General features: G+C 70.4%; 50 protein-coding genes (2 of these 50 only partly in view). 29 read left to right on the top strand and 21 right to left on the bottom strand.

Going from position 1 to position 56,016, the window contains the following annotated elements:
- The 4 genes from EZ242_RS13645 to EZ242_RS13630 form a co-directional block, all read left to right on the top strand.
- Positions 1-580, top strand: the 3' portion of a protein-coding gene (locus EZ242_RS13645) for a DUF2239 family protein (protein WP_135285727.1). 11 nt of this gene lie to the left of the window's left edge; the window shows 580 of its 591 coding nt (coding positions 12-591); its start codon lies beyond the left edge, outside the window; the stop codon is at positions 578-580.
- 55 nt (positions 581-635) lie between these two features.
- A complete protein-coding gene (locus EZ242_RS13640; protein WP_135285726.1) occupies positions 636-1,532 on the top strand; it encodes a LysR family transcriptional regulator in 897 nt (298 codons plus the stop codon).
- 89 nt (positions 1,533-1,621) lie between these two features.
- Entirely contained in the window at positions 1,622-2,599 is a 978-nt protein-coding gene (locus EZ242_RS13635; protein ID WP_135285725.1) for a Bug family tripartite tricarboxylate transporter substrate binding protein, read from the top strand.
- The gene (locus tag EZ242_RS13630; RefSeq protein WP_135285724.1) at positions 2,596-3,567 is read left to right on the top strand and encodes a M14 family metallopeptidase; all 972 of its coding nucleotides are present in this window, start codon (positions 2,596-2,598) and stop codon (positions 3,565-3,567) included. Before EZ242_RS13635 ends, EZ242_RS13630 begins: the two co-directional genes overlap by 4 nt.
- A gap of 132 nt (positions 3,568-3,699) precedes the next feature.
- Here EZ242_RS13630 and EZ242_RS13625 read toward each other — a convergent pair whose 3' ends face one another.
- Together EZ242_RS13625 and EZ242_RS13620 are read right to left on the bottom strand one after the other, a co-directional pair.
- Positions 3,700-4,449: an MBL fold metallo-hydrolase gene (locus EZ242_RS13625; protein ID WP_135285723.1), complete on the bottom strand. Its 750-nt coding sequence runs from the start codon at positions 4,447-4,449 to the stop codon at positions 3,700-3,702.
- A gap of 98 nt (positions 4,450-4,547) precedes the next feature.
- Positions 4,548-4,994 carry a DUF4148 domain-containing protein gene (locus tag EZ242_RS13620; protein ID WP_240787089.1) on the bottom strand — a complete coding sequence of 149 codons (447 nt, stop codon included), beginning with the start codon at positions 4,992-4,994 and terminating at the stop codon, positions 4,548-4,550.
- A gap of 209 nt (positions 4,995-5,203) precedes the next feature.
- Here EZ242_RS13620 and EZ242_RS13615 point away from each other — a divergent pair, with 209 nt between their 5' ends.
- Entirely contained in the window at positions 5,204-6,292 is a 1,089-nt protein-coding gene (locus tag EZ242_RS13615; RefSeq protein ID WP_135285721.1) for a phospholipase A, read from the top strand.
- 172 nt (positions 6,293-6,464) lie between these two features.
- Here EZ242_RS13615 and EZ242_RS13610 read toward each other — a convergent pair whose 3' ends face one another.
- From EZ242_RS13610 to EZ242_RS13595, 4 genes are read right to left on the bottom strand one after another with little or no spacing between them, the layout of a single operon-like run.
- Complete coding sequence (locus EZ242_RS13610; protein WP_205960652.1) at positions 6,465-6,839, bottom strand: cytochrome C; 375 nt, start codon at positions 6,837-6,839, stop codon at positions 6,465-6,467.
- A gap of 54 nt (positions 6,840-6,893) precedes the next feature.
- A complete protein-coding gene (locus EZ242_RS13605) occupies positions 6,894-7,778 on the bottom strand; it encodes a Rossmann-like and DUF2520 domain-containing protein (RefSeq protein ID WP_135285720.1) in 885 nt (294 codons plus the stop codon).
- Positions 7,775-8,908, bottom strand: coding sequence for a mandelate racemase/muconate lactonizing enzyme family protein (locus EZ242_RS13600; RefSeq protein WP_240787088.1), 1,134 nt, complete (start codon positions 8,906-8,908; stop codon positions 7,775-7,777). The genes EZ242_RS13605 and EZ242_RS13600 overlap by 4 nt, the downstream gene beginning before the upstream one ends.
- A gap of 11 nt (positions 8,909-8,919) precedes the next feature.
- Positions 8,920-9,846 (bottom strand): SMP-30/gluconolactonase/LRE family protein, encoded by a 927-nt coding sequence (locus EZ242_RS13595; RefSeq protein WP_135285718.1) that lies wholly within the window; start codon positions 9,844-9,846, stop codon positions 8,920-8,922.
- 201 nt (positions 9,847-10,047) lie between these two features.
- On the opposite strand from EZ242_RS13595, the gene EZ242_RS13590 reads away from it, so the two are divergent.
- The 11 genes from EZ242_RS13590 to EZ242_RS13540 all read left to right on the top strand — a co-directional run bounded on the left by EZ242_RS13590 (position 10,048) and on the right by EZ242_RS13540 (position 20,317).
- The gene (locus EZ242_RS13590) at positions 10,048-10,872 is read left to right on the top strand and encodes an SDR family NAD(P)-dependent oxidoreductase (protein WP_135285717.1); all 825 of its coding nucleotides are present in this window, start codon (positions 10,048-10,050) and stop codon (positions 10,870-10,872) included.
- 8 nt (positions 10,873-10,880) lie between these two features.
- Positions 10,881-11,828, top strand: coding sequence for an ABC transporter permease (locus tag EZ242_RS13585; RefSeq protein ID WP_167784763.1), 948 nt, complete (start codon positions 10,881-10,883; stop codon positions 11,826-11,828).
- Positions 11,825-12,622, top strand: a complete 798-nt coding sequence (locus EZ242_RS13580) for an ABC transporter permease (protein WP_135285715.1) — start codon at positions 11,825-11,827, stop codon at positions 12,620-12,622. Before EZ242_RS13585 ends, EZ242_RS13580 begins: the two co-directional genes overlap by 4 nt.
- Before the next feature lie 2 nt (positions 12,623-12,624).
- Positions 12,625-13,491, top strand: coding sequence for an ABC transporter ATP-binding protein (locus EZ242_RS13575; RefSeq protein ID WP_135285714.1), 867 nt, complete (start codon positions 12,625-12,627; stop codon positions 13,489-13,491).
- A gap of 53 nt (positions 13,492-13,544) precedes the next feature.
- A complete protein-coding gene (locus tag EZ242_RS13570; RefSeq protein WP_240787087.1) occupies positions 13,545-14,798 on the top strand; it encodes an ABC transporter substrate-binding protein in 1,254 nt (417 codons plus the stop codon).
- Between the two features lie 40 nt (positions 14,799-14,838).
- Positions 14,839-15,756 carry an NAD(P)-dependent oxidoreductase gene (locus EZ242_RS13565; RefSeq protein ID WP_135285713.1) on the top strand — a complete coding sequence of 306 codons (918 nt, stop codon included), beginning with the start codon at positions 14,839-14,841 and terminating at the stop codon, positions 15,754-15,756.
- A gap of 14 nt (positions 15,757-15,770) precedes the next feature.
- Entirely contained in the window at positions 15,771-16,067 is a 297-nt protein-coding gene (locus EZ242_RS13560) for a DUF1330 domain-containing protein (protein WP_135285712.1), read from the top strand.
- Between the two features lie 412 nt (positions 16,068-16,479).
- Positions 16,480-17,295, top strand: a complete 816-nt coding sequence (locus tag EZ242_RS13555) for an ABC transporter ATP-binding protein (RefSeq protein WP_240787086.1) — start codon at positions 16,480-16,482, stop codon at positions 17,293-17,295.
- Positions 17,296-17,318: 23 nt separating this feature from the next.
- A complete protein-coding gene (locus EZ242_RS13550; RefSeq protein ID WP_135285710.1) occupies positions 17,319-18,365 on the top strand; it encodes an ABC transporter substrate-binding protein in 1,047 nt (348 codons plus the stop codon).
- Positions 18,366-18,384: 19 nt separating this feature from the next.
- Entirely contained in the window at positions 18,385-19,248 is an 864-nt protein-coding gene (locus EZ242_RS13545; RefSeq protein WP_240787085.1) for an ABC transporter permease, read from the top strand.
- A gap of 37 nt (positions 19,249-19,285) precedes the next feature.
- The gene (locus EZ242_RS13540) at positions 19,286-20,317 is read left to right on the top strand and encodes an ABC transporter substrate-binding protein (RefSeq protein ID WP_135285709.1); all 1,032 of its coding nucleotides are present in this window, start codon (positions 19,286-19,288) and stop codon (positions 20,315-20,317) included.
- Between the two features lie 178 nt (positions 20,318-20,495).
- Here the strand turns inward: EZ242_RS13540 and EZ242_RS13535 are convergent, their stop codons facing one another.
- Both EZ242_RS13535 and EZ242_RS13530 read right to left on the bottom strand, forming a co-directional pair.
- Entirely contained in the window at positions 20,496-21,617 is a 1,122-nt protein-coding gene (locus EZ242_RS13535) for a CaiB/BaiF CoA transferase family protein (protein ID WP_135285708.1), read from the bottom strand.
- Positions 21,618-21,630: 13 nt separating this feature from the next.
- Complete coding sequence (locus tag EZ242_RS13530; protein WP_135285707.1) at positions 21,631-23,118, bottom strand: aldehyde dehydrogenase family protein; 1,488 nt, start codon at positions 23,116-23,118, stop codon at positions 21,631-21,633.
- A gap of 164 nt (positions 23,119-23,282) precedes the next feature.
- Between EZ242_RS13530 and EZ242_RS13525 the strand changes: the two genes are divergently transcribed.
- Positions 23,283-24,128, top strand: a complete 846-nt coding sequence (locus tag EZ242_RS13525) for an HpcH/HpaI aldolase/citrate lyase family protein (protein WP_135285706.1) — start codon at positions 23,283-23,285, stop codon at positions 24,126-24,128.
- A gap of 4 nt (positions 24,129-24,132) precedes the next feature.
- Here the strand turns inward: EZ242_RS13525 and EZ242_RS13520 are convergent, their stop codons facing one another.
- The 6 genes from EZ242_RS13520 to EZ242_RS13495 all read right to left on the bottom strand — a co-directional run bounded on the left by EZ242_RS13520 (position 24,133) and on the right by EZ242_RS13495 (position 31,029).
- Positions 24,133-25,032 (bottom strand): LysR family transcriptional regulator, encoded by a 900-nt coding sequence (locus tag EZ242_RS13520; protein WP_135285705.1) that lies wholly within the window; start codon positions 25,030-25,032, stop codon positions 24,133-24,135.
- A 64-nt stretch (positions 25,033-25,096) separates the two neighbouring features.
- The gene (locus tag EZ242_RS13515) at positions 25,097-27,154 is read right to left on the bottom strand and encodes a hypothetical protein (RefSeq protein ID WP_135285704.1); all 2,058 of its coding nucleotides are present in this window, start codon (positions 27,152-27,154) and stop codon (positions 25,097-25,099) included.
- A 73-nt stretch (positions 27,155-27,227) separates the two neighbouring features.
- On the bottom strand, positions 27,228-29,030 hold the full coding sequence (locus tag EZ242_RS13510; RefSeq protein ID WP_135285703.1) for a D-apionate lactonase family protein: 1,803 nt from the start codon (positions 29,028-29,030) through the stop codon (positions 27,228-27,230).
- On the bottom strand, positions 29,030-29,782 hold the full coding sequence (locus EZ242_RS13505; RefSeq protein ID WP_135285702.1) for a glucose 1-dehydrogenase: 753 nt from the start codon (positions 29,780-29,782) through the stop codon (positions 29,030-29,032). The genes EZ242_RS13510 and EZ242_RS13505 overlap by 1 nt, the downstream gene beginning before the upstream one ends.
- Positions 29,783-29,801: 19 nt before the next feature.
- Positions 29,802-30,131, bottom strand: a complete 330-nt coding sequence (locus EZ242_RS13500; RefSeq protein WP_135285701.1) for an EthD family reductase — start codon at positions 30,129-30,131, stop codon at positions 29,802-29,804.
- 109 nt (positions 30,132-30,240) lie between these two features.
- On the bottom strand, positions 30,241-31,029 hold the full coding sequence (locus EZ242_RS13495; protein ID WP_135285700.1) for an SDR family oxidoreductase: 789 nt from the start codon (positions 31,027-31,029) through the stop codon (positions 30,241-30,243).
- Between the two features lie 94 nt (positions 31,030-31,123).
- Here EZ242_RS13495 and EZ242_RS13490 point away from each other — a divergent pair, with 94 nt between their 5' ends.
- From EZ242_RS13490 to EZ242_RS22540, 3 genes are read left to right on the top strand one after another with little or no spacing between them, the layout of a single operon-like run.
- Positions 31,124-32,359 carry an MFS transporter gene (locus EZ242_RS13490; RefSeq protein WP_135285699.1) on the top strand — a complete coding sequence of 412 codons (1,236 nt, stop codon included), beginning with the start codon at positions 31,124-31,126 and terminating at the stop codon, positions 32,357-32,359.
- Positions 32,360-32,399: 40 nt separating this feature from the next.
- Entirely contained in the window at positions 32,400-34,103 is a 1,704-nt protein-coding gene (locus tag EZ242_RS13485) for an AAA family ATPase (RefSeq protein WP_135285698.1), read from the top strand.
- A gap of 17 nt (positions 34,104-34,120) precedes the next feature.
- Positions 34,121-35,167, top strand: a complete 1,047-nt coding sequence (locus tag EZ242_RS22540) for a general secretion pathway protein GspB (RefSeq protein WP_135285697.1) — start codon at positions 34,121-34,123, stop codon at positions 35,165-35,167.
- A 33-nt stretch (positions 35,168-35,200) separates the two neighbouring features.
- Here the strand turns inward: EZ242_RS22540 and EZ242_RS13475 are convergent, their stop codons facing one another.
- A complete protein-coding gene (locus tag EZ242_RS13475; RefSeq protein ID WP_135285696.1) occupies positions 35,201-35,908 on the bottom strand; it encodes a DUF1444 domain-containing protein in 708 nt (235 codons plus the stop codon).
- Positions 35,909-36,134: 226 nt separating this feature from the next.
- On the opposite strand from EZ242_RS13475, the gene EZ242_RS13470 reads away from it, so the two are divergent.
- On the top strand, positions 36,135-36,683 hold the full coding sequence (locus EZ242_RS13470) for a bactofilin family protein (protein ID WP_135285695.1): 549 nt from the start codon (positions 36,135-36,137) through the stop codon (positions 36,681-36,683).
- Positions 36,684-36,741: 58 nt separating this feature from the next.
- Here the strand turns inward: EZ242_RS13470 and EZ242_RS13465 are convergent, their stop codons facing one another.
- Complete coding sequence (locus tag EZ242_RS13465; RefSeq protein ID WP_135285694.1) at positions 36,742-37,479, bottom strand: sulfurtransferase; 738 nt, start codon at positions 37,477-37,479, stop codon at positions 36,742-36,744.
- Positions 37,480-37,517: 38 nt separating this feature from the next.
- Positions 37,518-38,948 carry a hypothetical protein gene (locus EZ242_RS13460; RefSeq protein WP_135285693.1) on the bottom strand — a complete coding sequence of 477 codons (1,431 nt, stop codon included), beginning with the start codon at positions 38,946-38,948 and terminating at the stop codon, positions 37,518-37,520.
- A gap of 150 nt (positions 38,949-39,098) precedes the next feature.
- Between EZ242_RS13460 and dnaE the strand changes: the two genes are divergently transcribed.
- Positions 39,099-42,563: a DNA polymerase III subunit alpha gene (gene dnaE, locus EZ242_RS13455; RefSeq protein ID WP_135285692.1), complete on the top strand. Its 3,465-nt coding sequence runs from the start codon at positions 39,099-39,101 to the stop codon at positions 42,561-42,563.
- A 109-nt stretch (positions 42,564-42,672) separates the two neighbouring features.
- Here dnaE and EZ242_RS13450 read toward each other — a convergent pair whose 3' ends face one another.
- Together EZ242_RS13450 and gloB are read right to left on the bottom strand one after the other, a co-directional pair.
- Positions 42,673-44,277 (bottom strand): transglycosylase SLT domain-containing protein, encoded by a 1,605-nt coding sequence (locus EZ242_RS13450; RefSeq protein ID WP_135285691.1) that lies wholly within the window; start codon positions 44,275-44,277, stop codon positions 42,673-42,675.
- Positions 44,274-45,047, bottom strand: coding sequence for a hydroxyacylglutathione hydrolase (gene gloB, locus EZ242_RS13445; RefSeq protein ID WP_135285690.1), 774 nt, complete (start codon positions 45,045-45,047; stop codon positions 44,274-44,276). Before gloB ends, EZ242_RS13450 begins: the two co-directional genes overlap by 4 nt.
- Between gloB and EZ242_RS13440 the strand changes: the two genes are divergently transcribed.
- The 5 genes from EZ242_RS13440 (at position 45,046) to EZ242_RS13420 (ending at position 51,274) form a co-directional block, all read left to right on the top strand.
- The gene (locus EZ242_RS13440; RefSeq protein ID WP_240787084.1) at positions 45,046-45,828 is read left to right on the top strand and encodes a class I SAM-dependent methyltransferase; all 783 of its coding nucleotides are present in this window, start codon (positions 45,046-45,048) and stop codon (positions 45,826-45,828) included. The genes gloB and EZ242_RS13440 overlap by 2 nt on opposite strands.
- Positions 45,825-46,271, top strand: a complete 447-nt coding sequence (gene rnhA / locus EZ242_RS13435; RefSeq protein WP_135285688.1) for a ribonuclease HI — start codon at positions 45,825-45,827, stop codon at positions 46,269-46,271. Before EZ242_RS13440 ends, rnhA begins: the two co-directional genes overlap by 4 nt.
- Before the next feature lie 124 nt (positions 46,272-46,395).
- Complete coding sequence (locus tag EZ242_RS13430; RefSeq protein ID WP_135285687.1) at positions 46,396-47,733, top strand: efflux RND transporter periplasmic adaptor subunit; 1,338 nt, start codon at positions 46,396-46,398, stop codon at positions 47,731-47,733.
- A gap of 18 nt (positions 47,734-47,751) precedes the next feature.
- Complete coding sequence (locus EZ242_RS13425) at positions 47,752-50,898, top strand: efflux RND transporter permease subunit (RefSeq protein WP_135285686.1); 3,147 nt, start codon at positions 47,752-47,754, stop codon at positions 50,896-50,898.
- A 109-nt stretch (positions 50,899-51,007) separates the two neighbouring features.
- A complete protein-coding gene (locus EZ242_RS13420) occupies positions 51,008-51,274 on the top strand; it encodes a hypothetical protein (RefSeq protein WP_135285685.1) in 267 nt (88 codons plus the stop codon).
- An 18-nt stretch (positions 51,275-51,292) separates the two neighbouring features.
- Here the strand turns inward: EZ242_RS13420 and EZ242_RS13415 are convergent, their stop codons facing one another.
- Positions 51,293-52,225 carry a LysR family transcriptional regulator gene (locus tag EZ242_RS13415; RefSeq protein WP_205960651.1) on the bottom strand — a complete coding sequence of 311 codons (933 nt, stop codon included), beginning with the start codon at positions 52,223-52,225 and terminating at the stop codon, positions 51,293-51,295.
- Between the two features lie 57 nt (positions 52,226-52,282).
- Here EZ242_RS13415 and EZ242_RS13410 point away from each other — a divergent pair, with 57 nt between their 5' ends.
- Both EZ242_RS13410 and EZ242_RS13405 read left to right on the top strand, forming a co-directional pair.
- Entirely contained in the window at positions 52,283-52,666 is a 384-nt protein-coding gene (locus EZ242_RS13410; protein ID WP_135285684.1) for a protocatechuate 4,5-dioxygenase subunit alpha, read from the top strand.
- Between the two features lie 5 nt (positions 52,667-52,671).
- Positions 52,672-53,505 (top strand): class III extradiol dioxygenase family protein, encoded by an 834-nt coding sequence (locus EZ242_RS13405; RefSeq protein WP_135285683.1) that lies wholly within the window; start codon positions 52,672-52,674, stop codon positions 53,503-53,505.
- 164 nt (positions 53,506-53,669) lie between these two features.
- Here EZ242_RS13405 and rpoD read toward each other — a convergent pair whose 3' ends face one another.
- Positions 53,670-56,016 carry the 3' portion of an RNA polymerase sigma factor RpoD gene (gene rpoD, locus EZ242_RS13400; protein ID WP_135285682.1) on the bottom strand. The gene runs 35 nt beyond the window's last position, so only the last 2,347 of its 2,382 coding nucleotides appear in the window; the start codon falls outside the window, past its right edge — the gene reads right to left on this strand; it ends in the stop codon at positions 53,670-53,672.

Genomic DNA, 56,016 nt, shown 5'->3' with positions numbered 1-56,016 from the left:
TCCCCAGCCCACTTACACCGCCTTCTCCGGCATGGAGCGCCTCGCCTGCGGTGCGCTCGAAGACGTGGCGGTCGCCGCGGCCACGGCGCAGGAGGCGCGAACGGCCGCGCCATTGGTCTTCAGCGATGCGTCCGGCGAGCAGGTCGAGCTGGACTTGCGGGGAGGAGAGCGGGCGGTTCGGGCGCGCTATGCGGCGCCTGCATCAACGGCCGCCGAGCCCGCGCGGGGGCGTGGACGACCCCGGTTGGGCGTGGTTGCGCGCGAGGTGACGCTGCTGCCGGAGCAATGGGACTGGCTGGCCGCGCAGCCGGGCGGCGCGTCGGTGGCGCTGCGCAAGCTGGTGCAGCAGGCGCGGCGCGCCGGCGGTGCGCGCGAGCGTTTGCGCCGCGCGCAGGAGCGCAGCTATCGCGTCATGGTGGCGCTGGCCGGCAACCTGCCTGGCTTCGAGGAGGCGGCCCGAGCCCTCTTCGCCAACGACCTCGCGGGCCTGCAGGCGAGGATGCGCACCTGGCCCAAGGATGTCCGCGACCACGTGACGGCACTTGCCGACCCGGAGGCCATCACCGGGCAAGAGGATTGAAGCAAGTCCGCGTAGCCGAACAGGCCCGGCTGCGCTTCGCACTACAGTCCTGGCCATGCAGACCAAGTGGCTCGAGGACCTGATCGCCCTGTCCCAGACCGGAAGCCTCACCCGGGCCGCGCAGCAGCGGCACGTGACGCACCCCGCCCTGGGCCGGCGCCTGCGGGCGCTGGAAGCCTGGGCCGGTGCGCCCCTCGTCGAGCGGCGGGGAACGTCGGTCGGCTTGACGAGCCAGGGCGAGAAGTTGCTGGGCCTGGCGCTGCAGGTGGTGCCTGCGATGTCGCAGGCCCGAAGCGAGATCGCCGGGACGGCCGAGGCCCGCGGTGCGGCGACGGTGACCTTGCTCACCGGCCGCACGCTGGCCCGCACGGTGGCGGCGGACTGGTTCGTGCGGATCCGCCGGCAACGCGCCGGCGTGCGCGTGGTGGTCCGCACCGGGCAGATGACCGAAACGCTGCATCGCTTCGAGCGCGGGGAGGCGGACTTCATGCTCAGCTACCACCATCCGCAGATCGCCCTGAGCCTGAGTTCCCACCAGTACCTGCAGCGGACGGTGGCGCGGGATCGCCTGGTGCCGGTGGCCAAGGTGGATGCGCGGGGGCAGGCGGCGTTCGCGTTCGGTGCCAGCGACCCGGTTCCCTATCTGGCTTATGCGGAGACGCTCGCGCTGGGGCGCCTGGTCGCCGACCACCTGAGCAACCACCCCAAGGCGCCCCGCCTGGTCGAGACCATCCAGTGCGACTCGGCCGACGCCCTGCTCGAGTACGCGCTCAAGGGCCTGGGTGTCGCTTGGCTGCCCTGGTCGCTGGCGGCCGGCGCCTGCAAGGCACGGCAGCTGGTCGCCTTGGGCGGCAAGCCCATGGAGATCGGGTTCGAGGTGCGCCTGGTGCGGGCCAAACGCAGGCTGTCGCCGGCGGCCGAATCGTTCTGGCAGACGGTGGACCCGGGCTGACTGGTACGCATCCGCACGCGCCCGTGCCGAAACGGCACGTTCTGGCCGGGGCCGACCACCAGAATGCGGCCCACCACAGGAGACGAACCATGAAGCACCCGCTTGTCCTTCGCGCCGCACCGCTGGTGGCGCTTGCCGTCATGGCCACGCCGGCCCTCGCGCAGGAGGCCGCCTACCCCAACAAGCCGATCACGGTGGTGGTGGGCTACCCGCCTGGCGGGAGCACCGACCTGACCGGGCGTGCGGTGGCCGACCAGCTCGCCAGGAAGCTCGGTGTGCCGGTGGTGGTGGAGAACGCGGGGGGCGCCGGCGGCGCCATCGCGGCCGCCCGGGTGTCCAAGGCGACGCCGGACGGCTACACGCTCCTGCTGGGGGCGAACAACGAGATCGCCATCAACCGGCTGATCACGCCCGCGACCGTGAAGTACAGCTACAAGGACTTCACGCCGGTCGGCCTGGTCGCCTCGCAACCCATGGTGCTGGTCGCCTCGCCACAGACCGGCGTCAAGGACGCGGCCCAGTTCCTGGCCACCGTAAAGGCGGCGCCGGGCAAGTTCAGCTATGGCAGCAGCGGCGTCGGAACGGCCCTGCACCTGGCCGGCGAGATGGTCAAGCAGCAGGGCGGCCTTTTCATGACGCACATCCCCTACCGGGGCGTGGCGCCGCTGACCGTGGACCTCGTGGGCGGGGCCCTCGACTACGGCGTGTTCGTGCTCTCCAGCGGCTTGCCGCACATTCGCAGCGGCAAGGTCGTCGCGCTGGGCCTGACGCAGAAGGACCGCTCGGCCGCGGCGCCCGAGATCCCGTCCCTGTCCGAGTCGCCGAGCCTGAAGAACATGGACATCGGCGTGTGGTTCGCGCTGATGGCGCCGCCCAAGCTGCCCGAGCCGGTGCTGGCCAGGCTGCGCACGGCGCTGCGCGAGACGCTGCAGACGCCCGAGTTCCGCAAGAAGCTGGAGGACTCGGGCTCGACCATCGCGCCGGCGGACGTGGACATGGACCGCTTCCTCGCCCAGGAGACGGCCAAGTACCAGAGGATCGTCGACTTCGCGAACATCCGGGAATGACCGAGCTGCGCTTCCAACTCCCGCGCCCGGACCTCGGGCCCTGGCGCGCCGGCAACACCGGCACCGAAGGCGTCTGGCACTTCGAGTCGGGCCGTCCGGGCCGGCGGGTCATGGTCACGTCCCTCGTTCACGGCAACGAGCTTTGCGGTGCCTGGGCGGTGCGGGGCCTGCTCGAAGCGGGCGTGCGGCCACTGCAGGGAAGCCTGACGCTGGCCTTCTGCAACCTCGAGGCATTCGACCGCTTCGACCCGGCGGCGTTCGACGCGTCACGCTTCGTGGACGAAGACCTGAACCGCCAGTGGTCGGCGGATCGCCTGGCCGACGCGAGCAGCTCGGAGCGGCGCCGGGCTCGCGAGTTGCTTGCCTTCGTGCAGCGCACGGACTGGCTGCTGGACCTGCACTCGATGCACGAGCGCGGCAAGCCACTGCTGCTGGTCGGCCCGCACGCACGCAACCTCGCGCTGGCGCGGCGGCTGCGCGCGCCCGAGCACGTGGTCGTCGACGAAGGCCATCGGGACGGCACCCGCATGCGCGACTTCGGGGCCTTCGGCTCCCCGGACGCGCAGGCCGGCGACACGCGCTCGCTGCTCGTGGAGTGCGGATTCCATGGCGACCTGTCCAGCCGCGATGTCGCGCGCGACCTGTGCGTGCGCTTCCTGCTCGAGGCGCGCGTGCTCGACGCCGACACGCTCTTGCGCGCGCTCCCGGGCTGGCGCCGGCCGGACGCGCAAAGCCAGTGGGTGCTGCGCGTCACCGGGGGCGTGACGGCGCGCAGCAGCGGCTTTCGCTTCCTCGGCGCGTTCGACGACCTGCAACGCGTGTCCACCGCGGGCACGCCCATCGGCGACAACGACGGGGAGACGGTCGTGACGCCGTACGACGACTGCGTGCTGGTGATGCCGTCCGTGCGCCAGGCGCGAGCCGGCGTGACCGTCGTGCGGTTCGCGAGGATGGAGCCCTTGCGCTAGGCGCGCCCGTGAGCGCCCTGCGCCGCGATGGGCGTCAGTCCGTGGCGCCCCGGGCTGCAGCGAGCGCCGGCAGGACCACCGTGAAGGTGCTGCCCTTGCCCACGCCTTCGCTGCGGATTCGTTCACGGCTTCTCAGCCCTGCGGACTTTCCGCCATCGGCGCGCAGTACTTCTGCAGCGCCTGCGGCAAGTCGTCGGGGCACACGCCGCATCCCCGGTTGCCGGGCACCGCGTGGTCGATGAACTTGGGGTAGGGCAGGTCCAGCGACGCCATGATGCGCTGGAACTCGGCCAGGGTCTTGCCGCCCCCCAGGCGCGGGTTGCGCGCCTTCTCCTGCGCGATGGACGAGACGTGCCGGCCGCTGTAGTCGTGGGCGGGGTAGACCAGCGTCTCGTCCGGCAGGGTAAAGAGCTTCTGCGTCACGCTGCGGTACAGCGCCTGGGCGTCGCCGTTCTGGAAGTCGGTGCGGCCGCAGCCGTCGATGAGGAGTGCATCCCCGGTGAAGACCCGCTCGCCCACGCGGTAGGCGAAGTGGCCGTCGGTGTGGCCGGGCGTGTGCAGGCCGTCCAGGACGATGGAGCCCACCTGCAGCGGCCGGCCTTCCTCCACGCCGACGTCGGTGCAGGGCAGGCGGTCGAAGGCGGGCGCCGCGATGCGGCTGCCGGTGCGCTTCTTCAACTCCAGCGCGGCGGTGATGTGGTCCGCGTGGATGTGCGTGTCCAGCGTGCAGGCCAGCCGCAGGCCCAGCGACTGCAGCACCTGCAGGTCGCGGTCCATCGAATTGACGACCGGGTCCACGAGGATGGCGTTTCCCGTCTCGGGACAGCCCAGCACGTAGGTGTAGGTGCTGGACACGGGCTCGATCAGCTGGCGGAAGATCATCTGCGGCTCCAGTGTCGGTCACTCGTCGAACGAGTCCGATTGTCTCGCCGCCGTCTTCCGCCGGGGACCCATGCCCGCATCCCCTGCGCCCGGATGCCTCAGCGAGCGGCAAATTCCCGCCCGCCCGGCGCAGCGCTTGCCATCGGGCCCGGCGACTGCTGGCGCCAGTAATCCGCCTCACCCGACGACGGATGCCAGCCCGCCTCCAGCGAGGAGATCAGGGCCTGCCGCACATCGGTCCGCGTCAGCGACGAGGAGGCGGGTGCCAAGGCGCGTGGCCGCGGGGCTTCACCGCGGGGCAGGCGCACGCCGCGGTCCAGCGCACTGTCCAGCGAGGCACGGACGGCCTCACGCGTGCGTTCGGAGCCGGTACGGAAGGGCCCCGGGTAGCCGATGGCTTCGCCGGACGGCGGATGCCAGCCCTGGTCCAGCGCCGCCATCAATTCCGCACGGACCTGTGCGCGCGTCTTGCCGGCCGGTGATGCCGTGCCCGCGGTCGTGGTCGCGGCGGCGGCGCAGAAGCTGGAGGCGACCAGCCATGCCATGGTTCTTCGGTACGAGTTCATGATGTGTCCTTTCACTCGTGCGGTGCAGCCGGGATGGCTGCATCCGGCGGCCACGGGCCGCCGTCATCGGGTAGTTCGGTGCGCCGCGCAAAGGGTGACGCAGCGATACGAAGAAACATGGCCGGTGTCGCGTGGCCCGGCCAACATCGGGTTACAGCACCCCGGCCATTGGGCTCTACAGTTCCGCGATGACTGACCTGAGGAAGTTTCCCTGCCGGCCGACAAGCCGGGCTTGCCGTTCCGCCGTGCTCTGCGCGGCATCCCTGTCCCTGTTCGCCGGCGCTGCGACCGCGCAGACGCCAGCGGAGTGCAGCGGGCTGCCCGACGAGAAGGCGCGCCTGGCCTGCTACGACCAGCTGTACCCGCCCGCACCGCGCAGCCCCGTGGCCGAGCCCGAGCTCACGGTGCCGCTGCCACCCCCACCCGGCGAACTGGCCGTGGGCCGCGCGTCCGCCGTGGTGCAGAACACCTGGGAGCTGGCGCCTTCGGCCAAGCGCGGCACCTTCTCGCTGCGCACCTACCGGCCCAACTACGCGCTGGTGGCGGACTACACCAGCGACATCAACGAGAACCCGTCCAGCCCGACCCGCACGGCCCAGCCCGTGACGGGGCGCGACCTGAAGGCGGTGGAAGCCAAGTTCCAGGTGTCCCTGCGGGCCAAGGTGGTGGAAGGACTGGTCTTTCCGAACGCGGACCTCTGGTTCGGCTACACCCAGCGCTCGCTGTGGCAGGTGTGGAACCCCTCGCAGTCCTCGCCCTTCCGCAGCACCGACTACGAGCCCGAGGCCATCTACGTGCTGCCCGTGGGCGAGCGCGCGGCGCGCTGGCCCGGCGGCGTGCGCTGGGAGATGGTGCAGCTGGGTGTGTCGCACCAGTCCAATGGCCAGAGCGAGCCCTTCTCCCGCAGCTGGAACCGGGTGTGGGCGTCCACCACCTTCACCCGCGGTGACTTTGCGCTCAGCACCACCTTCCACCGCCGCCTGCACGAGGACCTGGCCGACGACGACAACCCGGACCTCACCCGCTTCATCGGCAACACCGAGCTGCGCGGCACCTGGTTTCCGGGGGTGGCCGCCACCACGCTCACCTGGCGCACGCACAACAAGACGCTGGACAAGGGCTCGCTACAGCTGGACTGGAGCTACCCCATCGACCGGACGAAACCGCAGGGGCTGCGCTGGTTCGTGCAGGTGTTCTCCGGTTACGGCGAGACGCTGCTGGACTACAACCACCGGCAGAACCGGGTCGGCTTCGGGCTCACGCTGTTCAGGCTTTGAGGGGCGGGGGCGTGAAGGGCTTCGACAAGGCTCTCAACAACAGCGAAGCCTCAACGCCGTTCGCCCTCCCAACCCGTTCGGGCTGAGCCTGTCGAAGCCCATCGCGCGAAACCACCACGCGAGCCCTTCGACAGGCTCAGGGCGAACGGATGTATTTGATCGGGCATGTCATTCAACGCGGCCTCGGCCGCGTTGAATGAACGCTCTCAACAAGCAGCGAACCCAGCCCGAACGGCGTCGTGCGCGGCGCCCCGGCGCGCGCCCGTGGGAACTGGTAGATGGTCTCGTTCAGATGGCGCGTGACCTCGTCGATGTCCGCCTCGCTCCACTGCAGCCGGGCCGTTCCCTGCCAGCGCTGCACCTGCGCGCGCAGGCTGTCCCAGTCCTGCGCGAGGCGCTGGTCGCGCCAGTGCATCTGGGTGGTGTGGCACTCGATGCAGTGTGTTTCGTAGAGGAGCCGGCCGCGGTCGGGCACCTGCGCCGACACCGGTGGCGCCAGCAGCAGGGCGGCGGCGAAGATCAGGGCGGGGCGGGGGATCGCTTGCATGGCAGCCTCCGGTCCATTCTGGGCCCGCAGGCGCGTGACCCGGCTTGATCCGCGTCAAGTCGAGAGCGCCGCCTCGAACTGTTTCGCCCGTGCTTCGTCGATGGCCCCGTGCCGCAGCGCGAGCTCGATGGTGGTCTGGCACATCGTGCGGTAGAAGGCCTGCATTTCGGGCCCGAACTCGGCCAGCGCCGCCACGTGCTTCTCCACCGAGCCCACGTCCCCGCGCGAGACCGGCCCCGGCATGCCGCCGGCCACGCCCGCGGATTCGATGGAGGCCAGCGTGCCGCGCACCATGGGCATCATGGCGCGCACCACGTCCTCCTCGCTGGCGCCCCAGGAGGCCCAGACCGTCGCCGCCTGGGCGAACAGCACGTTCACGAACTGCGAGGTGAAGCCGGCGCTGGCGTGGTAGCGCGCCCGCATGCCGGCGGGCAGGCGGTTGATGCGGCAGCCCAGGCGCGTCACGAGGGTGCCGAGCAAGGCGTCAAGGCGCGCGTCCTGCGCCTCGACCGTGATGGTGGAGCCGGGCAGCGACGCGACCGCCGCATCCGGGTCGCCGAAGGTCTGCATGGGATGGAAGCCGCCGATGGCCGCTCCCTGCTCGCGCGCCGCCTGCAGCACCTCCACGTCGGTGACGCCGCTGCAATGCACCACGCCCATGCCGGGGCGCCAGCGCAGCGCCGTGGTGGCGCGTTCGATGACGCCGTCGGGCGTGGTGACGAAGACCAGGTCGCAGGCGTCGGCCACCGCCTGCGCGGACACCGCTTCGCTGCGCGGGATGCGGGCGCACAGCGCCTGCGCTTCGGCCGGCTGGCCACTGGCCGCGTGCGTGACGCGCAGGCCCCGGCCGGCCAGGCTCCAGGCGAGCGCGCAGCCCAGGCGGCCAGCGCCGATGAAGCCGATGCGGACGGTGTCCGGCGTTCCCAGGTCCGCGCTCATGTCCGTCCCTCCCAGGTGCGGAAGGCGGCCAGCCGGGCGAGATCGGGCTGCGCGCCCAGTCCCGCGCCGCTGGGCACGGGCACGGTGCCCTCGGTCACCGGCAGCAGCTCGCCGACCACCGCCTCGCGCCCGACGTTGGGGTGGCAGTCGAACTCCAGCAGCCCCGCGCCGCCTGCCGCCGCGATGAGGTGCAGCGAGGACAGCAGCGAGATGCCGCCGCCGAAGTAGTGCGGGCAGTAGCGCTTGCCGGCGGCCACCGTGGCACGGGCCACCGACCAGTTGCCCGTGATGCCGCCCCATTTGGTCACGTCCGGCTGGATCACGTCCAGCACGTCCGAGGCGATGGCGGCATCGAACTGCGCGCCGTGGAAGTTCTCGCCGCCGGCCAGCGGCGTGGTGGAGGCGCGTGCCAGCTCGCGCCAGTCGCTCGCCGGCGCATCCACGCGCAGCGGCTCCTCGAACCAGCCGAGTTTCAGCGGCTCGACCGCGCGGCAGAAGTCGATGGCCTGCGCCAGCGTGTGGGTCTGGTTGGAGTCGCAGGTGATGACGGCCTCGGGACCGAGCACCTCGCGCATGGCGCGCAGGTTGCGCACGTCCAGCTCGTGGCCGAAGCCGGTCTTGAGCTTGAAGGCGCGGTGGCCCTCGGCCTGGCGCGCGGCGGCGAAGCGCTCGGGCTCGTCGGGGTTGATGCCGGTGGCGTACACCGGCACGCGGGTGGCCTCGCGTGGCGACAGCAGGCGGTGCAGCGGCTGGCCCGCGCGGCGCGCGGCCAAATCCCACATGGCGATGTCCAGGCCGGCCACCACCTGCGCGATGGGCCCGACTTCCAGCGTCTGCAGCACCAGCACCTCCAGCGAGGCGCTGAGCTTGTTGAAGAACTCCTCCGGGGTCTCGAAGGTCTTGCCGACGAGCCGCTCGCCGATGTCCACGGCCAGGCGCGCGCGGTGCTCGGCGCCCACGGCCGGCCAGTTGGCCCAGACCTCGCCCCAGCCCTGCGCGCCTTCGCTGTCGGTGATGCGTACGAGCACGAAGGGGCGGTCGCGGAAGGTGCCGAAGGCGACCTTGATGGGCGAGGCCACCGGCACGCGGAAGGAAAAGGCCTCGATGGAGGCGATCTGGATGGGTTTCATGGCGGGGGTCATCAGGCGGCCTGCGCCGCGCGGGCATCGAAGGCGTGTTGCGTGGAAAAGCGGGGTTCCGGCAGGCCGCGAACGCCGGGCTCGAAGGCGAGCAGAGCGCCGGCCAGCGGCTGGGCCTCCAGCTCGGCGGCGCTCATCTTCTGGCTGCAGGTGGTCACGTAGAGCGTGGCCAGGTCCGGCCCGCCGAAGGCGCAGCAGGTGGGCCGCTGCACGGGAAGCTCGACCACGCGGTCGATGCGGCCGTCCGGCGCATAGCGCACGAGGCGGCCGGCGTCGAACTGCGCGTTCCAGAGGAAGCCTTCGGCGTCCACCGCCGAGCCGTCGGGAAAGCCCGGCGGCTCGGTGGTGGCGAAGACGCGCTGCGCGCCCATGTGGCCGGTGGCGGGGTCGTAGTCGTAGGCGTAGAGGCTGTACTTGAGCGAGTCGGCGAAGTACATGGTGTGGCCGTCGGGGCTGAAGGCCAGGCTGTTGGGGATGGAGATGCCGCCTTGCACCGGCTCCAGCCCACCTGGGCCTTCGAGCCGGTAGAGCACGCCTTCGGGCGCCCGCGTGAGGTTGTGCATGCTGCCGACCCAGAAGCGCCCCTGGCGGTCGCAGCGCCCGTCGTTGAAGCGGTGGCCGGGCATGCGCCCGGGTACCCGGGCAAAGGCCTCCAGCCCGCCGGTGCGGCTGTCGAAGAGCGCGAGGAACTGCGGCAGGGCGACCAGCAGCCGGCCTTCCTCCGTGAGCGCGATGGAGCCCACCAGGTCGGGCATGGTCCAGGTGTCGATGCGTCCGGTGGCCGGGTCCAGCCGACGGATGGCGGGGCGCCGGATGTCCACCCACCAGAGGCATTCGGTGCGCTCGTCCCACAGCGGGCATTCGCCCAGGATGTCGCGCTGCGGGCCGATGCGGCGCAGTTCGCCGGAGGGGGCGGGCTCGTGTGTCATGGAGCGGCATCGTAGGAGCGGGCGGCACGGGCGGCCATCTGCTTTGCGGCAACCGGGGTTTCGAAGCCTGCGAAGTCCAGCCTTCGCTTTGTGCGTAGAGGGCATTGCCGAACTTCCAATTCCGGCGCGGCGCGCGGCTACCTAGCATCCGCCTCCATCGAGAACGAACCTGGAGACCGGCAGTCCGCTGCCCCACCGCCCATGACCGTCGCAACCCCCGTCCCCGGCGCGAGCGCCGACACCCAGCACCTCTACCGAGGGCTCGCGCCCGCCTCGCTGTTCTCCCTGGAGGGCAAGGTGGCGCTGATCACCGGCGGCGCCGGTGGCATTGCGCTCGGCCTGGCGCGCGGCTTTGCCGCCGCCGGCGCGCGGCTCGTCCTGGCCGACTTCAACGAGAGCGTCCACCAGCGGGTGGCCGAGTTCCGCGAAGCCGGCGCCGACGTGAGCGGGCTGGTGTTCGACGTGACCGATCCGCAGGCCGTGGCCGGTGCCATCGAGGACGTGGTTGCGCGCTGCGGGCGCATCGACATCGCCGTCAACAACGCCGGCGTCATCGTGCGCACCCACTTCCTGGACCTCTCGCCCGAGGAGTGGCAGAAGGTCATCGACACCGACCTCACGGCCTGCTTCCTGGTGGCCCAGCAGGCTGCGCGCCGCATGGTGCGGCAGGGGTCGGGCCGCATCATCAACATGGGCTCGATCATGAACCACGTGGCACGGCCCAACCTGGTGCCCTACGTGGCCGCCAAGGCCGGGGTCTCGGGCTTCACCCGCGCGCTCGCGGCCGACCTCGCCGGCACCGGCGTGACCGTCAACGCGCTGGCGCCGGGCTACACCGTGACGCCCTTCAGCCAGGCGGGCGACAAGGACTTCAACGCCTTCGTGAGCGACTGGACCCCCGCCAAGCGCTGGGGCCGTCCGGAGGACATCTGCGGCGCCGCGCTGCTGCTCGCATCGGATGCCGGCGCCTACATCAACGGCCACACGCTCTACATCGACGGTGGCTTCCTTGCGGTGACCCGCTGAGGCCCGCCGTGGACACCACCTCGCAACGGGAGAACGACATGCGCTCGATGACAGCGACTGCCGCCCACCTGCCGCCGCGCCATCCGGCGCCCGCGGCGGCCAGCGGGCTCGCCTCCACCACCACGGCGGCCGACGTGGCACCGGCCGCGCCGCTGGCCCCGCCCGCGACCCGGGGCCCCGGCCCCGTTCGACGCCTCGCACGCCAGCGCTGGTTCATCGCGGTGCGCGCCTTCGCGGTCTTCGCCGGCCTGTGGTGGGCGGTGCACCTGTGGAACGACAACCCGCTGCAGTTGCCCTCACCGCTGGCCGTGGTGTCGGCCGCGTGGGAGCTGGCCGCCAGCGGCGAATTGTTCGAGCACGCGGTCATCAGCACCACGCGCCTGTCCATCGCGCTGGGCATCTCCATCGCGCTGGCCGTGCCGCTGGGCTTCTGGATGGGGGTGAGCCGGCGCGCCGAGGGCTTCATCGACCCGCTGGTGGAAATGCTGCGGCCCATCTCGGGCATCGCCTGGCTGCCGCTCGCGCTCTTCATCTTCGGCGTGGGCAACACCCTGCCGGTGTTCATCATGGTGTACGTGGGCTTCTTCCCCATCCTGCTGAACACCGTGGCCGGCGTGCGCCAGGTGGACCGCAAGCTGCTGGCCGCCGCCCGCACCATGGGCGTGGGGCGGCGCGCCATGCTCTGGCACGTGCTCGTGCCCTCGGCCCTGCCCACGGTCATGGTCGGCATCCGCCTCGCGTTCGCCGCGTCCTGGGCCGCCATCGTCGCCGCCGAGCTGATCGGCTCGCCCAGCGGCCTGGGCTTTGCCATCGAGTGGTACCGCCAGCTGCTCATGACCCCGAAGGTCTTCGCCTTCATCCTGGTCATCGGCGTCGTCGGCTATCTGTGTGACCTGGGCCTGCGCGCCTTTCAGCGCGTGCTCACGCCCTGGTCGGAAGGGACGGGACTGCAATGAACACCGCCATCGCACGATCGAGCTCGCGCTTCGCGCAATTCGCCCAGGCCGGCGCACTGCCCCTGGTCCTGCTGGCGGCCTGGCAGGCCTGGGCCATGAGCCTGCCGGCCAACAGCCCGGCGCCGGCGCCGCTGAAGGTGGTCGCCACCGGCGTGGACCTGATCGCCAGCGGCGGGCTTCCGAATGCACTGATGCAGAGCCTCGGCCGGGTCGCCCTGGGCTTCCTCGTCGCACTGACGCTGGGGGTGGTCCTGGGGGTCCTCATGGGGTCGATCCGCAGCGTGCGCGACAACCTGGACCCGATCATCGAGAGCTTCCGCCCGATCGCGCCCATGGCCATCCTGCCCATCGCCATCCTGTGGTTCGGCACGGGCACCCCCTCGGCGCTGGCCATCGTCGGGTACGCGGCCTTCTTCCCGGTGCTGGTGAACACGGTGCATGGCGTCAGCCGCGTGGACCGCAAGCTGGTGATGGCGGCGCAGACCATGGGCATCCCGCGCACCACCATCCTCACCCGCGTGGTGCTGCCCGGGGCGCTGCCCAGCATCCTGCTCGGCTCGCGCCTGGCCATGGGGGTCGCGTGGACGGCCATCATCGCCGCCGAACTCGCGGTGGGCGCCAAGTCCGGCGGCGGCGGCTCGGGCGGCATCGGGCAAATGATGTTCGTCTTCTATGCCTACAACATCGACCTGAACGCCATCGTGGTCTGCATGATCGTGGTGGGGCTGGTCGCGCTGCTGATCGATCGCATCTTCCGGGCCGCCGAAGGGCGCCTGCTTCCCTGGAGACACTGAGCATGACCCCCCAAGCCACCCCCACGACCAAGCTGCGCCTGCGCAGCGTGAGCAAGAGCTTCATTCAGCCGCGCACGGGCCACACCACGCTGGCCGTGGCCGACGTGTCCCTGGACATCGCGAGCGGCGAATTCATCTGCATCGTCGGCCCCTCGGGCTGCGGCAAGTCCACCGTGCTGAACATGATCGCCGGGCTGGACACGCCCAGCGCCGGCGCGATCGAGAAGGACGGCGTGGCCATCACCGGGCCGGGCGCGGACCGGGGCGTGATGTTCCAGGACTATGCCCTCATGCCCTGGCAGACGGTGCAGGAGAACGTGGGCTTCGGACTGCACCACGGCACGCCCGGCAAGGGCTTCACGACCCAGCAGCGCCAGGAGCGCGTGCGGCACTTCGTCGAGCTGGTGGGACTGACGGGCTCCGAGAAGAAGTACCCGCACCAGCTCTCGGGCGGCATGCGCCAGCGCGTGGCCCTGGCGCGCCTGCTGGCCAACGGGCCGGACGTGCTGCTGATGGACGAACCCCTGGGCGCGCTGGACGCGCAGACCCGCCTGGTGCTGCAGCAGGAGCTGCTGCGCATCTGGGGCCAGACCGCGCCGCGCGCACAGCGCAAGACCGCCATCTTCATCACCCACGACATCGAGGAGGCCGTGTTCCTGGCCGACCGCGTGGTCGTCATGAGCAGCCATCCGGGGCGCGTGCGCGCGGTGATCGACATCGATTTGCCGCGCGAGCGCAACGAGCACACGCGCGCCGACCCGCGCTTCGGCCAGCTGAGCGAGCAGATCTGGAACCTGATCCGCGACGAAGCCTGGCGCGCCGCCGGCGCGGCCGCCGCCCCGCCGGAGGCGGCCGCCACGCCCGCCTGATTCACCTCTCAGTTCCTTCCCACCGCTTCAACTCGAACCCCCAGGAGACTCCCATGACCACGCCCACCTCCCTGAACGCCACCCGCCGCCAGCTGATGCTGGGAAGCGCCGCCGCCGCTGCAGTCGCAGGGGGCGCCACGCTCGGCATGCCGGCCTATGTGCGCGCCCAGGGCTCGCGCGAGAAGCTCAAGATCTCGGTGGGCCGCATCCCCTGGGCCGCGGGCAACTCGCCCATGAGCCAGTACATGATCAACAACAAGCTGCTGGAAAAGCGGGCCGCCGAGCAGGGCTACGACCTGACCGTGGACTGGCGCGAGTACCCCACGGCGCTGCCCATGGTGGAAGCCATGGTGGGCAACAACCTGGACATCGGCATGTGGGGCAACACGCCCATCACGCGCGGCATCTCCAGCGGCCTGCCGATCAGCCTGCTGTGCGTGGGCGAAGGCCACCTGCGCTTTCTCATCACCACGCGAAAGGACTCGCCGATCCGCAACTTCGCCGACCTCAAGGGCAAGACGATCGGCGTGTCGCTGGGCGGCGACCCGCAGAGCGCGCTGTTCCAGATGCTGCGCTTCGAGATGGGCGTGGACGACATCAAGGACACGGGCATCAAGTTCGTGAACATGCCCACGCATGCGCAGGCCGCCTCGGTGCCCACGGGCGTGGACGCCACCTGCACCATCTCGCCGGCCTATTACGCCGCGCAGTCCAGCGGCACCACGGCCATCGCCAACTCCTTCGGCTACACCGAAGCGCACTACGACGGCCCGGCCGGCAAGGGCGCGGGGCACCTGCTGCCCAACGCCAAGAAGTCGCCCTTCTGGCCCGACGGCTACTACCTGCACCGCTCCTTCTGGATCGGCCGCAACGGCCTGATCGAGAAGCACCCCAAGGCGGTGCTCGCCTTCCTGGTCGCACAGCAGGAAGCGGTGGCGGCGCTCACGGCCATGGACCCGGCCATGGTGTCGCAGCTGGTCAAGGAGTACTGGAAGCTCGACCCCGAGAACGGCGCCAAGGTGGTCAAGGACGACGTGCTCTTCGTGCGCGGCTGGTCCTGGCCCACCGAGGCGGATGCCCGCGCCGTGCTGGAGACCTCCAAGTTCATGGCGGACAACAAGGTCATCCCCAAGCCGCTGCAGTGGCAGCAGGTCAAGGACGCCTTCGCCCGCACCGCGCCGCTGGTCAAGCAGGCCTACGACACCCTGGGCAACAAGCCCGCAGCCATCGAGTTCCAGCGCACCGATGTCGCCGACCTGCGCGGCAAGCCGGTGTGGGAGCTGAACCAGTGGGGCGACCGCACCTGAGCGGCGTGCGCACCTTCACCCTTCATCACGGAGTCATCGAATGAAAGTCGGATTCATCGGCCTGGGCGTCATGGGCGCGCCCATGGCGGCCAACATCCTCAAGGGCGGCCACGAGCTGACCGTCTACGACCGCAGCGCCGAGGCCGTGGCCCGCCTGGTGCAGGCCGGCGCCCGCGCCGCGGCCAACGGCCGCGAAGTCGGGGCGGCCAGCGACATCGTGGTCACCATGCTGCCCGAGCCGCAGCACGTGGAGCAGGCGGTGCTGGGGCCGGACGGCGTGGCCGAGGGCCTGCGCGAAGGCGGCATCGTCATCGAGATGAGCACCATCGACCCCGGCACCTCGCGCCGCGTGGGTGATGCGCTGCGCGCGCGCGGCATGGAACTGGTCGATTCGCCCGTGGGCAAGACCAGCGAGCACGCCGCCACCGGCACGCTCACGCTGATGGTGGGCGGCAACCCGCAGGCCATCGAGCGCGCCATGCCGGTCCTCAAGTGCATGGGCACCGACACCTACTTCTGCGGCGGCCCGGGCACCGGCCATGCCATGAAGATGACCAACAACCTGCTGGCCACCACCATCATGATGGCCAACACCGAGGCGCTGGCCATCGGCATCAAGGCCGGGCTCACGCTCGAACTCATGCAGGAAGTCATGCGCACCACCATGGCCTGGAACCAGCAGCTGGCCGTGGCCATGCCCAAGAAGGCGTTCCTCGGCGACGACAGCCCCGGGTTCGCCATCCGCCTGGCCTGCAAGGACGTGCGCCTGGCCTGCGAGGCCGCCGAGCAGATGGGCTTCGAGGCGCTGGTCGGGCGCGGTGCGCAGAAGACCATGGAGGAGGCCATGGCGCAGGGCCTGGGCGACCGCGACACGGCCGCCATCATGTTCATGCGCGAGAAAGCGCTGGGCATCGAGGTGCGCCAGCAGCCGGCCGAGGCGCTGAAGAAGGCCGCCTGAGCCGAGCGACTTTCATGCCCGCCTACGTCATCAACGACATGGAGGTGCTCGATCCGGCGCTGCTGGACGAGTACAAGAAGCTCTCGCCCCCCACGGTGGCGCAGTACGGCGGGCGCTTCCTCGCGCGCGGCGGCCGCACCGAGGTCCTCGAAGGCAGCTGGACGCCCCGGCGCCTGGTGATCCTGGAGTTCCCCAGCATCGAGCAGGCCCGCGCCTGGGCCGAGTCGCCCGAGTACGCACCGGCCAAGGCGCTGCGCCAGCGCGCGGCGCGGTCGAACATCGTGGTGGTGGAGGGGGCGGCGCCGGGGTGAGGGTGAGGCGTCCGGCATCTGGAACGACCCGGCTGCGGCCGGGTTTTCTTTTTGTCCTTGCTGGGGCTGATCTGGGCTTCCGGTCGCCCTTCGACAAGCTCAGGGCGAGCCCTTCGACAGGCTCAGGGCGAACGGATGTGTTTGATCGGGGATGTCGTTCACCGCGGCTGCGGCTGCGGTGATTAAACGCTCAGGACGAACGGATGTGTTTGATCGGCATGCCGTTCATCGGGGCCTTGGCCGCGGTGAATAAACGCTCAGGGCGAACGGATGTTGTCACCCCGTCACTTCCGCGTTGCCCGCGTGCGAAGGCTCGTTTGTCCAAATTCAGCTTCCGGCCGCAGCGGCTGCTTCCTAGCATGCCTCCATGCACGGCGCCTTGCGGCGCTCGCGTGCAGCCACTGGAGACACCATGCAGCAGCACCCCACCCACCCCTTGCCCAAGATCGCCTTCGAGGGCGTCACCAAGCTCTACGAGTCGCCCAGCGGCCGCACCGAACCCACGCTCGCCCTGGCCGAACTGGATCTGCGCATCGCGCCCGAGGAGATCGTCTCCATCGTCGGGCCGACCGGCTGCGGCAAGAGCACGGCGCTGAACCTGCTCGCCGGCTTCGAGCAGGCCTCGGGCGGCGTGGTGCGCATCGACGGGGAGCCGGTCACCAGCCCGGGCCCGAACCGCGGCATCGTGTTCCAGCAGCCGTCGCTGTTTCCCTGGATGAACGTGCTGGAGAACGTGGTGCTGGGCGCCCGCTGCCGGGGCGTGCGCCGGGACGATTACGAGCCGCGCGCCTTCAACCTGCTGGAGGAAGTCGGCCTCAAGGGCTTCGAGCGGCACTACCCCTACCAGCTCTCCGGCGGCATGCAGCAGCGCGTGCAGATCGCGCGGGCGCTGCTGAACCAGCCGGACATCCTGCTCATGGACGAGCCTTTCGGCGCGCTGGACTACCAGACGCGCCTGCTGATGCAGAAGCTCCTGCTGCGCCTGTGGCAGCACTTCCGGCCCACCATCCTCTTCATCACCCATGACGTGGGCGAGGCGGTGTTCCTCTCCGACCGCGTGATCGCCATGTCGCGCCGGCCCGGCCGCGTCAAGCGCGAGGTGCGCGTGGCCGCGCCCAAGCCGCGCGATTACGAATTCCTCGGCTCGTCCGAGTTCACCCGCCTGGAGCACGAGCTGGTGCTGGCCGTGCAGAGCGAAGTCGAGGGCGACGAAGCCCTGGCCCATTGAACAACCCCGAACAGGAGACGAACATGCAACCGACCCGCTGGCTCAAGACCCTCGCCGCCACCGCTGCTTTCGCCTGCAGTGCCGCCTTGGCGCAGACTGCACCGGCCAAGCCGCCCATCGAGTTCAACTACGGCATCCCCACGGCCGACCACGTGACGGTGTACGTGGCGCAGGACCTGGGCCTGTTCGAGAAGGCGGGCCTGAAGCCCAAGTTCTTCAACTTCCAGTCGGGCGCGCCGCTGCTGGCGGGCCTCAAGAGCGAAAGCCTGGACGTGGTCACCGCCGGCCTGGCGCTGACCTTCGCCCTGGGGCAGGACATCCCGCTCAAGTTCCTCTTCTGGCAGGCGAACAATGCCGCCGCCGAAGGCCTGGTGGTCGATCCCAAGGGGCCGGTCAAGAGCTACCAGGACATCGCCAAGTCCAAGAAGATCGGCGCGGCCACCGGCACCTGCGCGCAGGTGTCGCTCTACCTCATGGCGAAGAAGGCCGGCGTGGACTGGGGCAAGCTGGACGTGGTGAACGTGCCCGCGCCCCTGCTGCGCAACGCCTTCATGAGCGGCTCCATCGATGCCGGCGTGGCCTGGCCCCCGTACTCGCTGCAGCTGCAGTCCGAGGGCTTCCCGGTGGCGAACTTCGACGAGGACTACACCCCGCCCGGCGGGGTCTGCCCGGGCCTGACCGCCGCGCGGCCGGCGTTCCTGGCCAAGCACCCCGAGGTGGGTGCGCGGCTGGTGCAGGTGGAGGCCATGGCGCGCGAGGCGCTGGCCAAGAACCCGCAGCTGGGCGTGGACGCCTTCGTCAAGCGCCTGGGCGTCACGCCCGAGGTGGCCAAGGCCACGCTGGCGCGCCAGTGCTGCGGCCGCATTCCGAGCTTCGAGGAGCAGGTCAAGCCCGACTCGCCGTTCTCCATGACCGCCAAGGAGGGGGGCCTGGCCGGCAAGCTGATCCTGGCTTCGGAGGTGCTGCACGCCACCAAGGCGATCCAGTCGCCGATTCCCGCGGCGCGGATCCAGGAGGCGATCGAGCCCAAGTACATCCTGGAGTACCTGCAGGGTGCCAAGGCCAGGTGAGGCGGACATGAGCGCGAACATGAACATGCCCCTTTCCGCCGCCCCGGCCCGCACCGAAGCGAGCGCCGCGGCGCCTGCCGCCAACCCGCCCCTGAAGCCTCGTGCGGCGCGTCGCCGCCGCCACGTGCCCGACTGGGTCTGGTCGGTCACGTCCATCGCCGCCTTGCTGGCACTGTGGTTCGGCGTGACCCGCTCGGGCCTGGTCAAGCCCGGCTACCTGCCCGCGCCCGAAACGCTGTGGACCACCTTCCTGGAGCTGTTGGAGAACGGCTACCAGGGCCAGCCGCTGTGGGCGCACATCCAGTCCAGCCTGCTGCGCACGCTCAGCGGCTTCGCCGCGGGCGTGCTGGTGGGCGTGCCGCTGGGCCTGTTCACCGGCTACAACCGGCTGGCCGGCGCGGTGGTCTCACCCATCATGGCCTTCATCCGTCCCATTCCGCCGATCGCCTTCATCCCCATGGCGGTGCTGTATTTCGGCCTGGGCGAGCTGGGCAAGGTGGTGCTGATCTTCTTCGTGTCCTTCAACTACGTGCAGACGAACGCCCACGCGGGCGCGGCCAACTTCCCCATCGCGTATCGGCGTGCGTCCGAGTCGCTGGGCCTCACGCGCTGGCAGACCTTCGTGCGCATCGTGCTGCCCGGCGCACTGCCGCAGATCTTCACCGGCCTGAAGGTGGCCCTGGCCCTGAGCTGGGCGGTGGTGGTGGCGGCCGAACTGGTGGGCGCGCAGAGCGGACTGGGCTTCATGATTTCCGACGCCGCGCTGCTGTTCCGCATCCCCGTGGTCTTCATCGGCATCGCGCTGATCGGGGCCATCGGCCTGGCCCTGAACCTCACGCTCAACGCCATCGAGGCGCGCGTGGTGCACTGGAAGGGCCGCTGAGGCCTTCGACACGAGCAAACATTCAAGGAGACGAAGCATGAAATTTCATGGACTCATCGCGGCCCTCGGCCTGTGCGCCGGCATGGCGCTGCAGCCGGCCGCTGCGCAAGGAAGCGCCTCGGCGCCGATCGAGATCAACTACGGCTACCCGACGGCCGATCACGTCACGCTCTACGTGGCGCAGGACCTGGGCCTGTTCGAGAAGGCGGGCATCAAGCCCAAGTTCTTCACCTTCCAGTCGGGCGCGCCCCTGCTGGCGGGCCTCAAGAGCGAGAGCCTGGACGTGGTGACGGCCGGCCTGGGCCTGGCCTTCGCGCTGGGGCAGAAGATTCCGCTGAGCGTCATCTACGTCAACTCCAACGACGCGACGGGCGAGGGACTGGTGGTCAACAAGAACAGCCCCATCAAGTCCTTCCGCGACATCGGCAAGGCCGGCAAGATCGGCGCCGCCTCGGGGACCTGCGCGCAGGTGGCGCTCTACCTCATGGCGCAGAAGGCCGGCGCGGATTTCGGCAAGCTCAACGTGGTGAACATCCCCGCGCCGCTGCTGCGCAATTCGTTCCTCAGCAACTCCATCGACGCGGGCGTGGCCTGGTCGCCGTACTCGGCGAGCCTGGACCAGGAGGGCTTCAAGGTGGTGAGCTGGGACCCGGAGTACACGCCCGGCGGCGTGTGCCCGCGCATGACGGCGGTGCGGCCGGAGTTCCTGAAGAAGCATCCGGACATCGGCGTGCGCCTGCTGGAGGTGGAGACCCAGGCCGGCGAGGCGATCGCAAAGAACCCTCAGCTGGCGGTCGATGCCCTGGTCAAGCGCCTGTCGCTGGCGCCCGAGGTTGCCAAGGCGGCGGTCGAGCGGGTGTACATGCAGCGGCCCACGCTCAAGGAGCAGCTGGACCCCGCGTCCTCGCATTCCCTCGTGTCCCGTGAGCAGGGGCTGGTGGGCAAGCTGCAACTGGCCATGAACGTGCTGCACGAGACCAAGACCGTGCCCGAGCCCACGCCGCTGGCAGCGATCCAGCAGATGGTGGATCCGACGCATCTGCAGCGGTTCATGGACAAGCGGAAGTAGCTGGATCCTTGGTCGGAATGCGATGGCCCGGACAAAGGTCCGGGCCATTTTCTTGGGCTGACGGGCGGCGTGAGATCCCTCCCCCTTTGGGGGAGGGTAGGGTGGGGGCTGGCGCGCCGACCAGGCCGCTTCTCGCGTGGCCCCCATCCCAGCCTTCCCCCAGAGGGGGAAGGGGTAGTCACCGCAGCGGGCCGTGCTCCCCCAGGTCCGGTGCCTGCCGGAACTGCGCGTCGTCCCACTCCGTGCGGTACGGCGTCGCCGGGACCTGCACCGTCTCGCCGTGGACCGTCATGGGCGTGGTGCGCAGCTGCGGATGCGCGATGAGGTCGTCCACCGAGTTGATGGCGCCGTAGGCCGTCTGCGCCTGCGAGAGGCGATCGACGGCCTGGGCGTAGGTCAGCTGGCTGAAGACGGCCTGGACTGCGGCTTCGAGCGCGTCGCGGTGGCGCGTGCGCGCGCCGTTGCTGTTGAAGCGCTCGTCGCCGCACAGGGCCTCTTCGCGCAGGACGACGCGGCAGAAGCTGGCCCACTCGCGCTCGTTCTGGATCGACAGCACCAGCTCGCGGCCGTCCGCGCAGGTGAAGGCGCCATAGGGCGCGATGCTGGGGTGCCTCAGGCCCACGCGCTCGGGGGCGCGGCCGCCGTAGCGCGTCTGCAGGTAGGGCACCGCCATCAGGTCGGCGGCCGAGTCGAAGAGCGAGACCTGCACGCCGCTGCCGTGGCCGGTGCGCTCGCGCTGGAGCAGGGCCTGCTGGATGCCGATGAGGGCGTTCATGCCGGCCGTGATGTCGCACAGGGACACGCCGATGCGGCCCCAGGGGCCCGGCGCGCCGCTCACGGCCACCAGGCCGCTCTCGGCCTGCACCAGCAGGTCGTAGGCCTTGAGCTGGTGCAGCGGCCCGGATTCGCCGTAGCCGCTGATGTCGCAGGTGATGAGGCGCGGATTCCTGGCGCGCAGCGCGGCCGAGCCGAAGCCCAGGCGGGCCGCGGCGCCGGGCGCGAGGTTCTGGATGAAGACGTCGGCCGAGGCCAGCAGCTCGCGCAGGCGCGCCTTGTCCGCGTCGTCACGCAGGTTCAGCACCAGCGACTCCTTGCCGCGGTTGGTCCAGACGAAATACGAGGACTCGCCGTGCACGGCGCTGTCGTAGCCGCGCGCGAAGTCGCCTTCGGGCCGCTCGATCTTGATGACGCGCGCGCCTGCGTCGGCCAGGCGGCTCGAACACAAGGGCGCGGCGACCGCCTGCTCCAGGGCGACGACCACGACGCCGTCGAGGGGTTTGCCTTCTGGACTGCTGCTCATGGCGTGCACCGGATCATTCGTAGCGGTTGACGATGGTCTTGGTGGTGCTGAGTTCCTCCAGCGCCAGCAAGCCTTTCTCGCGGCCGTGGCCGCTGCGCTTGGTGCCGCCGAAGGGCAGTTCCACGCCGCCGCCGGCGCCGTAGCAGTTGATGAAGACCTGGCCGGAGACGATGCGCCGGGCCATGCGCTGCTGGCGCGCTCCGTCGCGGGTCCACACGCCCGCCACCAGGCCGAACTCGGTGCCGTTGGCCAGCGCGATGGCATCCGCCTCGGTGTCGAAGAGCTGCAGTGCCAGCACCGGGCCGAAGACCTCCTTGCACACCAGCGGGTTGTCCGCCGGGACCGGGCCGAAGACGGTGGGGGGAACGAAGAAGCCCTCCGAGAGCGCGGCGGGAACGGGCGCCTGCGCGATCACGGGCAGCCGGTCGGCGCGGGCGTTCTCGATGAAGTCCAGCACGCGCCGCTGCTGCGTGGCGTTGATGACCGGGCCCAGGTCGGCGTCGTCCTCGGGTCGCCCGATGCGCAGCGCCGCGAAGCGCTGCGCGAGCAGTTGCTGGAAACGCTCGGACACGCTGCGCTGCACGATCACGCGGCTGCCGGCCGAACAGGTCTGCCCGGCGTTCTGCGTGATGGCCTGGCAGACGGTGGCAGCGGCGAGCTCCAGGTCGGCGTCCTCGAACACCACCTGCGGCGACTTGCCGCCCAGCTCCAGCACCACGGGCACGTGATGCCGCGCGGCGGCCTCCTGGACCAGCCGGCCGACTTCGGGCGAGCCGGTGAAGGAGACGAAGTTGATGTCCGGATGCGCGGTGAGCGCGGCGCCGGCTTCCTCGCCCAGGCCGGTGACGATGTTGAGCGATCCGGCCGGGAAACCCACCTGCCGCGCGATCTCGCCGAACTCCAGGCAGATGAGGCAGGCTTCCTCGGCCGGCTTGAGGACCACCGCGTTGCCCATGGCCAGCGCCGGCGCGACCGTGCGGCCGAACATCTGCGCGGGGTAGTTCCAGGGCGTGATGTGGGCCGTGACGCCCAGCGGCTCGCGCACCACGCTCACGTTGTAGCCGTTGAGGTAGGGGATGACTTCGCCATGCACCTTGTCGGCGGCGCCGCCGTAGAACTCGAAGTAGCGGGCCACGGCGCGGATGTCGGCGCGGGCCTGCGAGATGGGCTTGCCGGTGTCGTGCGCCTCCAGCCAGGCGAGGCGCTCGACCTGCTCGCGCACGCGGGCCCCGAAGGACGCCATCAGCTGCCCGCGCTCGGCGGCCGTGAGGCGCCCCCAGTCGCCGTCCAGCGCCCGGCGCGCGGCCTGCACGGCCGCGTCGATCTGCGCCGCGCCGCCGCGTGCGATCCAGGCGAAGGGGCGCGCGGTGGCGGGCGCCAGCACCGCCAGCGGCGTGCCGGCGCCGTCCACCCATTCGCCGCCGATCAGGTGGCCATAGACCGGTTGCGCGTCGTGACGGCCGCGTGCGGTGGGAAAGAGGGCGTCGGAGTCGGAGTGCATGCCAGGGGTCCTCGGGTGATGGCCCGGCGTGCGCGATGCGCGGGCGCCGGTGGGGATGCAGGCATTCTTCGAATTGCAGGGGCCAGCGTCCATGGGAATTTGGGCAATCCGGGCTTGTGCAATTTCGAACCAGCGGCGCGCGCGCGGCGGCACCATGCGAAGCCATGGAACCCGCCGCCTCCCGCGCCCTGGCGCGCAGCTACCTGTTCGTGCCCGCCGACCGCCCTGACCGCTTCGACAAGGCCTGGGACAGTCCGGCCGACGAGGTCATCCTCGACCTGGAAGACGCCGTCGCACCCGAACGCAAGGCGGCGGCGCGCGAGGCCGTGGCCGCATGGCTGGATCCGCGGCGCCCCGTGTGGCTGCGCGTGAACGCCCTGGACACGCCCTGGTTCGAGCAGGACCTCGCGCTGGTGGCCGCGCCCGGCGTGGCGGGCGTGATGCTGCCCAAGGCGGAGACGGTCCCGACCGAGCTGGACCTGCTGTGCGAGCGCCGTGGCACCGGGCTGATGCCGCTCATCGAAACCGCGCAGGGCCTGCGGCGCGCCTTCGAGCTGGCCCGCACGCCCGGCGTGGTGCGGCTGGCGTTCGGCGCCATCGACTTCCAGCTGGACCTGGCCATCGAGGACGAAGGAGAAGGCCTGCTGTTCTTCCGCTCGCAACTGGTGTGGCAGTCGCGCCTGGCGGGCCTGCCGCCTCCGGTGGATGGCGTGAGCCTGCTCCTGGATGACGCCGAAGCCATGCACCGGGAGGCGCATCAGTCCCGCCGCCTGGGCTTCGGCGCGCGCCTGTGCATCCATCCGCGGCAGGTGGCCGCGGTGAACGACGCTTTCGCGCCCGGCCCGCAGGAGCGTGCGTGGGCCGCGCGGGTCTGTGAGGCGATGCAGGGCGCGGCGGGAGGCGCGGTCGCGGTGGACGGCAGGATGGTGGACCGCCCGGTGTGGCTGAAGGCGCAGCGCATCCTGGCCGCGCCCGAGCCGGGCCGGCCCGCGCGGCTGCGCACGGTCTGAAAGCTCACAGGTCCTGGGAGCGATCGCGGCTCAGGTACTCGAGCAACTGGGCGACCGAGGTGTTGGACATGCGCTCCTTCTTCACGCACACCAGCATCCGGCGCACGGCCCATTCTTCGGCAAGCGGTCGCACCACCAGGCCCAGGCCGGCGGCCAGCACGCTGGCCGCCTGGTAGGGCAGCAGCCCCAGGCCCAGGCCCACCTGCACCATGCGGCAGACGGCCTCGAAGCTGCGCACTTCCACCCGCAGGTGCAGGGTGCGCTCGGCGATCACCGCCTGCGCGGCCAGCAGCCGCATCATGGAGGAGTTGGCCTCCAGGGCGACCAGGTCGTAGTCCAGCAGGTCGGTGAAGCTCATCTCCGCCCGCCGCGCGAGCGGATGGTCGGACGGCACCACGGCGGCGATCCGGTCGCTGCTGTACTCCATGGTCTCCAGGCCTTCGGTGCGGGCACCCTCGACGATGATGCCCACGTCACCCTCGGAGGCGAGCAGGGCGCGCACGATCTCGTCGCTCCACTTCTCCTCCAGCACCAGGCGCACCTCGGGGTTCTGGCGCGCGAAGCCGGCGACGTCGTCGGGCAGCGATTCGGTCATGACCGAGGTGTTGGCCAGGATGCGCAGCGCGCCCTTGCGGCCGTCGGCATGGTCGCGCATCTCGGCCTGCATCTGGTTGATCTCGACCAGCAGGGCCTTGGCATGCGGCAGCAGCGAGGCGCCGGCGGGCGTGAGGTCCACCCCGCGCGAGGAGCGCTCCAGCAGGGGCGTCTTGAAGCGGTGTTCCAGCAGCGCCATGCGCCGGCTGGCCGCCGCCAGGCCGATGTGCGAGGCTTCGGCCGCCTTAGTCAGGCTGCGCAGCTCGGCGGCGCGGACGAAGAGGGCGAGGGAGTCGATGTCGGGGAGCATGCCCCCCTATTGTTCAACTCGCGGCGGCGGCGAAAGAGGGCGGTTTCCCCTAGGCGCCGCCGGTTCAGCGACCAGCGCTGCTGGACGAGCTGCTGGACGAGCTGCCAGCCGGTGGCGGCGCCTCCCGGTCCAGTGCGGCTTCCACGCCTGATCGCAGGTTCTTCAGCACGAACACGATGGGGTCCTCCGATTGCGGGCCGGGTGATGGGCCGGCGGCGGCCACGGGCTCACGCGGGAAGCTCGCAATCTCGGTGTCGAGGAAGGATAGCGCTGCTTGCAGGCAGGCGCCGCGGGCCTCGCGCTGCTGCGCGGACGCATCGGCGGCGAGCGGCTGCAGGACGGTGTTCACCACGGCGGCGTAGTCGCTGCCGAGCCGGTGTCGGATGTCCTGGCGGCGTTGGGCCGGGTGCGGCTCGGGGCTGGTGAGGTCGACGGGCGCGCCCTCCGCCTCGCGCAGCAAGAGCTCGACGGACGCGCCTGTCGCCGCGCGCGGCAAGAACTCCACAAGGAGCTCGTTGCGGCGCGCGTCCTCGGCGGCCACGGCCACCCGCTTGCGCGCTTCCAGGCAGTCCCGCAGCGTCGCGGGCGAGATGTCCCGGAACAGATGGCGCAGGATGCGCTCCGGCGGGCACCCGGGCCTGGGCTCGTCCAGGAACGCTCCGAGCAAGCGGGAAATCGATGCGGCAGTCAGCGGTGTGGCCTGGCGGGACGCCGCGAGGAAGTCCAGGGCTTGGAGGCGCTCGGACCAGGGCGCATCCGCGCGTTCCCATTCGGTTGCCCAGGCGTTCGGCTCAGCCAGGCCCAGTCGAAGGCCCAGGCGGATGTGGGCCGGGAACGTTTCCTTCAGCAGCTCCTGCGCCTCCTTCCGAGCGAAGCGGCCATAGTGGTACGCAAGTTCGGTCTGAATGGCTGCCGGGGGACCGAGAGCGGAGCCGTCGGGTGCGGCGCCGGTGATCAGGCGGCGCAGCTGTCCGCCGTCGAAAACAGAGGAGGAGGTGGGATCGCTGGCCTGGAGCTTGCACAAGGCTTCGACCAGCCTCTGCCGCTCTGGACCATCGAGATGCTCCGCAGCCAGGACGACGCGGTGCAGTCTGTCGGTCGAGACCGGCGGGTCGAAGAGCATTCCGAGCTGTTGCCCCGGCGCGGCAAGGATGGCCCGAACCAGGAGCCGACAGGCCTGCACGGACAAGTTCTCACAGTCGGCATCGTGGTCCCATGCCAGCCAGGCGCTGGTGACGGTTTCAATGCGCCTGGCCGCATCGGCATGGGGCAGTGTCGCCGGCAGCAGCGCTCGGAGAAACTGTCCCTTGGACACCTCGGTGAACTCAGTCGCGTTGTGCACGTAGCGCGCAACCTGGCGGAGAGCTTCCGTATCGATGCCAGACTCGATGGCACGACAGATCCAGGGTACATCGACGTCGAACTCGGGTTGCGCTCTCAGCGCTTCGGCGCTGGCCTGGGCGACCATCCAGATCAATCGCCCCCGGTCCTCGTCGGTGACGTCCCGCCGAAACCCTGCGTATTCACCGCGAGTGATCTCGATGGTTCCGCGCCTTTTCACGATCGCGTCCAGCAGTTCAATGCCATTGCGCTGATGGGTGGTGGACTGATCCTGATCCTGGTCCTTGTCCTGCATCAGCCCACGGACGGCCGCCACCAGCGCGAGCGACCGGTCGGGGGCCTTCAAAGCCATGTCGATCCAGCGATGCCGCAACGCATCGCGGACCTCCGAGGCGGTTCCCATGGCGGGGTTTGCATGAGCTCTCAATGCAAGCGCCCGGGCTTCGGCTTGGACGCCGTCGGGGCTCGTCTCGTGTACGCAGCGCTCGAGGAAACTGTTGAGGTCCCCCAGGATGTGCCTCCGTTCGGAGACGGCAGCATCGCTGATCTGCAAGGCTGCCGGCTGCCGCACGAGCGGGTGCTCGGCCGACAGGCGCGAGCGCTTCGTGTCGTGTTCCACCTCGTCTTCGCGCTTTCGCTTGGCCTGCGCCGCAGGCGCGTGAGGGGGCAGTTCGGTGACCGGGCGGCCGCGGGCGTCGTGGCCGATTGCGTCGGGGCCAGGCTGCGCCTGCGCGACGGGGGTGTGCCGGGTGGGAGAAGAGGACCTGGAGGGTGCGGCCATTGCAGTGCTCCTGTGGAAGACGCGCGATTAAAGCCGCGTCATGGCCCGCCAAGCGGTGGGCCCAGGCCCATCGTCAGGATGCACTCAGGATCGTGGCCAGCGCGAAGGGCGGCAGGGTCGCAGGCTCGCCCGGCGGGAGGAGGCGCCACGGGCTGCCGCTGTCGTCCTGCCCGCCGCGCGCATCCAGGCAGCGCCGTAGCCCTTGCCTGCCGCTCGACGACACCGTGATCGGGTCGTCCGTGATGTTCGCCAGCAGCAGGGATTCGCCTGATACGACAGCGGCGGCGCGGGACGGGTCGTTGACCGCGACCGCGTGGACGGACGGTCGCAGCAGTTCCATGACCAGGGTGGCCGCGGGCACCGTGCAGGCCGCCACGTCCTGGGACGCCAGGTCCGAAAGGTTCATCACCGTAGCCGCCTGCGCGCCCGCCTCCGCCAGCGCCGCCAGGAAGCCGACCATCCACGCGGCGCCGAAGAGCGCGCGGGTGCGCGGGTCCCGTGCGGCCAGCGCGATGCGGCGCGTCCCGTCGGAGGGTGGCCGCGCACCCAGGGGACTGCGCCGCGTCGCGATGCCGCTCGGCCCCACGCGCACCGGCACCCCCGGGTAGCGCTGCGCCAGCGTCTCCAGCATGGCGGGCAGGCTGCGCAGGCCGGCCATGACCGACTCGTCGTCGGCACCGTGCACCAGGGCGCTGGTGGTGAAGCTGAGGAAGTCGACGGGGCCGAGGTCCTCGGCGCGATTGAGCTGGGTGAAGAACCAGGGCGTGCCGCCGCCGACGGTCGACGTGGGGAAGCTCGCGCGAGCGGCCTGCACCACGGGCGGCGTGCTCGGGAAGACGGCGACCGCCTCCGGTCGCAGGCCCGCGGCCGTCACGGCAGCAGACAGGGCCTGCAGATCGGCCCATGCCGACTGTTCGCGAATGTCGAGCACGTCGACCCGAAGCGCCGCGCCAGCGGCGGCGACCAGGCCCGCCACGCCGGGCCAGTCCACCGGATGCGAGGCCTGCGGCAGTTCCAGGTGCAGGTGCGCGGGTCGCATGCGCGAAAGCGCGGCCAGTACCGGATCGCCGGCCTGCGCATCGGCGGGCGAGATGGCGATGCCGACGCGCATGCCGGGCCGCGCGGGTGTCGCTGGTTCGGACGCGACGGTGATGGCGGCAGGCGCTCGCGCCGGAGTCGCCGAAGCCTGCACCAGCACCAGCTCCACCGACTGCCGCAGGTCCTGCCCGCCACGCAGCCGGTAGGGCCGCGGCATGAGGTTGGAGCGGTTGTAGGTCTTGAAGGACGCATCGGCGTTGTTGCGCTGGTCCTCGAACTCGAACACGTCGCCCTCGAAGCGCGCCTGGGCCCAGCCGCCCGTGCCGAAGGCGTGGCCGATGCCGCGCACGCTCATGAAGGGGGGCCAGGGTGCCACCCGGCGGGGAAAGGTCGAGGTGCTGGTGCGGCCGTCGTCGTGCAGCACCTCGATGCGCTGCCCCGCGAGGCTTTGCGGATGCAGCAGGCACAGCCCGGTGCGGTTCGTGGCGATGTCGCCGTGCGGCGTCGCCACGCCTTCATAGCGGATGCGGCCAGCGGCATCGCCGTCGATGGTGATGCGCAGCTCGATGGGCGGCTGCACCGGCACGCAGGCGCGCACCTGGACCTGGAAGCCCTGCGCATTCGCGTGATGCTGGATGTGCTCCACCACGGGCTCGGGCGTCCCCCAGTCGCTGTCGCGGTACAGGAAGGCCACGCCGTGCCAGACCTCGTGTCCCTGCGCATGGATGGAGACGATGCGCGTGCCGCGCACGCGCACGGTGAGCGGGCCGGCCTGAAGGGTGAGCGCCGGCTCGATCGGCTCGTCGGTGCCGAAGAGAGCCAGGCGCCCGGCGGACATCAGATGGTGCGGCCGCCGTCCACCGGCAGCTCCACGCCGGTGATGAACTGCGAGGCGTCGCTGGCCAACCAGAGCGCCGCGTTGGCGACGTCCTGCGGCGTGGACATGCGGCCCAGCGGAATGCCCGCCACGATCTTGGCGCGGTTCTCGGGCGTGTCAGGCACGCCCAGGAACTGCTCGATGAGGCCGGTGGCGCCCATCACGGGGCAGATGGCGTTGACGCGGATGTTGTCCGGTCCCAGCTCGGCGGCCATGGACTTGGACAGCAGGTTCACCGCGCCCTTGGAGGCGTTGTACCAGGTGAGCCCGGGCCGCGGCCGCAGGCCCGCGGTGGAGCCGATGTTGATGATGGAGCCGCCCCGGCGCTCGCGCATGAGCGGCACCACGGCGCGGGCCATGTGGTAGATGGACTTGACGTTGACGTTGAAGACGCGGTCGAAGGTGGCCTCGTCCACCTCCAGCATGGGCTGGTTGCGGTGCGTGGTGCCGGCGTTGTTGACGACGATGTCCGGGGCGCCGAAGGCCTCGGCGCAGGCGGCCACCGCGCGCGCCACCTCGTCGCCCTTGGAGACGTCGCAGGCGACGGCGCGCGCGGCCGGACCGAGTTCTTCCGCGAGCCGGGCGGCCTTGGCGCCGTCCAGGTCCGCGATGAGCACCTTCGCGCCTTCGGCGACGAAGAGGCGGGCGATGCCTTCGCCGAAGCCGCCGGCGGCGCCGGTGACGATGGCGATCTTGTCCTTGAGCTGGCTCATGATGGCTTGTCCTTCCCGTTCAGGGCCAGAGCATCTGCGTCTCGACCGAGAGGATGGGCGAGACGTCCTTGGCGAAATTGGGCAGGTCGGCCAGCAGGGTGCGGCCTTCCTCGCTCTGCAGCGCGGCGGTGAGGTCGGCCTCGGAGTCGAACCAGAGCTCGGAAAAACCGTCGTAGTCGAAGTGGGGGAAGCGCCCGCGGTCCACCAGGTTCACCGAATAGCGGCGCAGGCCCGGCAGCTTCATGCACAGGGGCGCGTGGCGGTTCATCCAGTGGTCCACGAACTGCTCGTGCGTGAGGCCGTCCTTGCGGCGAAGAATGCCCAGGCGCTTGGTGTACGTCTTTCCCATGAGGTCTCCTGAAATCGGCTCGCGACCGCGGGCCGACAGGGCCGCCGCGAAGCGAAGCCGATGCTACGGCGCGGGGACGCGCCGCGCGTTCGAATTCAGGCAAACGCGGCTATGCGGGACGCGAAGCCGTCCCCTGTCCCATGTACTGCGCATGGATCTTCTGCATGCCCCCGATCCAGCGGTCGTAGTCCTGGCCCTTGGCCTGGAAATACTTCAACACCTCCGGGTGGGGCAGGGCGAGGAAGCGCTCCTCGTGCAGGGTCTGCACCACGGTGTCGGCCACCTGCTCGGGCGTGAGCATGCCGTCCTGGCCGGCCGAGCCGCCGCCCTCGCGCGTCATCTCGGTCTGCACGCCCTGGGGGCAGAGGCAGGAGACGCGCAGGCCGCGCCGGCCGTAGGCGATGCGCAGCCATTCGGCGAAGGCCAGGGCCGCGTGCTTGGTCACGCCGTAGGGCGCGGACTCGACGATGTTCAGCAGGCCCGCCGCCGAGGCCGTGACCAGGAAGTAGCCCTCGCCGCGCGCGACCATCTCCGGCACCACCGCGCGCGCCGCCCACACATGGGCCATGCCGTGCACCTGCCACATGCGGTCCCAGAGTTCGTCCTCCAGCTCGATGCCGCCCATGCGGCCGAGGATGCCGGCGTTGGAGACGTAGATGTCCACGCCGCCGAAGCGCTCGCGGGTGCGCTGCACCAGCGCCTGGATGTCCGCTTCGCGCGTGACGTCGCAGGGCAGGGCGATCGCCCCGCATTCGCCTGCGACCGCCTCGGCCGCCTCCAGCCGCAGGTCGGCGGCGACGACGCCCCGCGCGCCTTCGGCCATGAAGCGCCGCACCAGCCCCGCGCCGATGCCGCTGCCTCCGCCCGTGACGATGGCCACTTTGCCCTGGATCTGCATCTTGCTTACCTCCGGTGAGCCAGGAGTATGGGCGTGGCTTGCCGGCTACGGCAGCCCCGGAGGCGACAGCCGGGCGCGATAGCATCGGGCCACCATGAGCAGCAGCAGTTCCGCCTCCGAAACCCTTCCACCCAACCCCCTGCGCCAGGACGCCGGGGTCATCGGGCTGGTCGGCGGGGCCCACCTCATCAGCCACTTCAGCCAGCTCCTGCTGGCGCCGCTGTTCCCCTGGCTCAAGGACGCCTTCCAGGTCGGCTACACGGAGCTGGGCTTCCTCATGACGCTGTTCTTCGTGGTGTCCTGCGCGGTGCAGGCCAGCGCCGGGTTCCTGGTGGACCGGCACGGTCCGCGTCCCATCCTGCTCGGCGGCCTCACCCTGCTGGGCATCGCGGCCTTCGGCATGGCCGCCTCGCCCAGCTACGGCGTGATGGTGGGCTGGGTCGTGGTCGCCGGGGTGGGTAACGGCGTGTTCCATCCGGTGGACTACACGCTGCTCAATCGCAAGGTCAGTGCCGCGCGCATCGGCCATGCCTACAGCGTCCACGGCGTGACCGGCAGCCTGGGCTGGGCCCTGGCGCCGGCGCTGCTGGTGCCGCTGACCATGGCGTTCTCCTGGCGCGTGGCGCTCGCGGCGGCGGGTGTCCTGGCCTTCGTGGTGCTGGCGGTTTTGTGGGTGAACCGGGAGCGGCTGCAACTGCCGCCCGTGCCGGTCAGGTCCGCTGCCGATGGCACAGCGGGCAACTTCGCCTTCCTGCGCATCCCGGCCGTGTGGATGTGCTTCTGGTTCTTCCTGCTGTGGGCCATCATCCTCACCGCCGTGCAGGCCTACGCGCCGCACGCGGCGCGTTACCTCCACGGCGTGCCGGTGGGGCTGGCCGCCATGTGCGTGACCGTCTACATGGTCTGCAGTGCGGGCGGCATGATCGTCGGTGGCTTCCTGGCCAAGGACCCGAGCCGCTGCGAGCGCATCGTGGGCATGGCCTTCGGCTTCGCGGCCCTGGTGGCACTGGTCCTCGGTTTCGCGAGCCTGCCGGTGCTGGCGGTGCCGGTGCTGTTCGGACTGATGGGCCTGGCGGGCGGCCTGGCCGGCCCCTCGCGCGACCTGCTGGTCAAGCGCTCCACGCCGGAGAATTCCTCGGGCCGGGTCTATGGCGTGGTGTATTCGGGCCTGGACATCGGGCAGGCGGCCGCCCCCCTGGCCTTCGGCCTGCTCATGGACCACCAGCAGTACCAGGCCGTCTGGCTCAGCCTGGTGGCGGTGCAGCTGCTGCTGATCACCAGTGCCTTCCAGATGCGCAAGGTGCCGCGCGCCGCGCCCCTGCCGGCCTAGGCGTTCGCGGCCGTCTGCCCGCGGCGTATCCTGTCGCCCCATGTACGCGCCGTATTTCGGGCTCCGCCAGGAGCCGTTCTCCATCGCACCGGACCCGCGCTACCTCTACATGAGCGAGCGCCACCGGGAGGCGCTGGCCCACCTGCTGTACGGCCTGTCCTGCGGCGGCGGCTTCGTGCTGCTCACGGGGGAGATCGGCACCGGCAAGACCACCGTGTGCCGCTGTTTCCTGGAGCAGGTGCCGCCCCACTGCAACCTGGCCTACATCTTCAATCCCAAGCTCACGGTGGTGGAGCTGCTGCAGTCCATCTGCGACGAGTTCCGCGTCCCCGTGACGCCACGCCCCGGCGTGCCGCCGACGGTGAAGGACTATGTCGATCCGCTCAACGCCTTCCTGCTGCAGGCGCATGCGCAGGGGCGCAACAACGTGCTGATCATCGACGAGGCGCAGAACCTCTCGGCCGACGTGCTGGAGCAGCTGCGCCTGCTCACCAACTTGGAGACCGCCTCGCGCAAGCTGCTGCAGGTCGTGCTGATCGGCCAGCCCGAGCTGCGCGACATGCTGGCCCGCCCCGAGCTGGAGCAGCTCGCCCAGCGCGTGGTGGCGCGCTATCACCTGCAGCCGCTGGACGAGGAGGAGACCGCCCTGTACGTGCAGCACCGCCTGCAGGTCGCCGGCCTGGAGCGCGCCGTTCCCTTCGACCGGCGCGCGATCCGGCGCATCCATCGCCATGCGCGTGGTGTGCCGCGCCGCATCAACCTGCTGTGCGACCGGGCCATGCTGGGGGCCTATGCGCACACGCGCGGCAGCATCGGCGCGGACACGGTGGACCAGGCCGCCCGCGAGGTGTTCGGTGCGCGGGAGGTCCGACGCGCCGGGCCCGCGCTGGCGCTGTGGGCCCTGGGGGGCCTCGCCGCCCTCGGGGCCGCGTACTGGGCCGGTACCGGAGCGTGGCGCGAGCTGCCCCTGGAGCGCTGGCGCACGGCGCTGCTGCCGGCCGCCGTGGCATCGCCGACGGCGGAGCCCGCGGCCGCGCCGGTGAACGCCAAGGTCGTCGAACGGGAGGCCGCGGCGGTGACAGCGAAGGCGCCCGAGCGGGAGACGGCCACGCGCCCCATTGCCGCCGTCGCCAAGGCGGACCCACCGGCCGCCGCCCCGGCGCTGCTGCGCAGCGAAGAAGCCGCGTGGCGCGAACTCGCCCTGCGCTGGAACGCGCCGCCACCCGCGGACCGGCCGGCCTGCGCCGCGCTGGCGGACCAGGGCCTGCGCTGCTTCAGCGGCACCGCGCCGCTGCCCCTCATCCGGCGCCTGGACCGCCCGGGCGTGATCACGCTCGACGCCGGTTCCGACCAGCCTTCGTATGCCCTGCTGGTGTCCCTCGGCCGGGATACCGCCACGCTGCGCGCCGGCGGCAGCGAACAGACGGTGACCCTGAAGGCCCTGTCGGCCCGCTGGAATGGCGACTTCGCCACCGTGTGGCGCACCCCTGTCGCCTACACCGGCACGGAGGACGACCTGCGGCGTGACAGCGAGACGCTCGCCTGGGCGGCGACGCAGCTCGCCCGCGGCAAGGTTCAGGAGCGCGACGAGATCATCCGCTCGCCGGCCACCCTGCGCAGCCGCCTGCGCCGCTTCCAGGCCGACCAGGGCCTGCCGGTCAGCGGCATGCTCACGCCCTGGACCTACATGCAACTCAATCGCGTGGCGCGCGTGGACGAGCCGCGCCTGCAGCCGCAACCCTGACCGTTTCCAGCACGCACATGTCCTTCATCCTCGATGCGCTGCGCCGGGCCGACGCCCAGCGCGAGCGCGATGCCTCCCGCGGAATCCACGCCCAGGCCGGACCCCTGCCCGGGACGAGCGCGCCGCCGCCGCGCGCGCGCAGACCCTTGGCCTTGGCGATCGGGGCGCTTGCCGTGGTCGCCGCCGGCGGCATGGCGTGGCAGTGGTCGTCCGAATCGGGGCGCGGCGGCCCGTCCACGCTGGCCTCGGCCGACAAGGCGTCGCCCGCCGCGAGCCCCTCGCCCGCCGTGCCGATCGCACAGCCCGTCGCGTCGGTGGCCGCGAGCGTGCGGCCCGCCGATGCCATCCAGCCACCGCCGCCCCCGCCTGCACCGCGAAAAGACGTCGACGAACGCGCGCCGTCGGGCGCCGGCGAGCCCGCCCGGTCCGCAGCGCAGGCCGCGCGGCCTGCGTCCGCGACGCGCAGCACCAGCACCCCGCAGCCGCCCGAAGTCCTGATCGCGCAGGCGCCCGATCCAGCGGTGCCGCCGCCGGGCGCCGACCGGAACGCCCCCACGCGGGACCCGAACCGCAATGCCCCGCCGGCAGCGGACGCCGAGCGTGATGGGCAGGCGACGGAGGCAGCGCAGGGCAGCGGCGAGACGGTCCAGCCGCCGATGCGGCCGTCCACGGTCAATCCGCCGGCCCCGCCGGCCGCGGCTCAACCCGCGGCTCAACCTGCGCCACCGCCACCGCCACCGCCACCGCCACCGGCCGTGGCGCCGGCTGCGCCCCCGCAACGCGGCGCCGCGCCCGGCGCCGCGCCGCGTCCGGCTGCGCCGCCCGGCAACGCGCCCGCGCCCGCGAACGCCGCCGCGCGCCGCTCGCCGCTCCCCGCTGACGCACCCGCCTTCAACCTCACCGGCGGCGTCTTCAGCCAGGACCCCTCGCGACGCATGGTGATCGTCAACGGGCAGGTGTACGGGCAGGGCAGCGAGCCGGTCGCCGGCGTGGTGGTGGAGGAGATCCGGCCGAATGCGGCCGTGGTGACGTACCGGGGGCAGCGCTACACGGTGTCGTACTGAGCGCCGGCGCGTCTTTGCCGGCGCGTCTTTACCTCAGTGCGCCAGGGGCGGCTGGAACACCGACCAGCGCCCGTCCCGGAACAGGTACAGCGCCGAGGACACCCGCTGGTTGCGCGCGCCCGCGTACAGGGCCACCGCGCCGAAACGCAGACGGGTGACGGCCTCTTCGTCGTCGGCCGGCGCGAACACCAGGCCGCCGCGCTGCGGCACAGCGGCCACCAGCCCTTGCGGATGACGCTGCTGCAACGCCAGCCAGAAGTCGCGGTCCAGGAAGTAGCTGCTGTTCAGGTCCGAAGCACGGCCATCGACCCGCATCAGGCCGCCTTCCCAGGCGCTCACGCGCGGCTCGCCGTAGATGCGGCGCAGGTTGCCGGCTGCCAGGCGCAAGGCCTGGTCCGCGTCAAGGCGCAAGCGGGCAAGGTCTTCGGGGGTGGCGCTTTGCAGCTTCTGCGGGCCGTCGAACACCAGGCGGATGTGCATGTCGCCCAGGTAGTGGTACCAGCTGGCCTCGATCTCCATCTCGCGGCCGTCCTCCAGCTGCATGGTCACCTTGCCCCAGGGCTGCAGCGCCTCGTCCTGCTTGTTCTCGCCCGCCGACTCGCGCAGCACCGCGACCAGGTGCGTCGCGCCCAGCGGCAGACTCTCCGATGCCCCTGCCGGTCCCACCGCGCCGGCCAGTCCCGCGAGCAGTCCCATGGTGGCCAGCAACGCGCGCGCGTTGGCCTGCCGAATTGCCTTCATGCCGAATCCCGTGTCCGTCCTCTGAAGTAGCTCATCCTGCCGATTCCGGTCTCCGGATGCAACGCCGCTTACAAATGCGCGGGGCACGCTGTTGCGGACCCACACTGGCCAAAGGTCACAGGCATCGAACTTCGTTACGAAACTTGCTCATCTGAGCATGGGCATACAGCTCAGCATTCCATAGCATCGGCGCTCCCTTCCAACTCAGAGAGAAAGAGGACCTCCGATGGCTTTGCAGTCTCCCTTCTTCAACAACAACAAGCGCGACGTGTCCGACGTGCCCACCCCCCGCGGCGCCATGCCCTCGCACGCCGCCGCCACGCCGGTGACGCCTGCGGCTGCCGCGGTGCCTTCGTCCATCGCTGCCGCTTCCTCCGCCGCGCCGGCCGCTGCCGCCGCACCGGTCCAGGAGACCGAAAGCCGCCTGACCGTCGGCCCGAACATCAAGCTCAAGGGCGTCGAGATCACCGATTGCGACACGCTGGTGGTGGAAGGCTCGGTCGAGGCCACCATGGACTCGCGCGTGATCCAGATCTCCGAGCGCGGCTCCTTCAAGGGCTCGGCCGAGATCGACATCGCGGAAATCCGCGGCCACTTCGACGGCAACCTCACGGTGCGCGACAAGCTCACCATCTTCGCCACGGGCAAGGTCACCGGCCGCATCCGCTACGGCAAGATCGTCATCGAGGAAGGCGGCCAGCTCTCGGGCGAAATCGAATTCGGCACCTCGGCCAAGGGCGGCCAGCGCGCGCCGCTGCAGCAGGTCGCCGGCTGATCGCAGGCACGGCTTGGATGAACGACGGGGACCTCGCGGTCCCCGTTTGTTTTTCGTTTCAGCCGCGCGCCGGTGCGAGGCTCGCATCCACGGCCTCGCGCTCGTCGAACACGAAGCAGCGCCCGCGCCAGTGCGCGCCGCCGGCTTCCTCGAAGTAGCGCAGGATGCCGCCTTCGAGCTGCAGCACGTGCTGCACACCTGCCTCCCGCAGATAGATGGCCGCCTTCTCGCAGCGGATGCCGCCCGTGCAGAAGCTCACGACGGTCTTGCCTTCCAGGTCCTGCTTGCGGGCCTGCACCGCCTGCGGGAATTCGCTGAAGCGCGAGAGGCGCCAGTCGATGGCGCCCTCGAAGCTGCCGTGGTCCACCTCGAAGGCGTTGCGGGTGTCCAGCGTGACCACGGGCCGGCCGGCGTCGTCATGGCCCTGGTCCAGCCAGCGGCGCAGGGTGGCGGCATCCACCGCCGGTGCGCGCCCGGCCTGCGGCTGGATGGCCGGGTGGTTCATGCGGATGATCTCGCGCTTGACCTTGACCAGCAGGCGGCGGAAGGGGATGTGCTCCGACCAGCTTTCCTTGACCGGCAGGCCGGCCAGGCGCGGGTCGGATTGGAGTTCTTCAAGAAAGCCCCGCAAGGCGAGGGCATCCCCCGCGAGGAACAGGTTGATGCCCTCGGTGGCGAGGAGCACCGTGCCCTTGAGGCCGGCGGCGAGCGCCTGGGCGTGGAGGCGCTCACGCAGGACGTGGGGTTCGCCCAGGGCGACGAACTTGTAGGCGGAGACGTTGAGGACGGGCGGCACGGGGTGGCGATTCTAGGAGAGGCGCCGCCCCGCGCGCCTCAGCGGGGGCTGGGCGCCGGGCGGTCCGAAGTGAACAAGGCCTCGACGCGGATGTCGCTGACCGACGGCGGCGCGGTGTCCTGGCCTGGAGTGAGCGTGCACGAGATGGTGTAGAGGATCGAGGGAGGCGACGCGATCGCCCGAACCCCGTCGAGGCCCGGGAACTGCGCCGCCTCGACCGTGCTGCGATGGGTCGTACGGAGGTCCCAGCGTCCATCCGCACGGCGCGTGGCCTCGTGGAAGGTCGTGTAGTCCTTCACCAGCGGAAACACGACTTCCGCGTTGAGGACGTCCGTCATTCGTGTGGTGTTGGTCTGGCACATGAAGCGGCTGGCAATGGTCGCCAGCATGTCCGCCTGGGCGCCTTCCCCGAATTCGGCGCGAAACTCGACGGTGAAATCTTCCTGTCTGTCCGTCATCCGCTTGCCATTCACGTAGAAGCGATCGCGGTTGCAGTCCTTCAACACCGTCGGGTGGAGTGAGAAGCCGGTGCTCGGGTCGACCGGCGGCGTAGCAAGCCGCGCACGGATGTCCTCCTCCATCCTGCGCTGCAGGTGAGAGGGTGAATGATCGACCGGCATCAGCGCCCCGAACGCGGCGCTGCGCAGGACGCCCCGCCCGTCGAAGACGGTGCGCTGGCCGCCGCACAAATCGCGCACGATGTGCTCGCGATAGGTCGGGGGAGAACTGGCGGCGAAGCGGAGGATCTCCGCGGCCCGCGCGAGCGACAGACCCTGTGCGCCTTCGATGATCCTGCGCAGGCCGGCCTGAGTGGCCGCGGAAGACAGCTCGCCGGGCCGTGCCGCGCAGTCGGCGAGCGCGCTGTCGAAACGTTGTTCGTCGCTCGGGCGTCCGTCGCGCTGCATCCCCGGGCTGCTCTCCAGCGGGGCGGTCCCTGCCAGGATGTTGGCGCGGCGGATCGCGTCGAGCACCTGCGCCTCGGAGAGGGTGTGCTTGCGGATCTCGCCCGCCAGCAGTTCCGAGACGCGGTGTTCCAGGTCGGCGCCCTGGAGCCCGTTGCGGGGGGCGTGGTCCTTCACGTACTGGGCGATCAGGCGCGCGTTCGCCTCCTGGGTCGGGCGTGAGAACTCCTGGGCGAACCGCAGGGCCGCGCGGGCATCGGCCACCGTGAGCGCGGAGTCCTTGCGGACGAAGCGGACCACCCGTTCCGCGATGGGACTGCCATAGGCCTGCTTCAGCGTTTCGAGGAAATCGGCCCGGACGCGGTGCTGTGCCTCGAGTGCCTTGTTGCGGTACGCCCGGCTGCCCCACAGGGCGACGTAGAGCCGCGAGTTGCCCCACAACCGGCTCCAGCGGGAGGGCGGGTCCACCTGCCTTCTCACGTCGATGCGCCCAGCACCGCCGTCAACGAGGCATTTGTCCTGGTCCCGCCAGCCTTTGGTGCTGACCGCGTTGATGTAGCGTGCCAAGCCGCTTGACTCCATGATGACCTCCGGTTGTCGGCCCGGTGACGATCGGGCCGCCCCCTGGAGTAACGCGCGAGGCGCTGGTCGTTCCGTGCTGCGGCGCCACATCGATCGCGCCCAGGAGCCGCAGGAGGGCAAACTTACAATCCCCCCATGTTCGTCCACCTGCGCCTGCATTCCGAGTTTTCCGTGGTCGATGGCACCTGCCGCATCGACGACACCGTGGCGGCGGCGGCGGCCGACCGGCAGCCGGCGCTGGCCATCACGGACCTGAACAACCTGTTCGGCGGCATCAAGTTCTACAAGGCCGCGCGCGGCGCGGGCCTCAAGCCGATCCTCGGCGCGGAGCTGTGGCTGCAGGGCCTGGGCAAGGACGACGCGCAGCTTTCCCGCATCGTGCTGCTGGTGCAAAGCCGCCAGGGTTATCTCAACCTGTGCGAGCTGCTGGCGCGGGCCTGGACGCTCAACGTGGTGCGCGCGCAAGGCGTGTGCAAGCTGGAGTGGCTGCGCGAGCTGGGCGAGGGGCTGATCGCCCTGGCCGGCGCGCAGGCCGGGCCCGTGGGGCAGGCGCTGGTGGCCGGCGACGCGCAGCGCGCGCGCGACGCGGCCCTGGCCCTGGCCGGGGTGTTCCCGCACCGCTTCTACATCGAGCTGCAGCGCGCCGGCCGCGCCGACGACGAAGCGCACGTGGGTGCGGCGGTGCAGCTGGCCGCACAGCTGCAACTGCCGGTGGTCGCCACGCACCCGGTGCAGTTCCTCACCGAGGAGGACTACGAGGCGCACGAGGCGCGCGTGTGCATCTCCGAAGGCGAGATCCTGGGCAACCCGCGGCGCGTGCGCAAGTTCACGCGCGAGCAGTATTTCAAGACCGCGGCGCAGATGGAGGCGCTGTTCGCGGACGTGCCCTCGGCCGTCGCGAACACGGCGGAAATCGCCAAGCGCTGCAACCTCACGCTGGAGCTGGGCAAGCCGCGCCTCCCCAACTTCCCCACGCCCAACGGCATGCCGATGGAGGAGTATTTCCGCTTCGCCTCGCACGAGGGCCTGAGGGAGCGCATGGCGCTGCTCTTTCCCGATGCGGCCGAACGTGACAGGCAGATGCCGCGCTACGTGGAGCGGCTGGAGTTCGAGATCAACACCATCCTGAAGATGGGGTTCCCGGGCTACTTCCTCATCGTGGGCGACTTCATCAACTGGGCCAAGAACAACGGCTGCCCGGTCGGCCCGGGCCGGGGCTCGGGGGCCGGCTCCCTCGTGGCCTATGCGCTCAAGATCACCGACCTGGACCCGCTGCAGTACAACCTGCTGTTCGAGCGCTTCCTCAACCCGGAGCGGGTGTCCATGCCCGACTTCGACATCGACTTCTGCCAGGGCAACCGCGACCGCGTGATCGAGTACGTCAAGGAGAAGTACGGACGCGAGGCGGTGAGCCAGATCGCCACTTTCGGCACCATGGCCGCGCGTGCCGCCATCCGCGACGTGGGCCGCGTGCTGGACATGAGCTACACCTTCTGCGACGGCATCAGCAAGCTGGTGCCGAACAAGCCGGGGCAGCACATCACCATCGCCGGCGCGATCGAGGCCGAGCCCCTGCTGGCCGAGCGGCTGGACAAGGAGGACGAGGTCAAGACCCTGCTGGGCCTGGCGCAGAAGCTGGAGGGCCTCACGCGCAACGTGGGCATGCACGCCGGCGGCGTGCTGATCGCGCCGGGCAAGCTCACGGACTTCACGCCGCTATACCAGCAGCCGGGTTCCGACTCGGCGGTGAGCCAGTACGACAAGGACGACGTGGAGGCCGCGGGCCTGGTCAAGTTCGACTTCCTGGGCCTGGCCACGCTCACCATCCTGGAGATCGCGCGCGAGTTCATCCGGGCGCGCCACAAGGGGCAGGAGGACTTCGCCTTCGAGAAGATCCGCCTGGATGACGCGGCCACCTACCGGCTCTTTTCCGACGGCAAGACCGAGGCGGTGTTCCAGTTCGAAAGCCGCGGCATGCAGGGCATGCTGCGCGACGCGCGGCCCACGCGGCTGGAGGACCTGATCGCGCTGAACGCGCTGTACCGCCCCGGCCCCATGGACCTGATCCCCAGCTTCGTGGCCCGCAAGCACGGGCGCGAGAAGGTGGAGTACCCGCACCCGCTGGTGGCCGACATGCTCTCCGAGACCTACGGGATCATGGTCTACCAGGAGCAGGTCATGCAGACGGCGCAGATCCTGGGCGGCTACACGCTCGGCGGCGCCGACCTGCTGCGTCGCGCCATGGGCAAGAAGAAGGCCGAGGAGATGGCCCAGCACCGCGAGATCTTCCGCGCGGGGGCGGCCAAGAACGGCATCAGCCAGGAGAAGGCGGACGAGATCTTCGACCTGATGGAGAAGTTCGCCGGCTACGGCTTCAACAAGTCGCACGCGGCCGCGTACTCGCTCCTGGCCTACCACACGGGCTGGCTCAAGGTGCACTACACGGCGGAGTTCTTCTGCGCCAACATGACCGTGGAGATGGACGACACCGACAAGCTGAAGGTGTTGTTCGAGGACGCGGTCAAGAACTTCGGCCTGACCTTCGAGCCGCCCGACGTGAACCGCGGCCGCTACCGCTTCGAGCCGGTCTCGGACAAGGTGATCCGCTATGGCCTGGGCGCCGTCAAGGGCACGGGCCAGCAGGCGATCGAGGCCATCGTGCGCGCGCGGGAGGAGGGCGGCCCCTTCAAGAGCCTGTTCGACTTCTGCGCCCGCGTGGACCGCAGCCGCCTGAACAAGCGCACGGTGGAGGCCCTCATCAAGGCAGGCGCCTTCGATGCGCTGCAGCTCAATCGGGCTGCGCTGGTCGCTTCCATCGACCGGGCCTTCGACTTCGCCGCGGCGCAGGAGGCCAATGCCAACCAGGGTGGCCTCTTCGACATGGCGGACGACGCGCACGGCGCGAGCACGCAGGAGCCCGAGCTGGTCCAGGCCACGCCCTGGGGCGTGAAGGAGCGCCTGACCTTCGAGAAGACGGCCGTGGGCTTCTATCTCTCGGGCCACCTCTTCGACGAGGTGGCGCCGGAGGTGCGCCGCTTCGTGCGCAGGCAGATCGACGAGCTGATCGACTCGCGCGAGCCGCAGCTCCTGGCCGGCATCGTGAGCGACCTGCGGGTGATCAACGGCCAGCGCGGCAAGCTCGCGATCTTCAAGCTGGACGACAAGTCGGGCGTGATCGAAGCCACCGCCGACGAGGCGGTGCTCAATGCCCACCGCCACCTGCTCAAGGACGACGAGCTGGTCATCGTCACCGCGCGCCTGCAGCCGGACCGCTTCAGCGGCGGCTTCCGCCTGTCGGTGCAGCAGGCGCTGGACCTGGCCAGTGCCCGCTGCCGCTTCGGCAAGTACCTGAAAGTGACGGTGAACGGCCACGCGCCCGACGTGCGGCGTTTGGTGCGCGAGTTTCCGCCCCAGCGCGAGGAGAGCGAGCACGGCGAGCTGGTGCGCGGCCTGCCCGTGCGCCTGTCACTGCGGCGCGAGACGGTGACGGCGGAACTGCAGCTGGGCGAAGACGCGCGCTTCTTCCCGAGCGACGCGGCCTTGGCCAGCTGGATGGCGCAGGCCGACGCGGGTCAGGCGCAGATCGTGTACGAGAGCTGAGATTTTCCGCCCGCTGAGAATGGCAGGTGGGGCGAAGGCCGCGCGCCGGCCGTGCGTCGTTACTCGTGGCCCCCATCCCAGCCTTCCCCCAAAGGGGGAAGGGGCAGCCTCAACGCCCGCCCGCCAGCTTCGCCCCCGGCTTGTTCATGCGCGCCTGCACGGGCCCCGCGGACTTCTTGCGCACCACCGCCGGCCGCGTCTTCTTGCTCGCGACCGATGACGACGCCGCCCGAGCCCGCACCGGCAGGTACACCACCACGTTCGCCCCCGGCTTGAACGAGGCCTGGGCGCTCACATCGTTCCAGTCGGCCACGTCCGAGGCCCTCAGGCGGTAGCGCGCGGCCACGCGCGCCACGTTGTCGCCCTTGCGGGCCTTGACCACCGTGCGGCGCGCGACGACTTCAGGCGCCAGGTGGAGCTGGCCGTTGTCCGCCACCAGCCCGGACACGTCGCCCTGCGCCTTGCCGTTGCGCGGCGCCAGCACGACCGAGCCGGCCCGAATGAGCATGCGCGGCGGGATGTTGTTGACGGTGCGGAAATCGGCTTCGCTCATGCCCACGTGGCGCGCCGCGTCGGCGACGCTCATGGTGGACGGCGCGGTCCAGGCGGTCCAGCTCGCATACTGGCCGGCGGTGTAAGCCTCGAAGTTGCGGCGGAACACCTTGGCGTTGTCCCAGGGCAGCAGGATCTGCGGCACGCCGGCCGCGAAGATGACCGGCTGCTTGAGCGAGGGGTTCAAGGCCTTGAAGTCTTCCAGGCGCACGTCGGCCAGCTTGGCGGCGAGTTCGACGTCGATGTCGCGGGTGATGTCCACCGCCTGGAAGTAGGGGTGGTTCTCGATCAGCGGCAGTTCGGCGCGCAGGCCCTCGGGGTTGGCGACCAGGTTCTTCACCGCCTGCAGCTTGGGTACGTAGTTGCGCGTCTCCGCCGGCATGTTCAGCTCGGTGTAGCTGGTGCCCAGGCCCGCGCGCTGGTTGCGCTGGATGGCGCGCGTGACGCTGCCCTGGCCCCAGTTGTAGGCAGCCAGCGCGAGGTGCCAGTCGCCGAACATGCCGTGCAGCATCTGCAGGTAGTCCAGCGCCGCGCGGGTGGAGGCGAGCACGTCGCGCCGGTCGTCGCGGAACAGGTTCTGCCGCAGCTCGAAGTCCGCGCCGGTGGCGGGCATGAACTGCCACATGCCGGCGGCGCGCGCACTGGAGACGGCCTGCGGGTTGAAGGCGCTTTCGATGTAGGGCAGCAGGGCCAGCTCGGTGGGCATGCCCCGGCGCTCCAGTTCCTCGACGATGTGGAACAGGTACTTGCGCGAGCGCTCGGTCATGCGCTGGATGTAGTCGGGCCGGCTGACATACCACCGCTCGTGCTGGCGGACCAGGTCACCTTCCAGGTCCGGCATGGCGAATCCCTGGCGGATGCGGTGCCACAGGTCCGGGGGTGGCGCGAGTGGCGCCACGCTTTCGGAGGCGAGTTCGGCCGAGGCGATGGGCGACAGCGGCCCCGAAGGCGCCATGGCGCGCAGCGGCGGCACGAAGACGGGCGTCGCCGCGGCCGCCGGCGGTGTGGCCGGCCCCGTCGCGGGCAGGGCGGGGGCGGGCACGGCGGCGGTGGATTCGGGGTCGGGGGCCGCGGCGGGCGCGGCGACATCGCCCGGGACGCTCGCGCATCCAGCCAGCCAGGCCGCCAGGGCCAGGATGGCCAGCTGCAGGGGTTTCTTCATCGAAATTCGTTCTTCCATTGACGGATGGCGGCGAACACGGCGACTTCGTCGTTCTCGTGGGCGCCGTTGTAGGCGTGCGCGGCGCGGATGACCGCCGGTTCACGCGTTCGCAGGAACGGGTTGATGGCGCGTTCCTGCGCGAGGGTACTGGGCAAGGTGGGCTGGCCGGCCGCGCGCAGCGCCTCGCAGTGCTGCTGGTAGCGGGCGAGGTCTTCGTTGTCCGGCTCCACCGCGCGGGCGAAGCGCAGGTTGGACAGGGTGTATTCGTGGGCGCAGCACACGCGCGTGGTGCCGGGCAGCGCGGCCAGGGTGTCCAGCGACTGCAGCATCTGCGCGGGCGTGCCCTCGAAGAGGCGGCCGCAGCCGCCGGAAAACAGCGTGTCGCCGCAGAAGAGCAGCGGCTGGCCGTCCACGTCGGGCGTGTAGTAGGCGATGTGACCGGCGGTGTGGCCCGGGACGGCGATCACCTGGAAGGACAGGCCGAGCGCCGTGCAGGCGTCGCCGTGGGCGAGGGCGGTGGCAGGCTGGGGGATGGCTTCGGCGGCCGGGCCGAAGACAGGTGCGCCTGTGGCTTCGCGCAGGGCGGCGACACCGCCCGTGTGGTCCGCGTGATGGTGCGTGACTAGAATCGCTTCCAACTGCGCTGCAGCCTGCCGCAGGCCGGTGAACACCGGCGCGGCCTCCCCGGGGTCGACCACCAGCGCCCGTTGCCCGTCTTGCAGAAGCCAGAGGTAGTTGTCCTGGAAGGCGGGCAGGGGAATCAACTTCATGAGCGAGCGAATTATAGGAATGCAGCAGTGGTTCGAAACCCCCCCGGGCCGCTATCTTCACGCCTGGGAACAGCAAGCCTTCGACGCAGCGGTGGCCGACGTCTTCGGCTACCACGCGCTGCAGCTGGGCCTGCCCGAGCTGGAGGCGCTTCGCATGAACCGCATCCCCCACCACTGGATGGGCCTGCAGCAGGGCGAGCACCCGCGTGAGCGCAACTACCACCTGGTCGCCGATTCGCACGCCTTGCCCTTCGAGGCCAACAGCCTCGATCTGGTCGTGCTGCCGCATTCGCTGGAGCTGAGCGCCGATCCGCACGCCACGCTGCGCGAGGTCGAGCGCGTGCTGGTGCCCGAGGGCCGGGTGGTCATCAGCGGCCTCAATCCGGCCAGCCTCTGGGGCCTGCGCCAGCGCCGCGCCCGCCTGCTGCAGCGCCTGGGGGTGGGGCAGCTGTTCCTGCCGGAGGCGGGCGAGTTCATCGGCTACCGGCGGCTTCGCGACTGGCTGCGCCTGCTGAACTTCGAGGTCGAGACCGGCCGTTTCGGCTGCTGGCGTCCCGCCCTGTCCACCGACAAATGGCTGGCCCGTTACGAGTGGATGGACGCGGTGGGCGAGCGCTGGTGGCCCATCTTCGGCGCCGTGTACTTCGTGGTGGCGATCAAGCGCGTGCGGGGCATGCGCCTGATGGGCAGCCCCCTCAGGCGCCGCGCGAAGATCGCGACCGCACCCGTGCCGCTGGCCAACCGCGGCCAGAGCGTCCATCAACGAGAAGAGACACCTTGAATTCGATCGAGATCTATACCGATGGGGCCTGCAAGGGCAATCCCGGCCCGGGCGGCTGGGGCGTGCTGCTGAAGTCCGGCACCGTCGAAAAGGAGCTGTTCGGCGGCGAGCCGTCCACCACCAACAACCGCATGGAGCTGATGGCGGTCATCCAGGCGCTGCAGGCGCTCAAGCGCCCCTGCCAGGTGACGCTGTGGCTGGACAGCCAGTACGTGCTCAAGGGCATCACCGAATGGCTGCCCGGCTGGAAGGCCAAGGGCTGGGTCACGGCGAGCAAGCAGCCGGTCAAGAACGTGGAGCTGTGGAAACAGCTCGACGAGCTCGCCCACAAGAGCGGCCACACCATCGACTGGCGCTGGGTGCGCGGCCACAACGGCGACCCGGGCAACGAGCGCGCCGACCAGCTGGCCAACCGCGGCTGCGAGCAGCACTTGCGTCGCTGACGCAACACCGCCCCCCTTCGGGACGCGGCCGATTCCATACGGCCGGGCGCATACGGCCGCGCACTGCTACATTGACGCGGCCCGCGGCGGTGGCCACCGCCTGCGGCCAGCCCGAAAGCAGTCCATGGCATCCAAACCCTTTTACGTGGTCGTCGCGGCGGTCGGCATCGCCGCGGCCTCCGGCGCCGCCTGGTGGTACCAGAACCAACCCCGATCGGCCGCGCGCACTGCCGAGGCACCCACTGCTCCCGCCGCCGCGCCCGCGGCCCGGGGACCGGCCGCAGGCGCGGGGGGCGCAGGCGCCGCGGCACGGCCACCGGCGGTGGAGGTGGCCAAGGTCGCGCGCGTGCGCCTCGTGGACGAGGCGCAGGCCGTGGGCAGCCTGCGATCGCGCCAGAGCGTGGTGCTGCGGCCGGAGGTGTCGGGGCGCATCGCGCAGATCCACTTCCGCGACGGCGAGCGGGTGCGCCGCGGCCAGCTGCTGGTGCAGTTGGACGACGAGCTGCCGCGTGCCCAGATGCAGCAGTCGCAGGCCGAGCTGTCCATCGTGCAGGCCAACCACCGCCGCAACCAGGAGCTGGTGGCCCAGGGCTTCATCAGCCAGCGCTCCGTGGACGAGAGCGCCGCCGCACTGCAGGTGGCCCAGGCCAAGGTGGCGCTGGCCAAGGCGCAGGCCGACCGGCTGCGCATCGTCGCGCCCTTCGACGGCACCACCGGCATCCGCAATGTGCACGTGGGCGACTACCTCAAGGACGGCTCCGACATCGTGAACATCGAGGACCTGGACGCGATCCTGGTCGATTTCCGCCTGCCCGAGCGCTACCAGACGCGCGTGCGACCCGGACAGGGCGCGGTGGTGACCGTGGATGCGGTGCCGGGGCAGCGCTTCCAGGCCCGCGTGCAGGCCATCGACCCGCTGGTGGATGCCAACGGCCGCTCGGTGGGCGTGCGCGGCTGCATCGACAACCGCGCCGGGCAGCTGCGCCCGGGCATGTTCGCCCGCGTGACGGCCGTCTTCGGCGAGCGCGAGGACGCGCGCGTCGTGCCGGAAGAGGCGCTGGTGCCGCAGGGCGGCAGGCAGTTCGTCATCCGCCTGGTCGATGGCCCGGACCAGGACGCCAAGGTGGCCCAGCGGGTGGAGGTGAAGGTGGGCGTGCGCCAGCCGGGGCGCGTCGAGATCCTCGAGGGCCTGGAAGCCGGTGACCTGGTGGTCGTCGCGGGCCAGCAGCGCGTTCAGCGCGATGGCATGCCGGTGCGGGTGGTGGAAGTCGGGCGCGGCGGGCCGGGGGGACCTGGAGGCGCTGCGCCGGAAAATGGCGCCAGCCCACGCTCGGCGAATCCGGCGGCGGCCGCGGCCGCGCTGGGCGCGGCCCCGGGCGGTGGGCCGGCCGCCGGTGCGCGCAAGGCGGCCGGCCCGAACCCGTGCCAGGTGGTCGCCGCCGCGGCCCCGGCGCGGCGCTGAGTTCCAGAGGGCCGGTCCATGCAGTTGCCCGAGATTTCCATCCGCCGGCCCGTGCTGGCCACGGTGCTGTCGCTGCTGGTCGTCCTGATCGGTGCGGTGAGCTTCCAGCGCCTGTCGGTGCGCGAGTACCCCAAGATCGACGAACCGGTGGTCACGGTGAGCGTGCGCTACCCGGGCGCCTCGGCCGAGGTGATCGAGTCGCAGGTCAGCAAGCCGCTGGAGGACTCGATCGCCGGCATCGACGGCGTGGACGTCATCACGTCCATCAGCCGCGCCGAGCAGAGCCAGATCAGCGTGCGCTTCCGCCTGGAAAAGGACGCCGACGCCGCTGCCGCCGAGGTGCGCGACCGCACCTCGCGGGTTCGCAACCGGCTGCCGCAGGCCATCGACGAGCCGGTCATCTCCAAGGTGGAGGCCGATGCCTTTCCGGTGATCTGGCTGGCCTTCACCAGCGACACGCTCAGCCCGCTGCAGCTCAACGACCTGATCAACCGCCTGGTCAAGCCGCGCCTGCAGACCGTCAGCGGCGTGGCCGACGTGCGCATCTTCGGCGAGCGCAAGTACGCCATGCGCGTCTGGCTGGACGCCGACAAGCTCGCGGGCTTTCGCCTCACCACCCAGGACGTGGAGGACGCCATCCGCCGCAGCAACCTGGAGCTGCCGGCCGGGCGCATCGAATCGCAGCAGCGCGAGTTCAGCGTCACCTCGCAGACCGACCTGGTGCGGCCCTCGCAGTTCGGCGAGATCGTGATCAAGAACGCGGCCGGTTACCCGGTGCGCCTGCGCGACGTGGCGCAGGTGCGCGAAGGCCCCGCCGACGAGCGCAGCGCGGTGCGGCTCAACGGCCGGCCGGCCATCTCGGCCGGCGTCATTCGGCAGGCCACGGCCAACCCGCTGACGCTCTCGCAGGGCGTGCGCGAGATGCTGCCCCGGCTGCGCGAGGACCTGCCGGCCGGCGTGAACATCGACATCGCCAACGACAACTCGCTGTTCATCGACCGCTCGGTCAAGAACGTCTACCGCACCATCGCCGAGGCGGTGGTGCTGGTGGCGCTGGTGATCTTCGTCTTCCTGCGCACGCTGCGGGCCTCGATCATCCCTATCGTCACCATCCCGGTGAGCCTGATCGGCACCTTCGCGATGATGGCGCTGGCCGGCTTCACCATCAACACGCTCACGCTCCTGGCCCTGGTGCTGGCCATCGGCCTGGTGGTGGACGACGCCATCGTGATGCTGGAGAACATCTACCGCCACATCGAGGAGGGCATGGACCCGTTCTCGGCCTCCATCAAGGGCGCGCGGGAGATCGGCTTTGCCGTGGTCACCATGACCTTCACCCTGGTGGCGGTGTATGCGCCGCTCGCGTTCACGCCGGGGCGAACGGGGCGGCTCTTCGTGGAGTTCGCGCTGGCGCTGGCCGGGGCGGTGCTGGTGTCGGGCTTCGTCGCGCTGACGCTCACGCCCATGATGTGTTCCAAGCTGCTGCGCCACAACCCCAAGCCCGGCTGGTTCGACCGCGGCATGGAGCGCGCTCTGACGGGTGTCTCCAACGCCTACGGCCGGGCGCTGCGCTGGGTGGTCAGCGCCCGCTGGCGCGGCGCCGGCGCCGGCGTGCTGGGCCCCGTGCTGCAGGCGCGCTGGCTGGTGCTGGGCCTGATGGCCGCCAGCGCCTGGGCCATCGCGGCGGTCTGGCCGACCATGAAGCAGGAGCTCTCGCCGCTGGAGGACCGGGGTGTCGTGCTGGCGAGCGTGAACGCACCGGACGGTTCCACGCTGGCCTACACCGACCGCTATGCGCAGGCGCTGGAACGCATGGGCCAGCCCTATCCGGAGTTCGACCGCATCTTCGCCAACGTGGGCAACCCCACCGTCTCGCAGGCCAGCGTGGTGTTCCGCGCGGTGGACTGGGAGGACCGCAAGCGCACCACCCTGGAGCTGGCGCGCGAGCTCGCGCCGCGCTTCAACGCGCTGCCGGGCGTGAGCGCCTTCGTGATCACGCCGCCGTCGCTGGGCCAGGGCTTTCGCGAGCGGCCGCTGAACTTCGTGATCCAGACCTCCGACAGCTACGAGAACCTCAACCGCGTCACCCGGCAGTTCATGGACGAGATCGCCAAGAACCCCGGCATCGTGGGCGCCGACGTGGACCTGCGCCTGAACAAGCCGGAGCTGCGCATCGACGTGGACCGCGACAAGGCGGCCGACCTGGGCGTGAGCGTGGACGCCGTGGCGCGCGCGCTGGAGACCATGCTGGGCGGGCGCAACGTCACGCGCTACAAGCGCGACGCCGAGCAGTACGACGTGGTGGTGCAGGTGCAGTCCACCGGCCGCAGCACCCCGGAAGACATCGAGCGCATCCAGGTGCGCGCGCGCGGCGACACCATGGTGCCGCTGTCGGCGCTGGTGAAGGTGCGCGAAAGCGTGAGCCCGCGCGAACTGAACCACTTCGGCCAGCGGCGTTCGGTCTCCATCACCGCCAGCCTCGCGCCTGACTACTCGCTGGGCGAGGCGCTGCAGTTCATGGACGCGACGGCCGCGCGCATCCTCAAGGGCGGCTACACCACGGACCTGAACGGCACCTCGCGCGAGTTCCGCAGTTCGCAGGGCGCGCTGGCGGTGGTCTTCGTGCTGGCACTGGTGTTCATCTTCCTGGTGCTCGCGGCGCAGTTCGAGAGCTTCGTCGATCCGCTGGTGATCATGCTGTCGGTGCCGCTGTCCATGGTGGGCGCGCTGCTGGCGCTGAAGTGGTGGGGCGGATCGCTCAATGTGTACTCGCAGATCGGCCTCATCACGCTGGTGGGCCTCATCACCAAGCACGGCATCCTGATCGTGGAGTTCGCCAACCAGCTGCGCGAACAGGGGCTGGAGATGGTCGATGCGCTGGTGAAGGCCGCCACGCAGCGCCTGCGACCCATCCTCATGACCACCGGCGCCATGGTGCTCGGGGCCGTGCCGCTGGCGCTGGCCGAAGGCGCGGGCGCCGAGAGCCGCCAGCAGATCGGCTGGGTGATCGTGGGGGGCATGTCGCTGGGCACGCTGCTCACGATCTTCGTCGTGCCCACCATGTACACCCTGTTCGCGCGTCGGGGCGTGCCGGGGGCGAACAAGGCCGTGGCCCAGGACGCGGGCACGGCCCACCACGGTCCCGCCGAGCTGCTCGCCAAGTAGGCAGGCGCCGACACCCGCATCAGAAGCCCGAAGCCGCCGGTGGCCCCGGTGCGCCGACATGCGCAGGGGGGAGCCCTGCCTACGCTGGTTGCATCGAAGGAGATATGCGATGCGACAACTTCCCAAGGCGATCCCCGAGCTCGACGGTGGCCTGTTCCTACCCCGGCAGGTGGTGGACCTCCTCGAGGTCGTGCTGGACGAACATGACCGGATGCTGCAGGCGGGCGAGCGGCGCGAAAGCCGGGTGGTGCTGGGCGAACTGCGCGAGCTGCTGCGGATGACGGGGGCGCGCCCGTCCCTGCCTTCCGCGCGCGACCAGCTTGGACTGGCCGACCCGCAGCAGGAAATGCTGGCGAGGAACCTCACGCGCGGCTGATGGGCCTGGCGGACCGCCTCAGCTTGCGACAGTTGCGTCGACCGGTCGCTCCTCCAGCGCGAGCGGCACGACCTCCAGCAGCTGCGCGCGCAGCCACTGGTGCGCGGGCTCGTGCTGGTGGCGCAGGTGCCACAGGGCATACATGGGAAGCGGCTCGCAGGGCACCGGCGGCTCGCAGTGCGCGAGGCCCGTGAGCGTGTGCCGTGCGAGCAGCCCCGGCGCGGTGGCCACGAGCTCGCTTCCGCGCAGGAAGGCGGCCAGGGCGGCGAAGCCCGGGACCATGACCGCGAAGCGCCGATGCAGGCCTGACGCTTCCAGGCGCTGGTCCAGTTCGATCCCCCGATGCGGGTCATACACCACGGTGGCATGCGAGGCCGCGAGATACTCCTCGCGCAAGCGGGGCGGGGCGCGCCGGCTCGGGTCGTAGAAAACGCGCCAGCGGTCGGTGAAGAGGCGCTGCTGCAGCACGTCGGCGCCGTCCGGCGGCCGCGGGCTGATCACCAGCTGGCACTCGTCCCTTCGCAGCATCTCCAGGCGTGGGACGCCGGAGGGGATCACGCGCAGCACCACGCCCGGCGCGCGCACGCGCAGCCGGCTCGCAAGCGGCGGCAGCAGCAGGTCGCGCTGGAAGTCGTTGGCGGCGATGGTCACGACCGCCTCCCAGCGGGCCGGATCGAAGGTGCCGGGATGGGCGAATCGCCGCAGGGCATCCAGGATGTCCCGCGCCGGGGCGGCGAGCGCCTGCGCATGGGCGGTCGGCACGACGCCGCGGCCTGATTTCACGAAGAGCGGATCGCCCGTGAGCGCGCGCAGGCGCTCCAGGCCGTGGCTCACGGCCGACTGCGTCACGCCCAGCTGCTGGGCCGCCCGGGTGATGCTGCCGCTGTCCAGCACGGCCAGCAGCAGGTGCAGCAGCCGGCCGTCGAGTTCGGATCCATCGATGCGGTTCATGGGTCGGATGAAGAGAGCCCGGTTGATCGTTTGTAGGCCCGCAGCAAGACTGCCGGCATGACACAGGTCAACCCGATCCGCCCCGCCAGGCGCATTCCAGGCACGGTGCTCTTCGACGGCGCCCAGGCCCGCAAGGGCTACGCCCTGAACCGCATGTGCTTTTCCTTCAACGACGCGGACCATCGAAGCGCCTTCCGGGCGGACGAGGAGGCGTACATGCACCGCTTCGGCCTGGACGAGCAGCAGAAGCAGGCCATCCGCCGGCGCGACGTGCTGGGCCTGCTGGACGCCGGCGGCAACATCTACTACCTGGCCAAGTTCGCCGGCATCCTGGGCCTGGACGTTCAGGACCTGGGCGCGGCGCAGACCGGCATGAGCAAGGAAGCGTTCAAGGCCATGCTGGTGCGGCAGAACGAGCAGCCCGACACGCTGGAGGACTGAAGGCCATGGCACGCATCATCGGCGCCCTCACCACCTCGCATGTGCCCGCCATCGGCGCGGCCATGGCCAAGGGCCTGCAGCAGACCCCCTACTGGAAGCCCTTCTTCGACGGGTTCGGTCCGGTCCATCGCTGGCTGGAGGACGCGCGGCCCGACGTGGCTGTTGTGTTCTACAACGACCACGGCCTCAACTTCTTCCTGGACAAGATGCCCACCTTCGCGGTGGGCGCGGCCGCCGAGTACCGCAATGCGGACGAGGGCTGGGGCCTCCCGACCCTGCCGCCTTTCAGGGGCGAGCCGGAGCTGTCCTGGCACCTGATCGAGCACCTGGTGGAGCGCGAGTTCGACATCACCAGCTGCCAGGAGATGCGGGTGGACCACGCCTTCACGCTGCCGCTCACGCTGTTCTGGCCGCAGGGCGTGCCGGTCACCACGGTGCCGGTGTGCATCAACACCGTGCAGTTCCCGCTGCCGAGCGCCAAGCGCTGCCTGGCCCTAGGACGCGCGGTGGGCGAGGCGCTTCGCAGCTGGGAGAGCGACAAGAAGGTGGTGGTCATCGGAACCGGCGGCCTGTCGCACCAGCTCGACGGCGAACGCGCCGGCTTCATCAACAAGCCCTTCGACCTGAAGTTCATGGACAGCCTGGTGAACGAGCCCGAGTGGGCGACGCAGTTCTCCATCCACGAGCTGGTGGAAAAGACCGGCACCCAGGGCGTGGAGCTGCTGATGTGGCTGGCCGCGCGCGGCGCGCTGGAAGGGCCGGTGCGCAAGCTGCATTCGAACTACCACATCCCGATTTCGAACACGGCGGCGGGGATGATGGCGCTGACGGCCGGGTGAGCTTTCTTGCTCCTCCCCCCTCTGGGGGGAGGTTGGGAGGGGGGCTGCGCAAGAAGCCGCATGGTCGGCGCGCCGGCCCCCACCCTAACCCTCCCCCAGAGGGGGAGGGGGGAAGAAAAAAGGGCCGGATTCGCATCCGGCCCTTTCATTCATCACTCACGTGCTCACAGGCTGTCGATGAAGCTGCGCAGCTTGTCCGAGCGGCTCGGGTGCTTGAGCTTGCGCAGGGCCTTGGCCTCGATCTGGCGGATGCGCTCGCGCGTCACGTCGAACTGCTTGCCGACTTCCTCCAGCGTGTGGTCCGTGCTCATCTCGATGCCGAAGCGCATGCGCAGCACCTTGGCCTCGCGCGGGGTGAGCGAGTCCAGGATGTCCTTGACCACGTCGCGCAGGCCGGCCTGCATGGCCGCCTCGATGGGGGCGGTGTTGCCCGTGTCCTCGATGAAGTCGCCCAGGTGCGAATCGTCGTCGTCGCCGATCGGCGTTTCCATGGAGATCGGCTCCTTGGCGATCTTCATGATCTTGCGGATCTTGTCCTCGGGGATCTCCATCTTGGCCGCCAGGATGCCGGCGTCCGGCTCGAAGCCGAACTCCTGCAGGTGCTGGCGCGAGATGCGGTTCATCTTGTTGATCGTCTCGATCATGTGAACCGGGATGCGGATGGTGCGCGCCTGGTCCGCGATCGAGCGGGTGATGGCCTGGCGGATCCACCACGTGGCGTAGGTCGAGAATTTGTAGCCGCGGCGGTACTCGAACTTGTCCACCGCCTTCATCAGGCCGATGTTGCCTTCCTGGATCAGGTCCAGGAACTGCAGGCCGCGGTTGGTGTACTTCTTGGCGATGGAAATCACCAGGCGCAGGTTGGCCTCGATCATCTCCTTCTTGGCGTCGCGCGAGGCGGCCTCGCCTTCATTCATGCGGCGGTTGATTTCCTTGAGCTCGCCCAGCGGCACGACCACGCGCGACTGCACGTCGGCCAGCTTGGTTTGCAGCTCCTGGATCGGCGGGATGTTGCGCGCGATCACGGTGCTCCAGGGCTTGCCGGCGGCGGCCTGCTTTTCCACCCACTTGAGGTTCAGCAGGTTGGGCGGGAACTCCTTGATGAAGAGTTCCTGCGGCATGCCGCACTTGTCCACGATGATGCGGCGCAGCTCGCGTTCCTTCTTGCGCACGTCGTCCACCTGGGTGCGCACCATGTCGCACAGCTTCTCGATGGTCTTGGCCGTGAAGCGGATGGTCATCAGCTCCTCGGACAGCTCGTGCTGCGCCTTCTGGTAGGCCGGCGTGCCGTAGCCTTCCTTGTCGTAGATGCGGTGGATCTTCTCGAACAGCTCGGCGATGCGGCTGAAGCGCTCCAGCGCCTGGTTCTTCAGCTCTTCGAGCTTCTTGGTCAGCGCCTTGGAGCCGCCGTTGCCGTCGTCGTCATCGTCGGCGTCGAACTCGTCGAAGTCCTCTTCGGCCACGTAGTCATCGGCCTCGTTGGGATCGGAGAAGCCGTCCACCACGGTGGAGATGACGACCTTGCCTTCGCGGATCTCGGCGGCCATGCGCAGGATCTCGGCGATGGTGGCCGGCGAGGCGGAGATGGCCTCCATCATGGCCTGCAGGCCGCCTTCGATCCGCTTGGCGATCTCGATCTCGCCCTCGCGGGTGAGCAGTTCGACCGTGCCCATCTCGCGCATGTACATGCGCACCGGGTCGGTGGTGCGGCCGAACTCGCTGTCCACGGTGGACAGGGCGGCTTCAGCTTCCTCCTCGGCTTCCTCTTCGGTCGCGGCGGTCGGGCCGGTGTTGGTCAGCAGCAGGGTCTCGGCGTCCGGTGTCTGCTCGTACACGGCCACGCCCATGTCGTTGAGCATGGACACCACGACTTCCAGCGTCTCGGCCTCCACCAGCTTCTCGGGCAGGTGGTCGGTGATCTCGGCGTGGGTCAGGTAGCCACGCGTCTTGCCCAGCTTGATCAGCGTCTTCAGGCGCTGGCGGCGCTTGAGCATCTCCTCTTCGGTCAGGACGGTCTCGTCCAGGCCGAATTCCTTCATCAAGGCCCGCTCCTTGGCCTTGCTGATCTTCATGCGCAGGGGCTTGACCTTTTCGGTCACAGCCTCGGTGTCCGCGGCGGGCGTCTCTTCGGCGAACTCGGCCTCGATGTCGGAGAGGTCTTCGTCCTCGGTCTCGGCGGACTTGCCGGCGACGGCCGTGGTGGCGGCCTTGGGCTTGCGGCCGCGCTTGGCGGGCGCCTTGGCCGGCGCGCCGGACTCGGCGGAGGCGGCCTTGGGCGGACGACCGGGCTTTTTCTTAACGACAACCTCTTCCGTCGCAGCCGCCGTCTTCTTCAGCTCATCTTTCGCGGCAGCGGCGGTCTTATCGGATTTGGCGGTGGTTTTCGTCACAGGCACAGGCTTGGCTTTCGTAGTGGGCTGGGCCGCAGCCGAGCCCGAGGCCTTGACGACCTTGAGCTCGGGCTTGGCGGCAGTGGAGCCGGATTTGACTGCCTTCTTGGCAATGGGTTTC

The sequence above is a fragment of the Ramlibacter rhizophilus genome, from assembly GCF_004681965.1.
Classification (GTDB): domain Bacteria; phylum Pseudomonadota; class Gammaproteobacteria; order Burkholderiales; family Burkholderiaceae_C; genus Ramlibacter; species Ramlibacter rhizophilus.
Note: the sequence above shows the minus strand (reverse complement) of the source record. Positions and strands in the feature narration are given on the sequence as shown.

Coding starts and splice junctions, on each gene's coding strand:
- EZ242_RS13640 (WP_135285726.1), top strand. CDS start 636: ATGCAGACCAAGTGGCTCGAGGACCTGATCGCCCTGTCCCAGACCGGA.
- EZ242_RS13635 (WP_135285725.1), top strand. CDS start 1,622: ATGAAGCACCCGCTTGTCCTTCGCGCCGCACCGCTGGTGGCGCTTGCC.
- EZ242_RS13630 (WP_135285724.1), top strand. CDS start 2,596: ATGACCGAGCTGCGCTTCCAACTCCCGCGCCCGGACCTCGGGCCCTGG.
- EZ242_RS13625 (WP_135285723.1), bottom strand. CDS start 4,449: ATGATCTTCCGCCAGCTGATCGAGCCCGTGTCCAGCACCTACACCTAC.
- EZ242_RS13620 (WP_240787089.1), bottom strand. CDS start 4,994: ATGGCATGGCTGGTCGCCTCCAGCTTCTGCGCCGCCGCCGCGACCACG.
- EZ242_RS13615 (WP_135285721.1), top strand. CDS start 5,204: ATGACTGACCTGAGGAAGTTTCCCTGCCGGCCGACAAGCCGGGCTTGC.
- EZ242_RS13610 (WP_205960652.1), bottom strand. CDS start 6,839: ATGCAAGCGATCCCCCGCCCCGCCCTGATCTTCGCCGCCGCCCTGCTG.
- EZ242_RS13605 (WP_135285720.1), bottom strand. CDS start 7,778: ATGAGCGCGGACCTGGGAACGCCGGACACCGTCCGCATCGGCTTCATC.
- EZ242_RS13600 (WP_240787088.1), bottom strand. CDS start 8,908: ATGAAACCCATCCAGATCGCCTCCATCGAGGCCTTTTCCTTCCGCGTG.
- EZ242_RS13595 (WP_135285718.1), bottom strand. CDS start 9,846: ATGACACACGAGCCCGCCCCCTCCGGCGAACTGCGCCGCATCGGCCCG.
- EZ242_RS13590 (WP_135285717.1), top strand. CDS start 10,048: ATGACCGTCGCAACCCCCGTCCCCGGCGCGAGCGCCGACACCCAGCAC.
- EZ242_RS13580 (WP_135285715.1), top strand. CDS start 11,825: ATGAACACCGCCATCGCACGATCGAGCTCGCGCTTCGCGCAATTCGCC.
- EZ242_RS13575 (WP_135285714.1), top strand. CDS start 12,625: ATGACCCCCCAAGCCACCCCCACGACCAAGCTGCGCCTGCGCAGCGTG.
- EZ242_RS13570 (WP_240787087.1), top strand. CDS start 13,545: ATGACCACGCCCACCTCCCTGAACGCCACCCGCCGCCAGCTGATGCTG.
- EZ242_RS13565 (WP_135285713.1), top strand. CDS start 14,839: ATGAAAGTCGGATTCATCGGCCTGGGCGTCATGGGCGCGCCCATGGCG.
- EZ242_RS13560 (WP_135285712.1), top strand. CDS start 15,771: ATGCCCGCCTACGTCATCAACGACATGGAGGTGCTCGATCCGGCGCTG.
- EZ242_RS13555 (WP_240787086.1), top strand. CDS start 16,480: ATGCAGCAGCACCCCACCCACCCCTTGCCCAAGATCGCCTTCGAGGGC.
- EZ242_RS13550 (WP_135285710.1), top strand. CDS start 17,319: ATGCAACCGACCCGCTGGCTCAAGACCCTCGCCGCCACCGCTGCTTTC.
- EZ242_RS13545 (WP_240787085.1), top strand. CDS start 18,385: ATGAACATGCCCCTTTCCGCCGCCCCGGCCCGCACCGAAGCGAGCGCC.
- EZ242_RS13540 (WP_135285709.1), top strand. CDS start 19,286: ATGAAATTTCATGGACTCATCGCGGCCCTCGGCCTGTGCGCCGGCATG.
- EZ242_RS13535 (WP_135285708.1), bottom strand. CDS start 21,617: ATGAGCAGCAGTCCAGAAGGCAAACCCCTCGACGGCGTCGTGGTCGTC.
- EZ242_RS13530 (WP_135285707.1), bottom strand. CDS start 23,118: ATGCACTCCGACTCCGACGCCCTCTTTCCCACCGCACGCGGCCGTCAC.
- EZ242_RS13525 (WP_135285706.1), top strand. CDS start 23,283: ATGGAACCCGCCGCCTCCCGCGCCCTGGCGCGCAGCTACCTGTTCGTG.
- EZ242_RS13520 (WP_135285705.1), bottom strand. CDS start 25,032: ATGCTCCCCGACATCGACTCCCTCGCCCTCTTCGTCCGCGCCGCCGAG.
- EZ242_RS13515 (WP_135285704.1), bottom strand. CDS start 27,154: ATGGCCGCACCCTCCAGGTCCTCTTCTCCCACCCGGCACACCCCCGTC.
- EZ242_RS13510 (WP_135285703.1), bottom strand. CDS start 29,030: ATGTCCGCCGGGCGCCTGGCTCTCTTCGGCACCGACGAGCCGATCGAG.
- EZ242_RS13505 (WP_135285702.1), bottom strand. CDS start 29,782: ATGAGCCAGCTCAAGGACAAGATCGCCATCGTCACCGGCGCCGCCGGC.
- EZ242_RS13500 (WP_135285701.1), bottom strand. CDS start 30,131: ATGGGAAAGACGTACACCAAGCGCCTGGGCATTCTTCGCCGCAAGGAC.
- EZ242_RS13495 (WP_135285700.1), bottom strand. CDS start 31,029: ATGCAGATCCAGGGCAAAGTGGCCATCGTCACGGGCGGAGGCAGCGGC.
- EZ242_RS13490 (WP_135285699.1), top strand. CDS start 31,124: ATGAGCAGCAGCAGTTCCGCCTCCGAAACCCTTCCACCCAACCCCCTG.
- EZ242_RS13485 (WP_135285698.1), top strand. CDS start 32,400: ATGTACGCGCCGTATTTCGGGCTCCGCCAGGAGCCGTTCTCCATCGCA.
- EZ242_RS22540 (WP_135285697.1), top strand. CDS start 34,121: ATGTCCTTCATCCTCGATGCGCTGCGCCGGGCCGACGCCCAGCGCGAG.
- EZ242_RS13475 (WP_135285696.1), bottom strand. CDS start 35,908: ATGAAGGCAATTCGGCAGGCCAACGCGCGCGCGTTGCTGGCCACCATG.
- EZ242_RS13470 (WP_135285695.1), top strand. CDS start 36,135: ATGGCTTTGCAGTCTCCCTTCTTCAACAACAACAAGCGCGACGTGTCC.
- dnaE (WP_135285692.1), top strand. CDS start 39,099: ATGTTCGTCCACCTGCGCCTGCATTCCGAGTTTTCCGTGGTCGATGGC.
- EZ242_RS13450 (WP_135285691.1), bottom strand. CDS start 44,277: ATGAAGAAACCCCTGCAGCTGGCCATCCTGGCCCTGGCGGCCTGGCTG.
- EZ242_RS13440 (WP_240787084.1), top strand. CDS start 45,046: ATGAGCGAGCGAATTATAGGAATGCAGCAGTGGTTCGAAACCCCCCCG.
- gloB (WP_135285690.1), bottom strand. CDS start 45,047: ATGAAGTTGATTCCCCTGCCCGCCTTCCAGGACAACTACCTCTGGCTT.
- EZ242_RS13430 (WP_135285687.1), top strand. CDS start 46,396: ATGGCATCCAAACCCTTTTACGTGGTCGTCGCGGCGGTCGGCATCGCC.
- EZ242_RS13425 (WP_135285686.1), top strand. CDS start 47,752: ATGCAGTTGCCCGAGATTTCCATCCGCCGGCCCGTGCTGGCCACGGTG.
- EZ242_RS13420 (WP_135285685.1), top strand. CDS start 51,008: ATGCGACAACTTCCCAAGGCGATCCCCGAGCTCGACGGTGGCCTGTTC.
- EZ242_RS13415 (WP_205960651.1), bottom strand. CDS start 52,225: ATGAACCGCATCGATGGATCCGAACTCGACGGCCGGCTGCTGCACCTG.
- EZ242_RS13410 (WP_135285684.1), top strand. CDS start 52,283: ATGACACAGGTCAACCCGATCCGCCCCGCCAGGCGCATTCCAGGCACG.
- EZ242_RS13405 (WP_135285683.1), top strand. CDS start 52,672: ATGGCACGCATCATCGGCGCCCTCACCACCTCGCATGTGCCCGCCATC.